The sequence below is a fragment of the Bradyrhizobium sp. LTSP849 genome, assembly GCF_000938255.1.
In the GTDB taxonomy this organism is placed as follows: Bacteria; Pseudomonadota; Alphaproteobacteria; order Rhizobiales; family Xanthobacteraceae; genus Bradyrhizobium.
Genome location: NZ_JYMR01000045.1, coordinates 336723 through 393623 on the forward strand (window position 1 = coordinate 336723; position 56901 = coordinate 393623).

The following is a 56901-nucleotide window of genomic DNA, read 5'->3' on the forward strand; positions in this document are numbered from 1 at the left end:
GTCCTCTCCACCGCAATGTCCGATCGCTCCCGCAACACCGAGCCGGCCTGATTGCGCCGGCGCGAAATCGCGCTACTCTCAATCTCCCATCGAGACCGATCCATGCGTGCGCATGATCCGGACCCAGAGGGCCGCGTTAGCGCAAAGTGTGCAGCGGTTTTCCGAACAGATCAGGCGCAGACAAGAACCTAACCAAGCGAGGTTCACATGACTCTCCGCATTTCGGGCAAGAGCGTCAGCGTCGGCGAGGCCCTGCGCGGCCGTGTTTCCAACCGGACCGAAGAGGTCCTGCGTAAATATTTCGACGGGAATTATTCCGGCCACATCACGCTGAGCAAGGATGGCTTCGGCTTTCGCACCGACTGTTCGCTGCATCTGGATTCCGGCATTACGCTGGAGGCCGATTCGAATGCGGCAGACGCCTATGCCAGCGCCGACCAGGCGCTTGTGATGATCGAGAAGCGGCTCAAGCGCTACAAGAGCCGGCTCAAGGACCGCTCGGCCCGCAAGGCCCATGTGGCCTCCGCGGCGCTGGCCGCGATGGACGCCACCAGCTACGTGCTGGAGGCGCCGGGCGAGGGTGATGACGAGGACGAGGTCACCGGCTACAGCCCCGTGATCATCGCGGAGGCAACTACCTCGCTCAAAATGCTGTCGGTCAGCGAAGCCGTCATGGAACTCGACCTCAGCGGGGCGCCCTGCCTGGTATTCCAGCACGGCTCCTCGGGCCGGGTGAACATCATCTACCGCCGGGCCGACGGCAATGTGGGCTGGATCGACCCGCCGGGCGCCAAAGCGGACGGCAAGCTGGGCGGTTAGGGCCGGAACCCGGCCCCGTAGCACCCGCAGCCCTTAACAATGACCGTGGCAAAGCCGCACGCGGGAGTTGGCACCGGGATTGCGTTGGAGTAGAAGCGCCCCACATCAGGACCGGTACTTGGGCTAAGTACTTGGGCTAAGTCCGCTTCCTGCTTCACCTTCTTGACGCCGGCCCGGCTCGGTTTCTCGCCAAGCTGGCCAATTCGGAACCTGACGGTTTTAATTCACCTCGGAAAACTTCCATGCCGATTACCGATCTGGTCGCGCCCGAGGCGATTCTCCCGGCATTGAAGGTCAACAGCAAGAAGCAGGCGCTCCAGGAACTCGCGGCCAGGGCCGCCGAGCTGTCCGGCCAGAACGAGCGCGCCGTGTTCGAGGTGCTGTTGCAGCGAGAGAAGCTCGGCACCACCGCGGTCGGCTACGGCGTCGCCATTCCCCACGGCAAGCTGCCCAAGCTGGAAAAGATCTTTGGCCTGTTCGCCCGGCTCGATCGTCCGATCGATTTCGAGGCGATGGACGGCCAGCCGGTCGATCTCGTCTTCCTGCTGCTCGCGCCCGAAGGCGCCGGTGCCGACCATCTCAAGGCGCTGGCGCGCATCGCCCGCCTGCTGCGCGACCAGGACATCGCCAAGAAACTCCGCGCCTCGCGCGACGCCCAGGCGATCTATTCGGTGCTGGCGCTGCCGCCGGCGACCGCGGCGTAACCCTCACTCGCTCGAACCGAAGCCGCGCCGTCTGCGACTTATTTCGCAGCCGGGCGCTGTGATGTGTCGTCACCATGTCCACCTGCGACCGGCACGGCTCCGGCGCAGGAATTTTGAGACATGATTTGCGGTTCGATGGGCCGGGTTTTCGGTCTGCTTTGCTCCGTCACTATAGCCGTCACGGCTGCGGCCCGTGCTGACGAGGCGTCAAACGACCGCGTCATCGCGGAAAAGACCGAGATCATTGCGGCCGATCCGGCAAATGCGGTTGCCTACGAGCTGCGTGGCGAAGCCTGGTACATGAAGCGGGACAAGGACCGGGCCTTCGAGGACTGTAGCGCTGCGATCCGGATCGATCCGAATTTCGGGCGCGCTTATAACTGTCGCGGGCGCGCCTATTCGGCAAAAGGCGATCACGATCACGCATTGGCCGACTACAACGAGGCCATTCGCCTCGATCCCGGCTACGGCCCGTCTTACACCTCGCGCGCCGAGGAGTATTTCAACAGGCGCGATCTTGATCGCGCGATCGCCGGCTTCACCGAGGCCATCGAACGTAGCCCCAAGCAGGCTTACCGTGCGCTCGTCATGCGAGGAGAGGTGTATGCGGCGAAGGGCGACACCGATCACGCCGTCGCCGATTACAGCGAGGCGATGCAGCGCAATCCGGCCGCCGCCTGGCCCTACGAGCTGCGAAGCACCATTCGTCTCCACAAGGGCGAGATCGATGCAGCTCTGGACGACTGCGACAGCGCCGTCCGTCTGGAACCCGGAAGTGCTGGTGGCCACTATTGCCGGGCCATGGTGTTCCTGAAGAAGGACGATGCCGACAGCACCATCCGGGAGCTGGATGACGTCACCAGGATCATGCCGTCTTTCGAGAAGGCCTATCTCGTTCGCGCCGTCGTCCTGCACGGGAAGGGCGACGACAAACGTGCCCTTGCCGATTTCGACGAAGTGATCCGATTACAGCCGGGGAATTCGGAGGCCTACAACAGTCGCGCCGGTATGTTTCGGGACACGGGACAGCACGATCGCGCGCTCGCCGACTACAACGAGGCGATCCGGCTCGATTCGAATAGCCAGCTCGCGCTGGTCAACCGCGGCCTCCTCTACATGATGATGTCCGACCCCAAACATGCGCGCGCGGACTTCAACAGCGTGCTCGCGTTGCCACTGAGCGACAAATGGGCCGTGGACACGGCGCGCGAAGGACTTGGCTTTGTGAAGTGACACGAGAGCAGGGCGCGCAGCCTTGCACTCCGTCATTGCGAGGAGCCCTTGCGACGAAGCAATCCAGACTGCCTCAGCGGAAACACTCTGGATTGCTTCGCTGCGCTCGCAATGACGGCGCGGAAACGTCATCGCCCAAAATAAAAACGGGCACGCCTTCGTGCGAAGGCATGCTCGTCAAAATCCCATTCGTGCGACGTGCGCGCGCTCAGTGCACGCTCACCGCTTGCAGCTCGTTGCTCCAGGCATTCGCGACTGCGGCTTCGCGGCTGTCGGTCAGCATGATCGGCGTGCCGTCGGCGGCGTGGAGCGGCACTGCCGCCCGCGACCGCGGCGTAAAGCGACCGTTTCCGCTATAGTTTAGAGATTGCTTCGAGCGTCACGGGAAGCCGCATGAGCGTCTCGTTGCCGTGACGGTAGAACTTGTGCGTCCACGGATCAAACACCGGCACGCGCGCTTCGACGAATTCGTCGATGTCGCGTGTTACCACGACCAGATCCTGCAGAGCGGCGATGGCCACGATGAACAAGTCTGGCTGCCCGAACGTATGGCGGCGCTTGCGCCCCTCGACGATCATCGTTTTCCACCGCACGATGACATCTTCGGTGATGGCAAGAGCCCTACCCGCGAACAGCGGTCGAAGCATGTTGTCCAGCCACGATTGAAGATCTGCGCGCCTGGCAGGGTCGGACAGTTGTTCGATGCCATAGACGATTTCAGCGAACGTGATCTCCGTGACATAGAGGTTGTCGCCGCTTTGGCCGGCAACAAAATTTACAACGTCATGGTTAGCCTTAGACCTGCGTAGTTCCGAAACCACGTTGGTATCGAGCAGCCATCCTCTCAAAGCTCGACGTCCCGAACTTTGGATTTGATGGTCAGGCGTTCAAATTCCACGTCGTCCAACGGGGATTTGGCAAGGACCGTAACGATGTCGCGGCCACTCACGGGCCGTTTGAGGCGATCGAATTCCTCTGCCGCGATAATAACCGCTGCGTCTTTCCCATGCAGCGTGACGCGCTGCGGTCCGATGCGTTGGGCCTCTCTGACAATCTGGCTCAGGTGAGTCTTCGCATCCTGAAGACTCCATCGCCCGGATTGAGAGCCCTTCTTCTTCGTAGAGGGACGCTTTGCCGTCATGCAATTCTTTCTGGTCGGATCAACCAGAATTTAGAGTATCCGAATTCGGCAGTCAAAGCAAAACGGGCACGCCTTCCTGCGAAGGCATGCCCGCCAAATCTCTCTTCGTGCGACGTGCGCGTGCTCAGTGCACGCTCACCGCTTGCAGCTCGTTGCTCCAGGCATTTGCGACCGCGGCTTCGCGGCTGTCGGTCAGCATGATCGGCGTGCCGTCGGCAGCGTGGAGCGCGAACAGCTTGAGGCCCGGCGCGATTTTCGGCGCTTCGGGAAACAGGCCCGGAACGTCTTCGGAGCGGATCTGCTTCACATAGGCGATATGGCCTTCGCCGAGGGTTGCCAGCGTCTCCGGCGAGACGTTCTTGGCTTCGTATTCGAACGCAACGTGACCTTCACTCATGGTCTCGACTCCTTCACTGAAACTAAGCGGTCGAGTCCGCTACTCGTTCCATTATTCGTGCTCATTGATAGCGATTGTCTTAACGATCCTTTCCGGTTCCGGCCGGGCAAGATCGATCGCCAGCAATCCGTTCTTCAGATCCGCACCCAGCACCAGCATCCCCTCCGCCAGCACGAAAGTGCGCTGGAAGTGGCGCGCGGCGATGCCGCGATGGATGTATTGCCGGGTCTTGTCGTCCTGCTGCCGCCCGCGAATCACGAGCTGGTTTTCCTCAATGGTTACATCGAGTTGGTCGCGGGTGAATCCAGCAACCGCCAGCGTGATGCGCAGCCGCTCGGGCTGGCCGTCGGATCGGTCGCACCTCTCGATATTGTAGGGAGGGTAACCGTCGGCGCCTTTGACGACGCGATCGAGCACGCGCTCAATCTCGTCGAAGCCCAGAAGGAACGGACTGGAAAGCGTGGGAACACGAGACATAGTTTACAAAGTCCTCTCGAAGCGACTTTGGCATTTCAGGGCCCTGCACGGCACCCCTTGGTCAGCAATATGGTCATAACCCCGTGTGGGTTCAAGGACGTAGCTGGGGCCCTGCACAGCGTCGTTTGGACGCCCGGAATGACCGGGAGGCCCTTGACGGCTACTGTGCATGGGGTTGTTTTCGCGTTTTTTATCGAGCCGGCTCCGGAAAGCCTCAGGCCTCGATTCGGGTCCGCCCGTCGTCGCTGAACAAATGCAGCTTCGCCCGCACCGCCGCGACCCGGATCTTTTGGCCGATCGGCGGCGCCTCGGAGCCGGGAATGCGGACGATGACCTCGCCGGGCGGCAGCTCGCCGGGATTGGCGGCAATGCGCTGCTCATCCTGCTTGCGGGAACCGTAAATGAAGGTTTCGGCGCCGACGCGCTCGATCGCTTCAACGGTGAGCGGCAATGCGACACCGCCGGCGGGCGTCTGGTCGGTGATGACAAAATCTTCCGGGCGGATGCCGAGGATGCCGGCGTCGCCTGAATTGCCGATCTGCGATTTGATTTCGTCGGCACGCATCGACATCAGATTCATCGGCGGTGCGCCGATGAAGGAGGCCACGAATGTCGTCGCCGGCTTCTCGTAGATGGCAAGCGGATTGCCGAACTGCTCGACCTGGCCGCCATTCATCACCACGAGAATATCGGCGAGCGTCATCGCCTCGAGCTGGTCGTGGGTTACGTAGATCGACGTCGTGCTGAGCCGGCGCTGCAATTTGCGGATCTCGACGCGCATCGCGATGCGCAGTTTGGCATCGAGATTGGAGAGCGGCTCGTCGAACAGGAACACTTTTGGCTGGCGCACGATGGCGCGGCCCATCGCGACGCGCTGGCGTTGGCCGCCGGAGAGCTGGCGCGGCTTGCGCTCCAGCATCGGCGTGAGCTCGAGCACCCGCGCGGCTTCGTCGACGCGGGTCTTGACCTCGGCCTCCTTCATGCCGCGGTTGCGCAGGCCGTAGGCCATGTTGTTGAAGACGCTCATATGCGGATAGAGCGCGTAGTTCTGGAACACCATCGCGATGTCGCGATCGGCGGGTTCGACCTGGTTGACCACGCGGCCGCCGATATCGATCTCGCCGCCTGAGACGGTCTCGAGGCCTGCGACCATGCGGAGCAGCGTCGACTTGCCGCAGCCGGAAGGGCCGACCAACACGCAGAACTGCCCGTCGGCGACATCGACATTGACGCCCTTGATGGCCTCGAAGCCACCGGGATAGGTCTTGCGGACGTTGCGCAGGGTGACGTTAGCCATGAAAACTCACTTCTAAAAATCTACTTCTCGGTCTCGACCAGGCCGCGCACGAACAATCTCTGCATGGCGACGACGACGAACACCGGCGGCAGCATGGCCAGCACGGCGGTCGCCATCACGACCGGCCATTCGGTCAGCGCGTCGGTGGTGGTGATCATCTTGCGGATGCCGACCTGGATGGTCTGCATGTCGTCGCGGGTGGTGATGAGCAACGGCCAGAGATATTGATTCCAGCCGAGGATGAAGAGGATCACGAACAGCGCCGCCATGTTGGTGCGCGACAGCGGCAGCAGCGTGTCCCAGAAGAAGCGTAACGGGCCCGCGCCGTCGATGCGCGAGGCTTCCAGAAGCTCATCCGGCACGGTCATGAAGAACTGGCGGAACAACAACGTCGCGGTGGCCGATGCGATCAGCGGCAGCGCCAGGCCGGCATAGCTGTCCAGCATGTGCAGATCGGCGACGATCTTGTAGGTCGGATAGATGCGGACCTCGACCGGCAGCATCAGCGTGATGAAGATGATCCAGAAGATCGGCATCCGGAACGGAAAGCGGAAATACACGATCGCATAGGCCGAGATGATCGAGATCGCGATCTTGCCGACCGCGATCAACAGCGCCATCACCAGCGAGTTCAGCATCATGTTGCCGACGGGTTCGCGGGTCGAGCCGCTCGTGCCGACGAAGATGGTCTGGTAGTAGACCTCGAAGAAATGCCCGCCGGGCAGAAGCGACATCTGCCCGTTGGCGATCAGCGCGTTGTCCTGGGTCGAGGCGACGATCGCGATGTAGACCGGGAATGCGACGATCGCGATCCCGATCCAGAGAATGGCGTGGGCGACGTAGCGCCGAAAGCCCTCTTCCTCGACCATCAGTAGGTCACCTTGCGTTCGACGAAGCGGAACTGGATTCCCGTCAGCACGATGACCATGACCATCAGGATCACCGACTGCGCCGCGGAGCTGCCGAGATTGCCGCCGAGCAGGCCGTCGGTATAGACCTTGTAGACCAGCGTGACCGTCGATGTGCCCGGACCGCCGCGGGTCATGGTGTCGATGATGCCGAAAGTGTCGAAGAAGGCGTAGACGATGTTGACGACCAGCAAGAAGAAGATGGTCGGCGACAGCAGCGGGAAGGTCACGGTCCAGAACCGCCGCATCGGGCGTGCGCCGTCGATCGCAGCAGCCTCGAACACGCTTTTCGGGATGGCTTGCAGGCCGGCGAGGAAGAACAGGAAGTTGTAGGAGATCTGCTTCCACGCGGCGGCGAGGATGATCAGTGCTGCCGCCTGGTCGCCATCGAGCAGCGGATTCCAGTCGACGCCCATTCCGCGCAGATAGCGCGAGAGCACGCCAAGCGAGGGATGCAGCATGAAGATCCAGAGCACGCCGACGACGGGCGGCGCCACCGCATAGGGCCAGATCAGCAGCGTGCGGTAGAGCATCGAGCCGCGCAGCGGCTTGTCCGCCATCACGGCGAGCAAGAGCGCGAAGGATAGCGACGAGACGGCGATCGCGAACGAGAAGAAGAAGGTCCGGACGATGGCCTCGTAATAGGCGGGGTCCTGGAACAGCTCGATGTAATTATCAAACCAGATGAAGCTCGTCGAGAGACCGAAGGCATCCTGAAGCAGGAAGGACTGGATCACCGCCTGCGCGGCGGGCCAGTAGAAAAATATCAGGACGATCGCGAGTTGCGGGGCAACCAGCGCGTAGGGCAACAGCTTTGCTTGGAAAATGGCTTGCTTTTGCATGATGTCAGCAGAGCGGCAGGCCGGATCGCGGCCTGCCGCTCATCGCCTCACTTCACAGCGGTCTTTTCGAACTGACGCAGCATCGTGTTGCCGCGCTCGACAGCCGTATCCAGCGCCTGCTTGGCGGTCTTCTTGCCGGCCAGCGCCTGCTCGATCTCTTCCGACCAGACGTCACGCAGCTGAACCATGTTGCCGAGGCGCAGACCGCGTGAATTCTCGGTGGGCTCCTTGTTGGTCAGCTCGAGCAGCGGGGTCTCGAGATAGGGCTGGTCCTTGTAGAAGCCTTCCTCCTTCGCCTTGGCATAGGCTGCCTTGGTGATCGGCAGATAGCCCGAGGCCTTGTGGATATAGACCTGGCGATCGGTATCCGAGAGGAAGGTCAGGAATTTTGCGACGCCCTTGTATTCGTCGGCCGACTTGCCGCCCATGACCCAGAGCGAAGCGCCGCCGATGATCGAGTTCTGCGGCGCGCCCTTGACGTCCGGATAATACGGCATCGGCACGGCGGAGAAGTTGAACTTGGCCTGCGCCTTGACGTTGCCGAAGAAGGCCGACGAGGTCAGGTAGATCGCGCACTCGCCCGAGGTGAAGCGGCCTTCGCCGGTGTTGGTGCGGCCGGCGTAGTCGTAGGTCTTGTCCTTCTGCAGCTCGACCAGCTTCTCGAGATGCTTGAGCTGGAGCGGTCCGTTGAACTCGAGCACGGTGTCGAAGCCGTCGAGGCCGTTGGCCTTGCTGGCGAGCGGCACGTTGTGCCAGGCCGAGAGCTGCTCGAGATTGACCCAGGTGACCCAGGAGCCGGAGAAGCCGCAAGTCGGATGGCCGTTGTCGTGGAGCTTCTTGGCGGCCTCGAATGTTTCGGGCCAGGTCTTCGGGACCTCGATATTGGCCTTCTTCAGCTCATCGAGGTTGACCCACATCACGGTCGACGACGAGTTGAAGGGGAACGACAGCATCTCGCCCTTCGAGGTCGAATAGTAACCGGTGATCGCGGACAGATAATTCTTCGGATCGAACTTCTCGCCGGCGTCGGCCATCAGCTTGTAGACGGGCTTCACCGCGCCGGTCGCGGCCATCATGGTCGCGGTGCCGACTTCGAACACCTGCATGATGTGCGGGGCGTTGCCGGCGCGGAAGGCCGCGATGCCGGCGTTCATCGTGTCGGGATAGTTGCCCTTGTAGGTCGGGATGACCTTGTAGTCGCTCTGCGACGCGTTGAAGTCGGTGGCGAGCTTGACGATGACGTCGTTGTTGGCGCCGGTCATCGCGTGCCACCACTGGATTTCGGTCACAGCCAGGGCCGGCGAGACACCCATGCCAACCGTGACTGCAAATGCGGCAGCCGCCCCAAAATGTCGAAGAGCCATCAAAAAAACCTCCCTTGGCCGTCAATAAACAAGCGCTTGCGCTAGCAGCGCCATATGACGTTCACATGACTGTGTAAGCGGCCGAAACGAAAGCGGCAAGCGCGGGAAAAGGGAAGCTGTCAAATAGGCGAACGCGTCGCGAGCAGCCTCATCCGTTCGCGGTGCACACACAGGTGCCCGCGCCGCAGTGCGGCATCGCTCGTTGGATGCGGGGGCGAGGGGCCTAGCGCTTGCGCTCGGGCCCGCAGACCGTGCCCTTCTCGACCATCGCGTCGATCTCGGCCTTGGAGTAGCCGAACTCGCCCAGCACCTCCCGGGCGTGCTGGCTGAATTTCGGCGGCAGGCGACGCAGGCTCGGTTTGCTGCGATCGAGCCGGATCGGCGACGCCACGCCCTTGTACCAGTCCTTCTCGATGATATCGCCGCGGGCGATCGTGTGCGGGTTGGTCAACGCCTGGTCGATCTTCTGCACAGGACCTGCGGGCAGGCCGGCGGCAAGCAGGCGGTTGCACAGCGGCTCGGCCTCGTGCTGGCTGAACACGGCGGCAAGCTCGGCACGCAGCGCCTCGCGATTGGCGATGCGGTCCTTGTTGCGGGCAAAGCGCGGATCGGTGCCGAGCTCGGGCTTGCCGATCTCTTTGGCGAGCTTGCGGAAGGTGCCGTCATTGCCGACGCCGATGAAGATGTTGTCGGTCTTGGTCGGGAAGATCGCGTAAGGCACGAGATTGGGATGCTCGTTGCCGGTCAGGCCGGGCGGCTTGCCATGCATGAAATAGTTCGCGGTGTGCGGATGCATGATGGCGAGGCCGGTCTCGTACAGCGTCGTCTCCAGGAACTGGCCCTGGCCCGAGCGCTGCCGCTCCGACAGCGCCATCAGGATGCCGATCGCCGCGTAGAGCCCTGTGCCGATGTCGACCAGCGGCACGCCGATCCGCATCGGTCCGCTCTCGGGCGAGCCGGTCGCCGCGATCATGCCGGTCATGGCCTGGATGATGGCGTCATAGCCGGGATTGCCGCCGCGCGGACCGTCGGCGCCGAAGCCGCAGATCCGGCAATGCACCAGGCGCGGGAATTTCTTGCTCAGGACTTCGTTGCCGATGCCCCATTTCTCCAGCGTGCCCGGCTTGAAATTCTCGATCAGGACGTCGGCCGTCTCCAGCATCTTGAGCAGCACGGTTCGGCCGCCCTCGGAGGCGAGGTCGAGGGCGATCGAGCGCTTGTTGCGGTTGATGCCGACGAAATAGGCCGCGTCTTCCTCATGGAAGGGAGGGCCCCAGTCGCGTACCTCGTCACCCGCGGGCGGCTCGACCTTGATCACGTCGGCGCCATGGTCGGCGAGGATCTGGGTGCAGTAGGGACCGCCGAGCACGCGCGTGAGATCGATGACGCGCAGTCCGCTCATTGCGCCTAATGCTGCTCCAGAACTGGCGGCTTCAGAACTCATGCCTTCGCTTCCTCTGTGTCGATCGTTGATCACAGGCCTAGCGAGGTTCGTGCACGCCAGCAATGGCTTGTTGCGTAGGGCGTTATGCGGGGCGCGCGCCACATGCCGCGGGATGGCAAATCAAGAACTGGCAAATCAAACGGAAGCGGCCGGCCCGAGGGGGATCCCGGGCCAGCCAATCCGCATCTACGATCAGACGACCGTCAGGCGGACGTCGACATTGCCGCGCGTCGCGTTGGAGTACGGGCACACCTGGTGGGCCTTCTCGACCAGCGCCTCGGCTTCCGCGCGGGCAAGGCCCGGCAGCGAGACGGCGAGATCGATGTCGAGGCCAAAGCCGCCGGCCGAGCGCGGGCCGATGCCGACGGTCGAGGTGACGGAGGCGTCAGCCGGGACCTTCGGGCCGCCCTGCGAGGCCACGAACTTCATCGCGCCGATGAAGCAGGCGGCATAGCCGGCCGCAAACAGCTGTTCGGGATTGTTGCCGGCGCCGCCTCCGCCACCGAGCTCCTTCGGCGTGGTGAGCTTGACGTCGAGCGCGCCGTCGAGGGTTGCGGCATGGCCGTCGCGGCCGCCGGTGGCTTTTGCGCTGGTCTTGTAGAGGACATTCACGGACATTTTCGTCTCCCTGGGTTCCGGTTGGGGTGCGTTCTATATCGCAGGCAATTAGATTGTGTGCAATTGAAATTTGCATGCCTCACATTTAATTGTTCGCAATTGAATAGGCGCCTGCCAGGGCCCAGAATGACAAGACGAATCTCACGGGATCGAACATGGCTCGAAAACAATCCGCGCTGGATCCGCAGCGGCTCGATAACCAGATCTGCTTTGCGGTCTATTCGGCCGCGCACGCCTTCAACCGCGTCTACAAGCCGCTGCTCGATCAGCTCGGCCTGACCTATCCGCAATATCTGGTGATGCTGGTGCTGTGGGAGCGAGACGACGTGCCGTTGAAGGACATCGGCGAAAAGCTGTTTCTCGATTCGGGCACGCTGACGCCGCTGCTCAAGCGTCTGGAGGCCGCCCATCTGGTCAAGCGCACCCGTAGCAGCGAGGACGAACGCCAGGTGCTGATCGCGCTGACGTCCCAGGGCCACGCGCTGAAGGAAAAAGCGCGCGCTGTACCGCAGTCGATCCTGGCGGCGTCGGACTGTTCGGTGTCGGAGCTGGTGGCGATGAAAGACGAGATCGTCGCGCTGCGCGACCGACTCAATGCGGTGATCGGGGAGTAGGGGAACTCGTCGAAGCGCACCTTCGCCCTGCGGGCTTCGGTGCACCAGCCTTCGCTTCGCGAAGGCTGGTGGAGCCAGGCGGGATCGAACCGCCGACCTCTTGCATGCCATGCAAGCGCTCTCCCAGCTGAGCTATGGCCCCTTAACCGTCCGGCGCGCCTTGGGCGACGCGTCGGGTGAGACCCAGAACCACAGTTCTGGGATTATCTCAAGTCTCTTCGTCGCCTCCGACGTCACCAATGATGTCGGTCACGTCCTCATCACCCTCTTCTTCGTCGGCAATGAAGGTCGAATCGTCATCATCGTCGTCGTCGATGGTCTCGTCGACCTCGATATCGTCCTCCGATTCGGGCACGACGGCCTTGACCTTGCCGGTGTTCTCTTCGGCATCGGCCTCCTCGAGCGAGACCTCTTCGACCTCGGCCGGCTCCGGCGTGGTGTCGGCGGCCGCCGGCGCGTGCCGGGGTTCGGCGCCGCGGGTTGCGCGCGCGGGCGCCACGGGCGCGATCGGCACGACTTCACCGGTATAGGGCGAGATCACCGGAGTCTTGTTGAGGTCATAGAACTTCTTGCCCGTAGTTGGGCAAATGCGTTTGGTTCCGAGTTCGGACTTGGCCACGGCAGAGGAATCCTGGGATGTCTGAAAAGCGGTGTTTCACTTGGCTAGTTGGCGGGCCGCTGTCAATAGCGCATTACGGGAGAAAGACATGCCGGTGACTGCGGGGAGGCCATGTGGTACGTGCCCGCGAGCCTCCAGGGCACATCCAAGGACACAATCTTGACTCATTCCGACCAGCCGACGCCGCTTCAGTCGCGCTCAAGCGGCCCCCTGACCGGGAAAGTTCGGGTGCCCGGGGACAAGTCGATCTCCCACCGCGCCCTGATCCTGGGCGCGCTTGCGGTCGGCGAAACTCGGATTTCGGGCCTGCTGGAGGGCGAGGACGTCCTCAACACCGCCAAATCCATGCAGGCACTCGGTGCAACCGTGGAGCGCACCGGAGATTTTGCCTGGAAGGTGCGCGGCGTGGGCGTCGCGGGCTTTGCCCAGCCCAAGGACCCGCTGGATTTCGGCAACTCCGGCACCGGTTGCCGCCTGGTCATGGGCGCCGTCGCGGGCTGCCCGATCTCGGCGGTTTTTGACGGCGACGCCTCGCTCCGCACCCGCCCGATGCGCCGGATCCTGGATCCGCTCGAAAAGATCGGCGCCAAGGTCGTTTCCGGCGGCGAGGGCGGTCGTCTGCCGCTGAGGGTCCAGGGTGCGCGCGATCCGCTGCCGATCACCTACAAGACCCCGGTCGCCTCGGCCCAGATCAAATCGGCCGTGTTGCTGGCGGGGCTGTCTGCGCCGGGCAGCACGACCGTGATCGAGTCCGAGGCCAGCCGCGACCATACTGAATTGATGCTGAAGCATTTCGGTGCCGACATCACCTCGACGGCCGAAGGTACACACGGCCGCCGCATCACGCTCGTGGGCCAACCAGAATTGCACGGCGCCACCGTGATCGTTCCCGCCGATCCTTCCTCCGCGGCATTTCCAGTCGTCGCGGCGCTGATCGTGGACGGCTCCGACGTCGTCCTGTCCGACGTCATGACCAACCCGCTGCGCACCGGTCTGTTTACGACGCTGCGCGAAATGGGCGCCTCGATCGAGGAGAGCGAAGTGCGCGGCGATGCCGGCGAGCCGATGGCGCAGCTGCGCGTGCGGGCCTCGAAATTGCGCGGCGTCGAAGTGCCGCCGGAGCGCGCGCCCTCGATGATCGACGAATATCTGGTGCTGGCGGTGGCGGCCGCCTTCGCCGAAGGCACGACCGTCATGCGCGGCCTGCAAGAGCTGCGCGTCAAGGAATCCGATCGGCTCGAAGCCACCGCCGCCATGCTCCGCGTCAACGGCGTCAAAGTCGAAGTCTCCGGCGACGATCTGATCGTCGAAGGCCGCGGCCATGTCCCCGGCGGCGGCCTCGTCGCCACCCACATGGATCATCGCATCGCGATGTCTGCGCTGGTGATGGGCTGCGCGTCCGACCAGCCGGTGACCGTCGACGATACCGCCTTTATCGCAACCAGTTTTCCGGATTTCATTCCGATGATGCGTTCGCTTGGGGCCGAGTTTTCATGATTATCGCCATCGATGGACCCGCGGCCTCGGGCAAGGGGACGCTCGGCAAGCGGCTCGCCCACCATTACGGCTATCGTCACCTCGATACCGGCGTGATCTACCGCGCGGTGGCCTACGCCCTGATGCAGACCGGTCATGATCTCCGGGACGAGGCGGCGGCGGTTGCCGCTGCCCTGGAACTCGATCCCGAAAAGTTCGGCAATTCCGCCCTGAAGACCCAGAAGGTCGGTGAGGGCGCCTCGATCGTCTCGGCAATCCCCAGGGTTCGCGAAGCCCTGGTCAATTTCCAGCGGCAATTCGCCGCCGATCCGCCCGGCGCCGTGCTGGACGGCCGGGACATTGGAACCGTGATCTGCCCCCATGCCGACGTGAAGATCTTCGTGGTCGCCGACCCCAAGGTCCGCGCGCGGCGCCGGACCATGGAGGCCAAGGCACGAGGCGAGGAGGCGGACGAGGCGGCCGTGCTGGCCGATATCATCCAGCGCGACGAACGGGACAAGAACAGGCCGATTGCGCCCCTGAAACCCGCCTCGGATGCTTACTTGCTAGATAACTCCCAACTGGATATAGAAGGCGGCGTCCGGGCCGCCATCGACATTATCGAGGCCGTCCGAGCGGGCCGTCCGCGGGGTTAAGCCGCGGTCGTCATTGGAGGAAGCGCCCGCTCCCGCTCTTTGAGGTCGATACCCTCGGTCCCTTGTTTGGGGCCGGCGCGATCCAGGCTCCGGACAAAGATTTCCACGTATCGAATGCGCGGGCCCAGCCGGCCCGCTTCCGCTGTTCCGGTCGCAGGCCGGAGCAACGAGCGGTCGCTCGAAGGTCTTGCGGACCTTCCGACACTGCGCGCGCGATACGCCCTTTGAACCCAACGGCCGGCAAGACATCCGCAACTGGAGAACAAATGGCTTCGACTTCCGCTGATACCTATAGCCCCTCGCGCGATGATTTCGCCGCGATGCTCGACGAGTCCTTCGCAGGTGGCAGCCTGCAGGAGAGCTCCGTCGTCAAGGGCAAGGTGGTTGCAATTGAAAAGGACATGGCCGTCATCGACGTCGGCCTGAAGACCGAAGGCCGCGTCGCGTTGCGCGAATTTTCCGGCCCCGGCCGTGAGAGCGAGATCAAGGTTGGCGACGAGGTGGAAGTGTTCCTCGATCGCATCGAAAACGCTCTCGGCGAAGCCGTGCTGTCGCGCGACAAGGCGCGCCGCGAAGAGAGCTGGGGCAAGCTCGAGAAGGCGTTCCAGGGCAACGAAAAGGTCACGGGCGTCATCTTCAACCAGGTCAAGGGTGGTTTCACCGTCGACCTCGACGGCGCCGTGGCGTTCCTGCCGCGCTCGCAGGTCGACATCCGTCCGATCCGCGACGTCGCGCCGCTGATGAACAACGCGCAGCCGTTCCAGATCCTCAAGATGGATCGCCGCCGCGGCAACATCGTCGTCTCCCGCCGCACGGTGCTGGAAGAGACCCGCGCCGAGCAGCGTCAGGAGCTGGTGCAGAACCTCGAAGAGGGTCAGGTCATCGACGGCGTGGTCAAGAACATCACCGATTACGGTGCGTTCGTTGATCTCGGCGGCATCGACGGCCTGCTGCACGTCACCGACATCGCGTGGCGCCGCGTCAACCACCCGACCGAGGTGCTCTCGATCGGCCAGACCGTGAAGGTCAAGATCATCAAGATCAACCACGAGACGCACCGCATCTCGCTGGGCATGAAGCAGCTGCTGGATGATCCGTGGCAGGGCATCGAAGCCAAGTACCCGCTGGGTTCGCGCTTCACCGGCCGTGTCACCAACATCACCGACTACGGCGCGTTCGTCGAGCTCGAGCCGGGCATCGAAGGCCTGATCCACGTCTCCGAGATGTCGTGGACCAAGAAGAACATGCACCCCGGCAAGATCGTGTCGACCTCGCAGGAAGTCGAAGTGCAGGTGCTGGAAGTCGATTCCGTCAAGCGCCGCATCTCGCTCGGTCTCAAGCAGACCATGCGCAACCCCTGGGAGGTCTTCGTCGAAGGTCACCCGACCGGTTCGACCGTCGAGGGCGAGGTCAAGAACAAGACCGAGTTCGGTCTGTTCCTGGGTCTCGAAGGCGACGTCGACGGCATGGTCCATCTCTCCGACCTCGACTGGAAGCTTCCGGGCGAGCAGGTGATCGACAACTACAAGAAGGGCGACGTGGTGAAAGCCGTGGTGCTCGATGTGGACGTCGAGAAGGAGCGTATCTCGCTTGGCATCAAGCAGCTCGAAGGCGACCCATTCGCCGAGCCGGGCGATGTCAAGAAGGGCGCGGTCGTGACCTGCGAAGTGCTCGAAGTGAAGGAAAGCGGCATCGAGGTGAAGATCACCGGTACCGACTTCTCGACCTTCATCAAGCGCTCGGAGCTCGCCCGTGACCGCAACGACCAGCGCGCCGAACGCTTTGCCGTCGGCGAGAAGGTTGATGCCCGCGTGATCCAGTTCGACAAGAAGGCCCGCAAGGTCCAGGTGTCGATCAAGGCGCTCGAAGTCGCCGAAGAGAAGGAAGCCATCGCGCAGTACGGCTCCTCCGATTCGGGAGCGACGCTCGGTGACATCCTCGGCACCGCGCTCAAGAACCGCGACAAGTAAGCGAAACGCCTGTTTCGCAAGCATCGAAGCCCCGGCGCGAGCCGGGGCTTTTTTGTTGGTGCTGTCGTAGCCCGGATGGAGCGTAGCGAAATCCGGGAAAGTCTTTATGTGGCTCCCCGGATTGCGCTGCGCTCCATCCGGGCTACACGGCACAGGCCTTGTTTTCTTCAAATTGCGCCGCAATTGATGTATCCAGATAAGCCAATGGTCACGCTGTGACGGCACAACGCGGTGGCTTCTCACCTGGAGATATTCCGATGTCGCTCGATTCGGACATCATCGTCGATCGCCGCAGGATCCGTCGCAAGCTGACGTTCTGGCGCGTCACAGCTGCGCTGATCGCAATCGCGGCGATCGCGGGCTTTGCACTGATCGTGACGCCCAGTGGGCGCGGCACCTTCGCTTCCGCCGGCTCGATCGCGCGCGTGCAGGTCGACGGCCTGATCCGCAGTGATTCCGAGCGCACGCGGGCGCTGGAGCGGCTGGAGAATTCGCAGGCCGCGGCCGTCATCGTTCACATCAACTCGCCGGGCGGCACCACCGCCGGCTCCGAGCAGCTCTACGATTCGCTGACGCGCCTGAAGGCGAAGAAGCCGATGGTCGTCGTGGTCGAAGGTCTTGCGGCTTCCGGCGGCTACATCACCGCGATTGCGAGCGATCACATCATCGCCCAGCAGAGCTCGCTGGTCGGCTCGATCGGTGTGCTGTTCCAGTTTCCCAACGTCAGCGAGCTGCTGAAGACCATTGGCGTCAAGGTCGAGGAAGTGAAGTCCACGCCGCTGAAGGCCGCGCCCAACGGTTTTGAGCCGACCAGCCCCGAGGCGCGGGCCGCGCTCGATGCGCTGGTGAAGGACTCCTATGCCTGGTTCAAGGATTTGGTGAAGCAACGGCGTGGCATGGATGACACGCAGCTCGAAAAAGTGGTCGATGGCCGCGTCTTCACGGGACGCCAGGCGATTGATCTCAAGCTGATTGATCAGCTCGGCGACGAGAAGACGGCTGTGACCTGGCTCGAGGAGCAGAAGGGCGTCAAGAAGGGTCTCAGCGTGCGCGATTATAAGCTCGAACCCCGCTTCAGCGACCTGCCGTTTCTCAGGACTGCTGCCGCCGTCACGCTGGAAGCGCTTGGTTTAAGCTCGATTGCGCATCAGATCGGGCAAACTGGCGTTGCGCAGGCGGTCGATCGCTTCGGAATGGATGGAATGCTGGCCCTGTGGCAACCGGCCGCGTCGAATTGACCGGAACTGGCCGGAACCAAGCGAGCCTCGAAGGTTTTTCGCGTCTGGCGGGTGGTGGGTCAGCCCGCTTTTTCGGCATTTGTCACGCATTTTCACGACGCTCAACCTTCATTTAGCGTCTTGACAGATCAAGGCATTTTCACGGAAATGGTCATCCGCACGCTTCCGGGTCCTATCTCTCGATGATCAAATCCGAACTTGTTCAGCGTATCGCCGAGCACAACCCGCATCTGTACCAGCGGGATGTCGAGAACATTGTGAATGCGATTCTCGAGGAGATCGTAGCGGCACTCGCGCGCGGAGACCGCGTCGAGCTGCGCGGCTTCGGTGCTTTCTCGGTGAAGCACCGCCCCGCACGCGCCGGTCGCAATCCGCGAACCGGCGCTCATGTCCCTGTCGACCAGAAGAGCGTTCCGTTCTTCAAGACCGGCAAGGAAATGCGTGAGCGGCTGAATCGCGACCACCCGGATCCAGGCGCGCCCGACTGAGGCCATCGTCCGGGCTTAACCGAGCGGCCCTGACGCAGCCGCAGGCTTGATTCAAGGCGAGCGAAGCCAGATGCGAAAATTCCTGACCGCGCTGATCGTGATTCCGCTGGCCCTGATCCTGGTGACTTTCGCGGTCGCCAACCGGCACTTCGTCACGGTCTCCTTCGATCCTTTCATGTCGGCTGATCCGGCACTGTCGGTCACGCTGCCGCTGTTCCTGTTGCTGATCCTGGTGGCTGCCCTGGGCGTCGTGGCCGGCGGTTGTGCCGTCTGGTTCGGCCAGCGGCACTGGCGTCGCGCCGCGCGCCGGCATGAGGCGGATGCACGGGCCGCCCGGGTCGAACTGGCCGATCTGCGGGCCCAGGCGGCCCCTACAAAGCCCAATCCGCAGCGCCTCCCGGCCCCCTCCGGGGTGGGCCTTTACGGTCCCGTCGGGCGAGACAAGCAGCGCGCGACGTTGTAGAAGCGGCCGCAACCGAAAGCCCTGTTTTCCGGCCGCTGACCCGCGGCCTCCATGCGCTTTGAGATCATGTCCCTGCTCGTCAAAATCTGCGGCCTGTCCACGCGCGAGACGCTCGAAACGGCGCTCGACGCGGGCGCCGACATGGTGGGGTTCGTGTTCTTTCCGCCGTCGCCCCGGCATCTCTCGCTGGAGGCCGGGCGCGAGCTCGGCCGCCAGGTGAAGCGGCACGCGCTCAAGGTCGCGCTCACGGTCGATGCCGACGACGCGACGCTCGACAACATCATGGATGCGCTGTCGCCCGACATGTTCCAGCTCCACGGCCAGGAGAGCGTCGCACGGCTGCGCGATATCAAGCAGAAGTTCGGCCGCCCCGTGATGAAGGCCGTGCCGGTCGCAACCGCAGCAGACCTCGCCGTGCTGCCCGGCTACGCCGCGGCCGCCGACCGCATCCTGTTCGATGCGCGCGCGCCGAAGGACGCAACCCGTCCCGGCGGCCTGGGCGCGCCATTCGATTGGCATCTGCTGGAAAATCTCGATCTGAGGCTGCCCTACATGGTCTCGGGCGGGCTTCATGCCAACAACGTTGCGGAGGCCCTTCGCGTCACCGGCGCCGGCGGCGCCGACGTGTCCTCCGGTGTCGAGAGCGCCCCCGGCGTCAAGGATCCGGAGCTGATCAAGGCCTTCATTCGCGCCGCGCGCGCCACCCAAGATGCAAATCAAGAGTTGAGCGTTCGATGAACATCGCCAAACCAAATTCCTATCGCAGCGGCCCCGACGAGCGCGGCCATTTCGGCATCTTCGGTGGGCGCTTCGTCGCCGAAACGCTGATGCCGCTGATCCTCGATCTGGAGAAGGCCTATACCGCGGCCAAGGCCGACCCGGCCTTCCAGGCCGAGATGAACGGTTATCTCAAGAACTATGTCGGCCGGCCCTCGCCGCTGTATTTCGCCGAGCGCCTGACCGAGCATCTCGGCGGCGCCAAGATTTACCTGAAGCGAGAAGAGCTCAACCACACCGGCTCGCACAAGGTGAACAACGTGCTCGGCCAGATCATGCTGGCGCGGCGCATGGGCAAGAAGCGCATCATCGCCGAGACCGGCGCGGGCCAGCATGGTGTTGCCACCGCGACGCTGTGCGCGCGCTTCGGCCTCGAATGCGTGGTCTACATGGGCGCCGTCGACGTCGAGCGGCAGCAGCCCAACGTCATCCGCATGGAGATGTTGGGCGCAAAAGTGAATCCGGTGCAGTCAGGCACGCGCACGCTGAAAGACGCGATGAACGAGGCGCTGCGCGACTGGGTCACCAACGTGCACAACACCTTCTACTGCATCGGTACCGTCGCGGGGCCGCATCCCTATCCGACGCTGGTGCGCGACTTCCAGTCGATCATCGGCAACGAGACCAAGGTGCAGATGCAGGAGGTCGAAGGCCGCCTGCCGGATTCGCTGGTCGCCTGCATCGGCGGCGGCTCGAATGCGATGGGTCTGTTCCATCCCTTCCTCGACGATTCCACCGTCGAGATTTTTGGCGTTGAAGCCGCGGGCCATGGGCTCACGCAACTGCATGCGGCGTCGATCGCGGGCGGCCGCCCCGGCGTTCTGCATGGCAACCGCACCTATCTCTTGATGGACGCGGACGGCCAGATCCAGGACGCGCATTCGATCTCGGCCGGTCTCGACTATCCCGGCATCGGCCCCGAGCACTCCTGGCTGCACGAGATCGGCCGCGTCAACTATCTCTCCGCGACCGATGACGAGGCGCTCGCCGCATTCCAGCTGCTGTCGCGGCTCGAAGGCATCATCCCGGCGCTCGAGCCTGCACACGCCATCGCCAAGGTGATGGAGCTCGCGCCGAAGCGGCCCAAGGATCATCTGATGGTCGTCAATCTCTCCGGCCGCGGCGACAAGGACGTCCCGCAGGTCGGCGATATCCTGAGGGGCAAGACCAAGTGACCACGCGTATCGACACCCGTTTTGCCGAGCTCAAGAAAGCGGGCCGCTCGGCCTTCGTCACCTATGTGATGGCCGGCGATCCCGATCTCACGACTTCGCTCAATATCGTCAAGGCGCTGCCCAAGGCAGGCGCCGACGTCATCGAACTCGGCATTCCCTTCACCGATCCGATGGCGGATGGTCCCTCGATTCAGGCGGCCGGTCTGCGCGCGCTCAAGAACGGGATGACCTTGAAGAAGACGCTGGAGCTGGTGCGCGGCTTCCGCGAGGACGACAACGTCACGCCGCTGGTGCTGATGGGCTATTACAATCCGATCTACATTTACGGCGTCGACAAGTTTTTGGCCGATGCCAAGACGGCCGGCGTTGACGGCCTGATCATCGTCGATTTGCCGCCGGAGGAAGACGACGAGCTCTGCATTCCCGCGCTGAAGGCGGGCCTGAACTTCATTCGCCTCGCGACCCCGACCACCGACGACAAGCGCCTGCCCGCGGTGCTGGCGAACACATCAGGCTTTGTCTATTACGTCTCTATCGCCGGCATCACCGGTGCAGCAGCGGCGGACGCGAATGCCGTAGGTGAAGCTGTCGCGCGCATCAAGCGGCATACCAAGCTGCCGATCTGCGTTGGTTTTGGCATCCGCACGCCGCAGGCGGCGCGCGCCATTGCCGAGAAGGCCGATGGTTCGGTGGTCGGCACCGCGCTGGTCGACGCGCTCAAGAACAGCCTCGATGCCGAGGGCCGCGCGACCGCCAAAACCGTTAACGCAGTCGCCGAGCTGACGGCGTCCCTGGCCCAGGGCGTCAAGGGCGCGCGGCAAGCGGCGGAATAGGCCATAATTCCGCTCGCTGGGCAGGCGACACGGCGGCTTGCCGGGGCAAGGTCCGGCGGCCATATATCCTTCAGGCGATCCCTTGCGGGTTCGTACATCGGAGCTAACCATGAACTGGCTTACCAATGTGGTCCGGCCGAAGATCCGCAACATGCTGCGGCGGGAGACGCCGGAGAATCTGTGGATCAAGTGCCCGGATTCCGGGCAGCTCGTGTTCTACAAGGACGTCGAGGCCAACCAGTTCGTCATTCCCGGCTCGAACTACCACATGCGCATGGGCGCGGTGGCGCGGCTGAAGTCGATCTTCGACAACGAGACCTGGTTCGACGTCGCGCTTCCCGACGTCACGCCCGATCCGCTCAAGTTTCGCGACGAGAAGAAATACGTCGACCGCATCAAGGACGCGCGCGCGCGCACCAATCTGAACGACGCGGTCAAGATCGGCTATGGCAAGCTCGAAGGCGCCGGTGTGGTCATCGCCGTGCAGGATTTCGATTTCATGGGTGGCTCGCTCGGCATGGCCGCGGGTGAAGCCCTCGTGCGCGGGCTCGAGCTTGCGGTCGAGAAGAAGTCGCCCTTCATCGTGTTCGCCGCGTCCGGCGGCGCGCGCATGCAGGAAGGCATCTTGTCGCTGATGCAGATGCCGCGCACCACGGTGGCCGTGCAGATGCTGCGCGAGGCCAAGCAGCCCTACATCGTCGTGCTGACCAACCCGACCACCGGCGGCGTCACCGCGTCCTACGCGATGCTCGGCGACGTGCAGATCGCCGAGCCCGGCGCACTGATCGGCTTTGCCGGCGCGCGCGTCATCGAGCAGACCATCCGCGAGAAATTGCCGGAGGGTTTCCAGCGCGCCGAGTACCTGAAAGATCACGGCATGGTCGACATGGTCGTGCATCGCCATGATTTGCGACCGACGCTGGCGCGGCTCTGCCGTCTGCTGACAAAAGCTCCGGCGCTTGAGACCGTGTCGAAATCGGCGCAGCCTGTCGCGAGTCCTGCGCAGATCGTCATGGCCCCGGAAGTGGCGCCGGCCGCGCCGCACGCGTGAACGCCTCCGCTGACAGCGCAAAGCCGTCGCTCGACGCATTGATCGGGCGGCTGTCGGCCCTGCATCAGAAGCGCATCGATCTCGGGCTCGAGCGGATGCACCGCCTGCTCGAGCGTCTTGGTCACCCCGAGCGCAAGCTGCCGCCGGTGATCCATGTCGCCGGTACCAATGGCAAGGGCTCGACGGTCGCGTATCTGCGCGCGACGCTGGAAGCCGCCGGCCTGCGCGTCCACGCCTATACCTCGCCCTATCTGGTCCGCATCAACGAATGTTTCCGGCTCGGCCGCGCGGGCGGTGGGGTGTTGGTCGGCGACGACGAATTACGCGCGGCGCTGGAAGAGGTCGAGCGGGTCAATGCCGGCGAAGCCGCGACCGTGTTCGAGCTCAAGACCGCCGCTGCCTTCCATCTGTTTGCACAGAACCCGGCCGATGCCGTGCTGCTCGAAGTCGGCCTCGGCGGCCGGCTCGATTCGACTAACGTGGTCGATACGCCGGCGGCCTGCGTGATCACGCCGGTCAGCATGGACCACATGGATTTCCTTGGGCCCACGCTGACGTCGATTGCCGGCGAGAAGGCCGCGATCATCAAGCGCGGCGTGCCCGTGATCTCGGCCGAGCAGGTACCGGAGGCGATGGCGGTGATCGAGGCGCAGGCCAAAAGCATGCGCGCGCCGTTGTTTGCGGCAGGCGAAAGCTGGCACGTCAATGTCGAGCGCGGGCGTCTGGTCTACTCCGACGATCGCGGCCTGATGGATCTCACGGCACCGCGGCTGTTCGGTCGCCATCAGTTCGACAATGCGGGGCTCGCAATCGCGACGCTGCGCGCCATCGACGCTTTCAAGGTCAATCAAGCGGCGTTCGAAGCCGGCATCCTCAGTGCCGAATGGCCAGCGCGGATGCAGCGCATCACCACGGGCGAACTGCCCGGTTGGGGACCGCAGGGCAGCGAGATCTGGCTCGACGGCGGACACAATGCCGAGGGCGGCCGCGTCGCGGCGGCTGCGCTCGGGGACCTCGAAGAGCGGGTGTCGCGGCCGCTGGTCGTGATCGCCGGCATGATGGCGAACAAGGACGCGCGGGCGTTTCTCGCCAACTTCGCCGGCCTCACCCGTCACATCATCGCAGTGCCGATCCCCGACACCGAGAATGCGATGCCGGTCGATCGCCTTGCCGATGCCGTGCGCAGCGTCGGCATGCGCGTCGAGATCGCTCCCGGCATCGAGGCCGCGCTGCGCGCGTTGGCGAAGCTCGCCTACGAAGTACCGCCGCGCATCCTGATCACCGGCTCGCTCTATCTCGCCGGCCACGTGCTGGCGATCAACGGCACGCCTCCTGCATAATGATTGCGTAGCCCGGATGGAGCGAAGCGCAATCCGGGAGTCTTGCTCCAAGCGATGAAGGACCCGGATTACGCTTTGCTCCATCCGGGCTACAGGAATGCCAATGCGTTTTGCCGCGATTGCCGACGTTCATGGAAATCATCTCGCGCTGGAGGCCGTGCTCGCTGATATCCGCGCGCAGGGCATCACAGACATCGTCAATCTCGGTGACATGCTGAGCGGTCCGCTCGATGCGCGCCGCACCATCGACTTCCTGATGAAGCTCGACGCGGTGCATGTGCTCGGCAACCACGACCGCTATCTGCTCGACCGTCCCCCGGAAAAGATGGGCTCGTGGGACCGTCCCGCCCATGCAGTGCTCAATGACGTGCATCTCGATTGGCTGCGCGCGCAGCCGATGACGCGCGTGTTCCGCGACCAGGTCTTCCTCTGCCATGCGACGCCCGAGGATGACGAAGTCTACTGGCTCGACACCGTGCATCCCGACGGCACGATGGCGCTGTCGCCGCTCGATCGAATCGAGCAATTCGCGCAAGGCATCACGCAGTCGCTGATCCTCTGCGCCCACACGCATCTTGCTCGCGCCGTGCGGCTTCGCGACGGCCGTCTGATCGTCAATCCCGGTAGCGTCGGCAGTCCCGGCTATCGCGACGTGCATCCATTCCCTCATCTCGTCGAAGCCGGCACGCCGCACGCGCGCTACGCGATCCTCGAACTCGTTGATGGTAGCTGGCAGGTGACGTTCCGCCACATCACCTACGACCATGAAACGATGGCCGCGCTGGCGCGCAGCAACAACCAGCCCGAGCTGGCCAATGCCTTGGCGACGGGCTGGATCGGATAGACGCGCTTCGTGCCGGAGATCGGCATGATTGCGGCTGGCACAAAATAAAAACGGCCGGCAGGCGCCGGCCGTTGTCGAAAATCATATTGTCGCAACGCGAATCAGACCGCGGAGGTGATCCACTGCTGAAGCTTCGCCTTCGGCGCCGCGCCGACCTGGCGGGAGGCCATCTCGCCGCCCTTGAAGATCATCAGGGTCGGGATCGACATCACGCCATACTTGGACGCGGTCTTCGGGCTCTCGTCGACGTTGAGCTTGACGATCTTGACCTTGTCGCCCATCGCGCCGGCGATCTCATCGAGCGCGGGTGCGATCATGCGGCAGGGGCCGCACCATTCGGCCCAGAAATCGACCACGACGGGACCGTTCGCCTTGAGCACTTCGGCTTCGAAATCGGTATCGGAAACCTTGCCAACGGCCATTGGAGTACCTCACTCGGTTGAAAGAGAATCGGCGCGACGTGGAATCGCGCCCGGGATCATGCCGTCAACCTATGAACGGCTCCTTGCCGGGTCAAGGACGCTCACGCCGACATGAAGGGATGCCAGCGCCGCGTCCAGCGCGGGGGCTGAAATCTCCATATATTCAACGGTCTCGGTCCAGAGCAGGACGGCGCGGATCGGCGTCTGGGGATAAAGGCGGGCGAGCACCGCCCGGTACAGCGCAAGCTGCCGGACATAGGCCGCAGGCGCTTCGGCCGCGCTCCTGGGCGGGGTCTGGTTGGTCTTGAAATCGACGATCAGGACCTCGGTCGGCGTCACGACCAGCCGGTCGATCTGCCCGGATACCAGCGCCGGCGGCCGGCCCGGCCGCTCCAGCCGACCGACGATGGCGACCTCCGCCCGGCTCCCGGCCGCAAAGACGGCTGCGAATCGCGGCTCAGTGATGAGGGCGAGGACCTTGTCGGCCAGCGCGGCGCGGTCGGCCTCGGTCCAGTCCGAGGCGTTGCGCGCCATGAAGCCAAGGGCGGCGTCGCGCCGGCGCTCAGTGGCGATGTCCGGCAGCGATTGCAGCAGCCGATGCACCAGCGTGCCGCGTTGCAGTGCCATCGCGCGCGACTGGACTGATTCGCCGGTCCGGACCGCGCGACCTTCCTCGGCGGCTTGGCCTGAGGGGCGCACCGAATCCTCATCGACGGTCTCGCGCGCGGCAGGCTGCCGGAGCCAGGCCGGCAGCGCGATCGTCTGGTCTACGGATGTCGCCGGCGTGCCCAGCGCCGCGACATCATCCGCCCGGGCGAATCGCGTCACCTTGCCGAGCGACGTCTCGATCGTCTGCTTCTCCAGGCCCGAGCCGGCGAGCCCGGTGTCGATCAAATCGTACCAGCTCAGCTTGCGGACCGTCTTCATGTTGCCGGGCATGCAGCCGCCGACAACCAGCCGATCGGCCGCGCGCGTCATCGCGACATAGAGCAGGCGGCGGTATTCGTCCTCGGTCTCCTCTAACATCGCCTTGCGCGCCTCGGCGACGGGCTTTGGATCGTCGGCCTTGCGGCCGGCCCAGACCACGACTTCACCGCCATTGCCGCGCGGAACGTGGATCAACCGGACCCGCTGCGAGTCCGCGGGCGAGGACGTGGTGTCGACCATGAACACGACCGAGGCCTCGAGGCCCTTGGCGCCGTGCACCGTCATCACCCGCACCTCGTCGCGCGAGATCTCCATGTCGCGCTTCACCTCGGTGTCGGCCGAGCGCAGCCAGGCCATGAAACCTTGCAGCGAGGCCGGCGCCTTGCGCTCGTAATTCAGCGCGAGCTCCAGGAATTCGTCGAGCGCGTCGTTGGCCTCATGGCCGAGCCGGCGCAGGATCCGAGCGCGGCCACCGTCGCCGCCGAGGAGCCAGGCGTAGAAGGCGAACGGCGTCTCGTCGCGCGAACGCGTTTCGCAGGCTTCCAGGCGTCGCAGTGCGGTTGCGAATTTCTCGCTTCCGGAAGCCTGCTCGCCAAGCGCGCGGCGCAGCGATCCCTTGCGGTTCCAGGCAAGCGTAAAGAGGTCATCGTCGTCGAGCCCGAACAGCGGGCTCTTCAACGCCACCGCGAGCGCGAGATCGTCCTGCGGCAGCAGTAGCGCATCGGCGAGGTTCATCAGATCGATGATCGCGATGTGCTCGGTGAGCTTGAGCCGATCGGCGCCGGCGACCGGAACGTTGGCGTGCTTCAAGGCCTGGATCACGGCGTCGAACGCATTGCCGCGGCGACGCACCAGGATCAGCATGTCGCCATAGCGCAAGGGCCGTCGTTCGCCTTCGTGCCCCGTCAGCGTGCCGCTCTCGACCAGCCGCTTGATCTCGGTCTGAATGCGGCGGGAGAGTTTGACTTCGGGGCTGGTGACGGCGACGCCGTCGAACGGCGCGCGCCAACCCTCGATGTCCTGCCTGTCATCGGCCTCGGCGAGATCCCACAGCTCGATCACGCTGGGGCCGGCATCGCTGAGCGCATTGTGCAGGGGATGGCCGGTCTCGACCGAATGGATGCTCTTGTAGATCGCGGGCTCACGAAACACGTGGTCGACCGAATGCAGGATCGCGGCGCCCGAGCGGAACGAATAGGTGAAGGCGACGGGATCGAATTTCAGTCCGGCCGCGGTGAACTTGCGGTGCAGCTCGCGCCGTCGTTTGTCGAATTCTCGTGGCTCCGCGCCCTGGAACGAGAAGATCGACTGCTTTTCGTCGCCGACGGCGAAGACCGTGCGGTTCAGCCCCTCGCGCGCGCCTTCGCCGGCAGTGAATTCCGAGATAATGTGCGCGACAATGTCCCATTGTCGCGGGCTGGTGTCTTGCGCCTCGTCGATCAGGACGTGGTCGACGCCGCGGTCGAGCTTGTAGTGCACCCAGCCCGAAGCGACGCGGTTCAGCATCGCCAGCGTCTTGTCGATCAGGTCGTCGTAGTCGAGCAGCCCACGCTCCTGCTTCTCGCGCCGATAGTTCGCTGCGGCAGCGGTCGCGATGTGCAGGAGGGCCGCGGTGCGGTCGCGCACCGTCACCGCACGGCGCTTCTCGATCAAGCCGCCGAGGCGTTGCGCCTCGGACTCGAACAGGCGCGCAACGGACGGATTGTGATCACCAAATTTCTTGGTCAACACCGCTTTGCGCGGCGATTTGTCGTCGGTGAGGAAGACGCTGAGATAGGCATCAACTTGATCAGCGCTGGAAAAGGCTTTCGCCGCGCGGAGGCGCTCTGCCTGGGTCTTGTCGGAGGCGGTGCCATCCTCCAGCGCGAAAGCGATGTTGTCCCAGCGCGATCGCGGCAGGAACGGTCCATCGACGATGTCGTTCTCGATATCCTCGATGCGGTCGCTCGCATCCACGCCCAGCACCGCCGCCATCTGCGTGGCAGCCGCTTCCGCGTTGCCGGCCTCGTCAGTCCAGGCCATGAAATGATCGCGGCTTAGACAGGCTTCGCGCACCACTTCCTTGAAGGTGACGTCGGCGGCGCTCGCCATCGCGGTCAGCAGCGCACGGCCGGTGACGCTCTCAGGATCGCGCGCGGCGTCGAGCAGCACCTTCAGATTGGCGCGCTCCATCATGTCGGTCTGGTCGCGCTCGTCGATCACGGCGAAGCGCGCCGGCACGTTGGCCTCGAACGGAAACTGCTGGAGCAGGCGCGTACACAGCGCGTGGATGGTCTGCACCTTCAGCCCGCCCGGCGTCTCCAGTGCGCAGGCGAACAGCTTTCGCGCCTCGCGCCGCAGCTTGGCATTGGGGTGGGGGATGCCGACCGCGCGGATCGCCGCGTCGAGCGCGGCATCATCCAGCGTCACCCAATGACCGAGCGTGGTGAACACGCGCTCGGCCATGTTGGCGGAGGCCGCCTTGGTGAAGGTGATGCAGAGGATTTTTTCCGGCGGCACACCCGACAGCAGCAGGCGAATCACGCGCTGCACCAGCACATGCGTCTTGCCCGAGCCGGCATTGGCCGACACGAAGGCCGATGCGGTCGGGTCCGATGCGCGCCTCTGTGTGTCGCGCACGGCATCCGGGATGGGGCGTGGTGCTTTCACCATTCCTCGATCCCCAGGCCGCCGGCCGCCGACCATTCCTTGATACGGGCGAGGTCGTCATAGGTGCCGTAGCGGTTGGTCCACATCGGCAGGTTCAGCGATGTGTAGGGCTGGCTCTCGTCCTCGAAGGCCCGGATCAGCGCTTCCAGCTTGGCTCTGGCCTCAGCGGCCGCGGTGTCCGGCGGCTGTGGCTGGTCGCCTTGCTTGATCTTGAGCTCGAGAATGCGTTCCTCGCCCGGCGGATTGTTGCCGCTCAGGCGGACATACACGAGCTGGCTGACCGACGCGCCGGCGTCAATATCAGGAAAGCCGCCCTCGCGCAGGATCGCGGCTTCCAGCGTCAGCTGCGGCGACAGGCCCATGCGGACCTGCTTGCCGGTCGGCGGCTGCCCGGTCTTGTAGTCGAGGATGGCGTAGCCGCCGCCCTGGCGCCGCTCGATGCGGTCGGCGCGCGCGGAGAGGCGAAAGCTGCGCCCATGATCGAGCGGGATCGAAATCTCGCCGCGGGTCTCGGCGGTGATCGCCTCGATCACGTCGCGCCGCGCGAGCTCCCACTCGCCAAACCAGCGCGCGATGCGCTGGAAACGCGGCCACCACAGCGCCCGCGCCTCCGGTCGCTCCATCAGCGGCAAGAAGTATTTTTCGCCGATCGCGCGCAGCACGCGCGCGGGATCGTCGGGCAGACGTGTCGCGTAGGTTTCAGTGAACTCGCCGAGCGCATCGTGGATCGCCGAGCCGCGATCGGCGGCCGAGAGCGGCATGTCGACGGGATCGAGCGCATCGAGCCGCAGAATGTGTTTTGCGTAGATCGTATAGGGATCACGCAGCCAGTCTTCGATCGCGGTGACCGACATCCTGAGCGGGCGCGTGGCGCGCGGCGGCCGCGGCTCGGGCTGCTTGACCGGCTTGACCTCGTCTGGCTGGTCCAGCGCATCCGCAAACCGCACGTATTTTTCGCCGGCGCGAATGGCCGCCTTCCAGTGCTCATCGCCTGCAACGGCTTCAAGGCGGTGCAGGAAGCGCGAGGCCACCGCCGGCGCGCCGCCGGCCTTGGCGGAGTGGGTGAGGATCACCTCATCGGCGCCGAGCAGTTGCGCGAAGTCATGCGCGGAGAGGCCGATGCGGCGCTCCGGCAGATCGAGGCCGAGCTCATGGCGCATCGGCCGGCTGAGCCAGGGATCGATGCGCGGCGCCGGGGGCCAGACGCCTTCGATCAGGCCGCCGACGATGATGCGGTCGGCCTGCATCAGGCGCGATTCCAGTGGGCCGTAGATCTGGAGCTGCGCGCCGGGCTTGTCTCGCCGCCTTACCGCCCGATCGCCGAACGCGGTCTGGAAGACGTCCGCGTACTCGGGCAGCGGGACCATCAATCCGCTGGTCGTGCCGCCGCGCAGGAGGTCGTCAAAGGCGCTCGCGAGGGCGAGGCCCTCGCGCTCCTCGAACGCCAGCGAAATGCCCTGCTCGTCGCGCGACAGCTCGATCAGGATCTCGCGGTGGCGGTGCGCGAGCTCGGCGAAGTCATACAGCTTGGACGAGGCGAGGCTCTCGATCGGCGCCAATGCTTGTCGCAAGGCATCGATCAGCGCCTGGATGCGATCGAGATCTTCCGCCTTGAGGCGCGCGCGCGGCTCGGCCGCGTGCAACGCCGAGACTTCGCTCCGCCACAGTTTCGCAAGCTCGTCCCGGAACCGGTTGAACTCGCGTAAGAGCCCGGCCGTACCCGCAGGCGGGCGCGTTCCGCGCAGCACCGCAAGCTCCAGGCCCTCGATGGCCGCCTTCCACGCGCCGGGCAGCCGGCCGAGCCGGCATAGCGGATGTTTCAGCATCGCCAGCAGGGTCGGCGGCTCGAGTCCCTTGGTCGCCGCCTCCGCCGCGAGGCATGCAAAAGTTCCGGCGGACGTTTCCATCAGCACGTCGCCACCGGAATCATCGAAGGCGAGATCCCATCGGGTGAGCGCCGCCATGACGCGCCGCGCCAGCGCGCGGTCGGGTGTCACCAGCGCCGCCGATTTGTCCAGATGCCGCGCCTCGCGCATCGCGATCGCGATCGCGAGCGCTTCCATCTCGGGATTTGGCGCCTCGACCACTGCGAGATTTTTCATGCCGCCGGTAATCTTCGCGGCGACGACCGGCTGCTTCAGTCGGTCGTACCAGATCTCCGTCGTGGCGGAGGGCCGCATCGATTCGGATGCGAGCAGGTCGCGGCCGCCTTCCGCCGGCTGCTGGAGGATGTCGACATCGCTGCGCTTGATGCCAAAACGCTCCAGCAGCGCGTGCATGGCATATTGCGGATGGTTCGACGCCGGATGCTCGGCGAATTTGCCGAGCGCATCGCGCACGCCACCGATGGTGCGCCAGGCGTCCTCGTCGAGATCGGTGTCGAGACCCGGCAGCACCACTGCGCCTTGCGGCAGCGCCGCGACGGCGTGCAGGAATTTTGCGGTGGCCGGCATCGAGCCGGTCGAACCAGCCGCGATCACAGGTCCATGGGGATGTGCGGTCAGGCGCTTGGCTTCTGCTGCGATCAGCAGATCGCGTCGCGCGGCAGGCTCGATCCGGTTGATCTCGGCGAGGTGATGAGGCCAAGCTTCGCGTGCAATATGCAGGAACTGGAGCGAGTGTTGCCAATATTGATCGAGCTGATCCGGCACCAGGCCATCAAGCGCGCTCCAGTCGACCCCGCGCGTGACCATGTCGTCGATCAGGCGTGCGAGATCGGAAGCCAACGCAAGCGTCGAAGCGGGGCCGCCAACCACCAGCGGCGATAGCACGGGACGCTTGGCCCAGGCCGCGACCAAATGCGCCAGCGTCAGTCGCCGGTCGAGTTCGCCGAGCCGCGGCGGAATGTCGAGTGGGGCCGCGATTGAAAGCTGCTCGGTCTCGTCGGCGAAAGCGAGCTCGTCCTCGTCGATGTCGCCGAGCGCGACGATGCGCGGCAGCACCACGGCGTCCGCCTGCATCTCGTCGAGGAAGATTTCGCGGACCACGCGCATGGCGCGCCGGGTCGGCAGATACAGCGTGGCATCCGCCAGCCGCGCCGGTTCCTTGCGCGCCTCGAACCCGTCGACCAGCTGGCCGTCGAGCAGGCTTGAGACGACCGTGCGCAGGAACGGAACTGAGACTGGAACGCTGAAAACGCGCATGGGCTGCCTGATTCGGGGATCAGGCGCCAATATAGGGACGCGGACTCAAATGGATATGGGTGCAGGGGCGTCGTCCCCGCTGTTCGCGGGCACGGAACAGGTGCCGTAGGGTGGGCAAAGCGAAGCGTGCCCACGCATTTTTGCGATCGAGAGAGATGGTGGGCACGGCGCAAGGGCGCCTTTGCCCACCCTACGGCACGGCGCCGGCTCTAAGCCACGCTCTCCAGAAACGCCTCTTCCGCCGCATGCACCGCATCGGGCGTGCCGACATGCATCCAGACGCCGTCGAGGCGCAGGCCGAACAGGCGCTCCTGCTCATTGGCGCGGTCGAACATTTTCGTCAGCGAGAATTCGCCCATCGGCGCATCGGCGAAGATCGATGGCGACAGGATCGCCGCGCCGGCATAGACGAACGGGACGACCTCTTTTTCCTTGCGCTTGCGCAAGGCGCCGTCGGCCAGCATGCCGTAATCGCCGCGGCCGCTATAGCCGATGCTGGTGGCGGTCGGCGCCATCAGCAGCAGGATGTCCATCCGCGCTGGGTCGAAGTTTTCCGCAAGCCGGGCGAGGTTGGAGCGCACGCCGTCGATCCACAGCGTGTCGGAATTGACGTGGAAGAACGGCGCATCGCCAAGCAGCGGCAGCGCCTTGACCACGCCGCCGCCGGTGCCGAGCACCTGGTCGCGTTCGTCCGAAATGGTCACGCGCGGATGCTGGCGAGACGCCACATGATCGATGATCTGGTCCGGCAGATAGTGCACGTTGACGACGGCGTCGGTGACACCGGCCTGACCGAGCTTGTCGAGCACGTGGTCGAGCAGCGGCTGGCCGGCCACCGGCACCAGCGGCTTCGGCATCTTATCCGTCAACGGACGCATGCGCAGGCCAAACCCTGCGGCGAGCACCATAGCTTTGGTCGGTTTGACGGACATCCTTCGCTTTCTCAGACCCTTGAATTTCGCGCGTGCGCAGCAAGCCTAACACGGGACTCGGTCTGCCGCACCGCATCTCAACCGCCTTAACTACCTGCCGTGACGGTTGTACGACGGGTGTTGCCGTCACGCTCCGACAGATGTGGAGCGCACCTTTTTCTTCTTGTCGCCCAGCTTGAGGAAGTTGACGCCGATCTGGTCGCCATTGACCCAGGCCAGCTCGCAGCGTCGGTACGCAAGTCCGGTGGACGACAGCAGCAGAAAAAATTCCTTCAGATGCAGGCCTTCGACCGAGCCGTCGATGGTCAGCTTGGCGCCGCTCTCGGAGACGTCCTCCATGGTACACTCACGCCGCCAGGTGCCGTCGATGCCCATCATCTGGGCCGCGATCCCACGTTCGAAAACAACCCGGCTGTTCCCGCGATTGTCCGTCTTCACCGCCATCTGCCTTGCTCCAGCCCGCATTTGTACGGCTGCCCGCGGGCGATGATACCGGTGCGATGGCTAACAGCCGGTAAATCGGGTTCCGAATCAGGGTTGGGGCGGCGGGACGTTGGCGAGGTACCAATCGCGCAGAGCGGTGAGCGCGGGATGCGCCAGCGAGCGCTGGAGATAGGTCCAGATCCGCGGCTGATGGCGCAGATAATGCGGCTTGCCGTCGCGGCGGTTCAGTCGCGCAAAAGTGCCGAGCAGGCGCGTGTTGCGCTGCGCCGACATGATGGCATAGAGCTCTGCGAAGCCGGTCGGATCGAAGCTCGCATCACCTGCGCGGCGCGTCTTGATGTAGCGCGACAGCAGCGTCAGCTCGAGCGCCTCGGGCACGTCGATGCGGGCGTCCTGAAGCAGCGACACCACGTCGTAGGATTGCGGCCCGAGCACGGTGTCCTGGAAGTCGATCACGCCGACGCGCTCGATGCCTGTACGGTCCGCGAGCCAGATCAGATTCGGCGAGTGGTAGTCGCGGATGATCCACGTCTTCGGCGCGGCCAGCGGCTTCTTCAGCAGCTCGTGCCACATCGCGAAGAATTCCGCGCGCTTCTCGTCGCTCAGTGGCGCGTTGCGATCGGGCAGATACCATTCCGGCATCAAGCCGATTTCGATCAGCAGTGCGTCGGTGTCGAAGGCAGGAATGGTGTAGGTCTGATCCGGCAGCCGCAGCGTCTCCGGCAATGTCTTGCGGTGCAGCACGGCGAGCACGTCGGTCGCAGCTTCGTAACGTTCGGCGATCGGGCGCGGCGGATCGCCTTCGATCACGCCTTCGCTGCCGAAATCCTCCGAGATCAGGAAGCCGTGGTTGAGATCGTAGTGGTGAATCGCGGGCGCTGAGATTCCCGCCACGCGCAGACCTTCGTCGATGGCGACGAAGGGTTTGATGTTCTCGGCAAGATGCGCCGCGGCGCTATAGGACTTGCCGTTATAGAGCGCCGCGCCATCCGGGCGCTGCGGCGAGTTCATCAGGATGACGATGCCGTCGTCGCGCACCAGCCGCGCATAGGAGCGTGTCGAAGCGTCGCCGGCCATGCGGCGACGTGTTGCATCGATATAGCCGGACGCGTCGAGGAATTCCCGCAGCGCCTTCAGCCGCGCGACGGTGGCCGCGGCCTTGCCGTAACCGGTGATGTCGGCGGCGCGCGCGTTCGAGCCCAGCGCCGGGCGATGCGTCAGCGCGATGTCGATGCGGTCCGCGGGCATTGCCGACGGCGCGCGCTCCGGCCATTCGATCAGCACCAGCGTGGCGTCCGGCAGCGGCGAGAGCCCGATCTCCTCGAGTTCGTTCTCGTCTTCCACGCGATAGAGATCGGCATGGATCACCGGAAACGGCGGCAGCTCGTAACCCTGCACCAGCGTGAAGGTCGGGCTCGGCACTTCCAGCGCCTCGTCGCCGGCGAGATAGCGGATCAGGCTGCGGGCCGCTGCGGTCTTGCCGGCGCCGAGATCGCCGGTGAGCGTGACGACGTCGCCCGGTCCGACCAGCAAAGCGAGGTCGGCCATCAGCTGCGCGGTGGCCGTCTCGTTGTGAAGCGCGACGGAGAATGTGGTCGGCGCGCTCATTCGGCGGCGTCGCGATGCGCCGCCTGGTCGGTCGGGAAGTCGCAGATCACGACCGTGCCCTTGCCGACGCTCGAATCCACCTGCACCTTGCCGCCATGCAGCTCGACGAAGGAGCGCACCAGCGACAGCCCGAGCCCGGCGCCGCGATGACGCGAGCCTTGCGAGCGGCTTTCGAACCAGTTGAAGACCTTGTCCTTCATGTCGGCGGGTATTCCAGGACCGGAATCTGTCACAATGAAGACCACGCTGCGCTCGGTGCGTCGCGCGCTGATCCCGACGGTGGAATCCTGCGGCGAGAAGCCGACGGCGTTGGCGAGCAGATTATAGAGCACCTGCACCACGCGCTTCTCGTCGCCGATGAAGCTGCCGACATCGGGCGCGATCTCGACCTTGAGGCGGATGCGGTCGGTGGCGAGGCGGTCCTGGATGCCCTCGGCGGCAAGCTCGATGGTCTTGCTGACATCGACCGGGCCGAGTTCCAGCTTCATGGCGCCGGCGTCGATGGTGGCGAGATCGAGGATGTTATTGGTGAGCGCCAGCAGCGCGTTGGTCGATTTGGTGACGTAGTCGAGATATTCGGCCTGCTTCGGCGTCAGCGGACCGGTCGAGGGGTCGCTGAGGAAATGCGCGAAGCCGATGATGGTGGTGAGCGGAGAGCGCAGCTCGTAGGAGACGTGGTGAACGAAATCCACCTTCATCTGGTCGGCGGTCTCCAGCGCTTCGTTGCGCTCGCGTAGCGCGCGCTCGACGTTTTCGGTGTCAGTGATGTCCAGGAACGTCAGCATGGTCGCGCCGTCGGGCAGCGGACGGATCATGCCGTCGAGCACGCTGCCGTCCTTGCGCTCCAGCTTCAGCGGCACATCGGCGCGGTTCTCGATCGAGGTGATGGCCTCGCGGATCTGGCGCCAGACGACGGGGTCGTCGAACAGCTGCTGGCACCAGCCTTCGACGGTCTGGATATGCGGCTCCTCGCGCATGGCATCGTTCGACAGCTTCCACATCCGGACGAAGGCCGGATTGAACAGCTGTGCCTTGCCGTGGCTGCCGAACACCGCGACGCCTTCGGCGAGGCTGTCCAGCGTCTCGCGCTGGACCCGGATCATGCCGTCGAAGCGGCGGGCGAGCTCGAGGCTCTCGGTGACGTCGTCGAACAGATAGGTGACGCCGCCTTCCGGATTCGGCGTGGTGACGACGGAGAGCGCGCGGCCGTCGGGCAGGTACCAGGTGTCTTTCGCGGCCTCGACTGCGCGATAGGCCTCGTGCAGTTTCACCTTCCAGGCGCGGAAGTCCGGCTGCTCCGGCAGTTTTCGTGCGGCGCGGAGCTTGTCGAGCACGCTGGAATCGTCGGGGTTGGCGTCGAGGAAGGTGCGGTCGAGATCCCACAGCCGCCGGTAGGAATCATTGTAGAAGGCGAGCCGGCGCTGGCCGTCGAACACGGCAACGCCGGAGGAGAGCTGGTCGAGCGTGCGCCGATGCGCTTCCGCCATCCGCACCAGCGCCGCGCTCAGCGCATCCGCCTCGCTGGCATCGATTGCGACGCCGACGCTGCCGCTGCCGACATTGACGGCGCGCACGTCGTAGATGCGCCGCTCGCCGCCCGTCACGATCGGCAGCCGCGCGGCGAAGTTGGCAGCGTCTTTCAGTCCGCGTTCCATCGCGGTCCGATCGGCGCTGTCGAGCAGCTCGAGCTTGCGCTCTTGAGCATCGACGACGCTCGCAGCTTCCGTCGCGCGCACATAGGCTGGATTGGCGAAAGTGAGCGCGCCGTTCTCGCCCTTGGCCCAGATCGGCCACGGCGCCGCGGCGGCGAAGCCGCGCAGCATCTCGGTCTCGTCCGAGAGCGCCTTGTGGCGCAGATTGGTTTCGGCCAGTTCGCGGCGCAGGCCGGAGAGCTCGCGAATCCGGACAATGGCCTGGCCGCCGATGGCGCGGCCGATGGCTTCCAGTGTGTGGCCGTTGGCGGTGGTCAACGTAAGCTGGAACCCGTCACCGCGTTCGCGCAGCGCGTCGACCGCGTGATCCATCTGGAGTGCCGGCTCCGGCGGCAGCCAGGTTCCGAACGCAAGCACGCGCTGCGGAGACGAATCGCGCGGCAACACCATCGAGACGTCGCCCGAGATCTGCGCGCGGCTGTCGCCGGCCGGCCAGGAGATCAGGACCTGCGGCTCGGCGAAGAGCAGCGCGCCGAAGCGATCGGCTTGCAACTGGAGTTCCCTGACCCGCGCGCGCAGCCTCGCCTCGTTCTTTGCCGTGCGCACGCGCGTGCGCATCAACAGGATCGCGGCCACGACCGTGAAGCCGAGCAGGGCCAGCGCGGTGGCCAGCACCGCGAGTTCCTGCCGGTTGAAGTCCAGCAATATCGAGAGTGTGTCGACGAGGTCGGCAGCCTCAGCCGGCGCAGCCGGCAGCAGCGCCGCGAGAGCGCCTCCCAACAAGCCGTTGCGCGCCAACGATGTGCACGACAACAGCGTCCGACGCATCGACACGATCACGCCTGACATAGTTGCCCCAAGACCGCACGAATTTGCGCGCGACGACCCCCGTCGCGCGCGAATCAAACGACAATACCCTCACCGTGACTCCACCGGTAAGAGTCCAGATCGTGAACGCAAACGCGGCCACACAAAAATGCAGGCCGCGTTGTTCCAGTTCACGTAGTTCTTCGGATGATTCGGTTGGATTTGCCGTGTCTTAGCGGCCAATGAAGATTAGGTGAGATTGCCACTGCGAAGTAGGTGCGCTCCCTCCCTCGCTTGCGGGGGAGGATTGGGGAGAGGGTGTCTCCACAGCGGGATACTCCCCCAGAGGATAGAACCCTCACCCGGCGCTTCGCGCCGACCTCTCCCGCGAGCGGGAGAGGTGTAAAAAAACTAGCGGCCGGTCGAGCCGAAGCCGCCGGCGCCGCGATCGGTTGCCGATAATGTGGCCACGGGAACCAGCGCGGCCTGCACCATTGGTGCGATCACCATCTGCGCAATGCGCTCGCCGCGCTTGACCACGAAGGGCGTAGCCCCGTGATTGATCAGGATCACCTTGATCTCGCCGCGGTAGTCCGCGTCGATCGTGCCCGGCGAGTTCAGCACGGTGACGCCGTGCTTGGCGGCAAGCCCCGAGCGCGGCCGCACCTGGGCCTCGTGTCCGGCCGGTAAAGCGATCGCGAGCCCCGTTGGCACCAGCGCGTATTGGCCGGGCGCGAGCGTTAGCGGCTCGCTGTCCGGAACCGCCGCCATCAGGTCGAGGCCAGCGGCCTCGATGGTCTGATAGGCCGGCAGCGGCAGACCTTCGGCATGGGCCAGCTGTTGCAGTTCAACCGTGACTTTCGTGCTCAAGATGCGGGCTCCAGGGATTTGTCGGCCACGCTCTTCACGACATGCGCGATCAGCTCGGTGGCGACTTGTTCCTTGGTCATCACGGGCCAGGAATCAACCGTCATCTCGCCGTTCTTCTCAGCATTCTTTTCACGATTCGTGCGGCTGATGAGGTGCACGGTATTGCGGTCGCCGCCCATCACGCCGGTTGCGGGCGAGACGTCGTTGGCGACGATCCAGTCGCAGCCCTTGCGCGCGAGCTTCGTCTTGGCGTTGTCGATGAGGTGCTCGGTCTCGGCGGCAAAGCCGATCACCAGCGGCGGGCGCTTGTCTGTCAGCTTCGAGATCGTGGCGAGGATATCGGGGTTTTCGACCAGCTGAAGCGGCGGCATGCCGGCCGAGGTCTTCTTCAGCTTCTGCTCGCCCTCATTGGCGACGCGCCAGTCGGCAACGGCAGCGGCGAAGATGGCGATGTCGGCGGGAAGCGCGGCCTGCACCTGTTCCAGCATCTGCCGCGCCGATTCCACATGCTTGACCGTCACACCATTGGGGTCGTCGAGGTCGACCGGGCCGCTCACCAGAATCACCTCGGCGCCGGCGGCCTGCGCGGCGGCGGCGATGGCAAAGCCCTGCTTGCCGGAGGAGCGGTTGGCGATGTAGCGGACCGGATCGATCGGCTCATGCGTGGGACCTGCGGTGATCAGCACGCGCTTGCCGGCGAGCGGGCGCGGCACCGGCGGCCGCAGCAGGCGCTCGGCGGCGGTGGCGATCTCGATCGCCTCCGACATGCGGCCGATTCCGGCTTCGCCCGCCTCGGCCATCTCGCCGGAATTCGGCCCGATCAGCACCACGCCGTCGCGCTGAAGCAAGCCGACGTTGCGCCGTGTCGCCGCGTTGTTCCACATCAGCGGATTCATCGCCGGCGCCAGCAGGATTTTTCGGTTGGTCGCAAGCAGGATGGCGCTGGCGAGGTCGTCGGCATGACCGTTGGCCATCTTGGCCATGAGGTCGGCGGTCGCCGGCGCCACCACGATCAGATCGCACTCGCGCGCGAGGCGAATGTGGCCGGCGTCGAACTCGCTCTGGGGATCGAACAGGTCGGTGTAGACGCGCTCATGAGAGAGGGCACTCACCGAAAGCGGCGTGACGAATTGCTGCGCCGCCTTGGTCAGGACGCAGCGAACCTCGATGCGGCGCTCCTTCAGCCGTCGGATCAGGTCGAGCGACTTGAAGGCTGCGATCCCGCCGCCGATGATCAGCGTGACGCTGGCCTCGGGGAGGGCACCGGTGCGCTGCGGTGTCGGGGCGGCAGATGCCTCGGGCGGCACCGCGAACGGCGTCAGCGGCTCCTCGCGGCCCTCGATCAGCTCCCGCAGGATGACCCGGACCTCTTCCTCGACCGACCTGCGGTTCTTGGCCGAGCGCAGGCGCAGATAGGTTTTGACGTGTTCGTCGAGCTTGCGGATGGTCAGGCTTGCCATGACAGCCTTCTCTAAAATGATAGCAATGCTATCATTTTCGCGACAGCATTGCAATCACATGCGCAGCAGGACGATTAGAATGCCGATGGAGGCGGCAGCGATGACGCAGAGCGCGATCGTGCTCACACGGGCTTTCTTAGCTTCCTTGCGACCTAAGGCCTCGATCGTGTCCGGCGACAGAAAGTGACCCTCGCGAGTCATGTCTTCCATCTGCTCGAGCACGGTGACGGTACGGTTCGCGATCTCGGGTAGTTTCGAAAGCAGGTGACCCAGCACACCGGCGCCGGACATCGCGCCCTGGATACGGCCGATAGGTCCGAGATTGCGCTCGATCCATTCGCGCACCACGGGGTCGGCGACCTTCCAGATATCGAGCTTGGGATCGAAGCCGCGCGCCACGCCTTCGACCACCACCATGGTCTTCTGCAGCAGGATCAGCTCGGGCCGCGTCGTCATGTCGAACAGGCCGGTGACCTCGAGCAGCAGTGTCAGCAGCCGCGCCATCGAGATCTCCTCGGCGGTGCGGTTGTGGATCGGCTCGCCGATGGCGCGGATGGCTTGCGCGAAATTCTCGACCGAGTGATGCGCGGGCACGTAGCCTGCCTCGAAATGCACCTCGGCGACGCGGCGATAGTTGCGGGTGATGAAGCCCAGCAGGATTTCGGCGAGGAACCGCCGCTCCTTCATGCCGAGCCGGCCCATGATGCCGAAATCGACTGCGACGAGACGTCCGGCGTCATCCAGGAACAGGTTTCCGGGATGCATGTCGGCATGAAAGAAGCCGTCGCGCAGTGCGTGGCGGAGAAAACTCTGGATCACCTTGCGGCCGAGATCGGGCAGGTCGACCTGCGCCTCTGCCAGGCGCTTGTGATCGTTCAGCGCAATGCCGTCGATCCACTCCATCGTCAGCACGTTATGCGTGGTGCGGTCCCAGTCGACGGTCGGCACGCGGAAATCCGGATCGTCGCGCGTGTTCTCGGCCATCTCCGAGAGCGCCGCAGCCTCGAGCCGAAGGTCCATCTCCATCGCGACCGAGCGCGACATGGTGTTGATGACTTCGATCAGGCGCAAACGCCGCGCCTCGCTCGAATAGGTCTCGGCCTTGTGTGCGACGTAGAAGAAATCGGAGAGGTCGCGACGGAATCGCGAGGCCACGTTCGGTCGCAGTACCTTGACCGCGACCGCCTTGCGGGCGCCGTCGTGCAAGACTTCACCGCGATGCACCTGTGCGATCGAGGCTGCCGCAACCGGCGGGCCGAGGCTCGCGAACACGTCCGTCAGCGGACGCTCCAGCGAGGTTGCGATCGCAGCTTCCGCTTCTGCTTGCGAAAACGGCGGCAAGCGGTCCTGGAGGCTTTCCAGATCGCGAGCCATGATAACGCCGACGACGTCGGGACGCGTGGCGAGGAACTGCCCGAGCTTGAGATAGGCCGGGCCCATCCGGGTCAGCGCGCGCGACATCCGGGGCCCATCTTTAGGGCCGCGCCGTTCGACGATACGCGCAAGCTTTAGCGCAAGCTGCCCGGGCGGCGGCACCAGGCTCGGATCGACGGAGCCGAACACGCCTTCGCGCGCAAATACGAACGCGGCGCGCATCAGGCGCGAAATGTGGGTAATGGCAGAGATCACAAACGCCAGCCCGAATGCAGTGCGACGATGCCGCCGGTCAGTGTCTGCCAGCCGACGCGGGCGAAGCCGGCGTCGCGGATCATGTCGGCAAAGGCGTTGGGCTTCGGAAACTTGCGGATCGATTCGACCAGATATTGATAGGATTCGGCATCGCCCGTGACCATGCGGCCGAGCGGAGGGATCACCTTGAACGAGAACAGGTCATAGAGCTTGTCGAGCCCGGGCATCTCGACGGTGGAGAATTCCAGGCACAGGAAGCGGCTGCCGGGCTTGAGCACACGATAGGCCTCGTGCAGCGCCAGATTGATCTGCGGCACGTTGCGAATGCCGAAAGCGATCGTATATGCGTCAAAGCTGCGGTCGGCGAAGGCGAGCGCTTCGGCATTGCCTTCGACGAAATCGACCTGGGTTTCGCGATGCCGCTTCGCGGCGCGCTCGCGGCCCACCGCCAGCATTCCGGAATTGATGTCGCACACGGTGGCATGGAAGCCGGGACCGGCCGCCTTGGCAGCCCGGAACGAGATGTCGCCGGTGCCGCCGGCGACGTCGAGCAGCGCGAATGGCCGGTCGCTCCTGGGCGGGTCGAGCGCGTTGATCATGATGTCCTTCCAGACCCGGTGCAGGCCACCGGACATCAAATCGTTCATCAAATCATAGCGCGAAGCCACGCTGTGAAACACATCGTTCACCAGCGTCTGCTTGTCCCCCAGGGGAACGTCTTTGAAGCCAAAATGCGTGGTTTCGCCCGGCCGATCCATTACTCTACTCCACGAGGCGGACCATAGCGCGCCCGCCGCAATGGCGCTATCACACCGCCCTCATAAGGTGAATGCCTGACCATGCCTGAATTGCCTGAAGTCGAGACCGTCCGCCGCGGCCTTCAGCCCGTCATGGAGGGTGCGAAAATCCTCGTTGCGGAGGCCCGCAGGCCTGATCTGCGCTTTCCCTTTCAGCCTGATTTCGTGGCCCGGCTCCAGGGCCAGGTCGTCACCGGCCTGGGCCGCCGTGCAAAATATCTCATGGCCGATCTCGCCTCCGGCGACGTGCTCTTGATGCATCTGGGCATGTCGGGCTCGTTCCGCGTCATCAAGCCTGACAACGACGCGGCGCCCGGCGAGTTTCACTACCCGAAGGGGAAGGACTCCACGCACGACCACGTGCTGTTTCGGATGTCCTCCGGCGCGGACATCGTCTTCAACGATCCACGCCGCTTCGGTTACATGAAAGTGATCGCGCGCAGCGCGCTCGAAGATGAGCCGCTGCTGCGCGGGCTCGGCCCCGAGCCGCTCGGCAACGAGTTCGATGCGGCCATGCTGGCGCAGTCCTGCGAAGGCAAGACCACGAGCCTGAAGGCCGCGCTGCTTGACCAGCGCGTGGTCGCCGGGCTCGGCAACATCTATGTCTGCGAAGCCCTGCATCGCTCGCATCTGTCGCCGCGCCGGATCGCCGCGACGCTGTCGACCAAAGCCGGACAACGCAAGGGCGTTGCCGGGGGCGAACCGACCGATCATGCCAAGAGACTGGTCGGCGCGATCCACACCGTGCTGAACGACGCCATCAAGGCCGGCGGCTCCTCGCTGCGCGATCATCGCCAGACCTCAGGTGAGCTCGGCTATTTCCAGCACTCGTTCAAGGTCTATGACCGCGAAGGCGAGACCTGCAAGACACCGCGCTGCGGCGGCATCGTGAAGCGCTTCACCCAGAACGGCCGGTCGACGTTCTGGTGTCCGAAATGTCAGAAGTGACGTCGCTCCGTAGCCCGGATGGAGCGTAGCGAAATCCGGGACCTTCGCGACGAATGCAGGTGCCCCGGATTGCGCTACGCTCCATCCGGGCTACGAAAGCCGACGCGCAGTCGTTTGGCCTGACATGTCAGATGTCTACGCGCCGTCGCCGAGGTGCCTTGGGCGGGAGCGGTTCTACTGTGCATGGGGTTTGTTTTCGTCATTTTGTTCGACGACGGGTCCGCCACCTCCGAAAACGCGAAGCGAAGCAATCCGGCCGGGCTGGTGGCCGGATTGCTTCGTCGCTGGGCCCTTCCGGATGGTGAAGAGCCCGTCTGTCGCCTGAGCGATCGCCCCGCTCAGGACGCCAGGGTCTTGGTCTCGTCCGACGCGCGTTCGGCGGCGAGGTGCAACATGCCGTCGGCGGCCGAGATGACCTGGTCGATCAGCACATTGGTCGCGGAGATGTTGAGCCGGGTCTCGATCCAGTGCCAGAGGCCGCGGATTTCCTCGGTCGACTTGCCGTTGGGTGCGAATTCGCTGACGGCGAGGCCGTTGGCGAGCGAGTCCTGGTGATCATTGCGCATCACGATCAGCGGACGCGCGAGCACCTCGGAGAGATCGAGCGCGGCCTCCTCGGCGAGCGTGTTGGCCGCGTTGTCGATGCGCTGGCCGCGGATCGGCGTCTGGTTCAGCACGAAGCTGTAGGGCCGCTTCCAGGCGCGCGCGACGCTGAGGGTGGAGACGGTGGCCTCGATGTCGGCGACGCTCGGGCGGGCCGGGATCAGGCAGAGGTCGGAATGGCGGATCGCGGCGGTGGTCGCGGCGCTGAGGCCGGCGGCGGTATCGACGATCGCGAGCTGGAGGCCGCTATCGGCGAGCATCTTCAGCCGCGGCTCGATATCGGCAGCGTGATAGATCGGCTCGACCACGAGATCCTCGGTGGTGCGGCGGCGCTGCCAGTTGGACAGGGTGCCCTGCGGGTCGGTCTCGATCAGGCGGACGGTGAAGCCGGCCTGCTTGGCTGCCAGCGCGAGGCCGATGGCGAGCGTGCTCTTGCCGCTGCCACCCTTTTGGGTGGCCAGTACGATCGTGTGCATTTGAAGATAAATCCTTTGGAGTGCTCGGGTCAGGAAAACGCCACGCGAACGTGCATCAATGGGGATGCTGAGCTCTTCTCGCTCAGGACGTGCCGGCCCGATCCAAAGGGGGATCGCGGATGTCCGAATCAGCAGTAACGATGATGGCAGAATCAGGAATGCCAGCTAATCCGTACCATTACTGGACCCGTAATCGTGCGTGTGATGTGCTCGCCGCCGTGAATAAGAGGGACAGGCGGCATGAGCGGAAATTGGCGCGACCGGACGGCGACGACCTTTGAGTGCCAGAAAATGCCGGCGGTCTCGAGCCGCGGCATGGTGGTCAGCAACCATCCGCTGGCCTCCAGCGCCGGCGCCGAGATGCTGGCGGCCGGCGGCAACGCCATTGATGCTGCGATCGCGACCCTGTTCACGCTGACCGTGGTCGAGCCGATGATGGTCGGCATCATCGGCGGCGGCATGGCGCATATCCGGCTGGCCGACGGCAGCCATCGCTTCATCGACGGCCAGAGCACCGTGCCCGCGGCGGTGCGCGACACCACCTACACGTCGAAGCCGGGCTCGGCGCACGACGTGTTCGACACCGTCGGCAATGAGAATCTCACCGGTCCGAAGGCGGTTGCCACGCCGGGCTCGCTGAAAGCCTGGTGCGAGACGCTGCGCCGGTTTGGCACGATGCCGCTTGCTGACGTGATGCAGCCCGCGATCAAGCATGCCGCCCGCGGCTATGCGGCCACGCCCTATTTGCACGAATGCATCAGCGAGAGCGCCGCCGAGATGCGCAAGGACAAGCCGATCGCGGCGATCTATTTGCCGAACGGCGAGCCGCTGAAGGTCGGCGAGCGCGTGGTGCAGGCCGAATATGGCGAGACGCTCCGGTATATAGCCGACCATGGCGAGAAGGCGCTCTACGAGGGGCCGCTCGGCGACATCCTCGTCGACTACATGGAGAAGACCGGCGGTTTCATCCGCCGCAACGATCTCATGAACTACAAGACCGTCGAACGGCAACCGATCCGCGCCGACTATCGCGGCTGGACCATCCTTGGCCCGCCGCCGCCCGCGGCCTCAGGCGTGCATATCGCGCAGATGCTGAACATTCTGGAGGGTTATGACATCGGCGGCCTCGGCTTCGGCACGCCGGAGACCATTCACTATCTCGCCGAAGTCCTGAAGATCGCCTTTGCCGATCGTGCCGCGGCCAGCGGCGATCCGGACTACGTCGGCGTGCCCGTGGAGCGGTTGACGTCGAAGGCCTATGCCGAGGAACGTCGCCGCGCAATCGATCCGGCGCGGGCGCAGGCCTGGGGCGCCGGCGTGGCGCCGCTCGAAGGTGCGCACACCACGCACATGACGGCGGGAGATTCTTTCGGAAATGTGGTCGCGACCACGCAGACCATTAACAATCTGTTCGGCGCAAAGATCATGATCCCGAGCCTCGGCGCCATCGCCAACAATTACATGAACCTGTTCGATCCGCGTCCCGGCCACGCGCTCTCGCTGGCGCCGGGCAAGCGCGTCACCACCTCGATGTCGCCGATGATGGCGCTGCGCGACGGCAAGCTGCGCTATGCGCTCGGGCTACCCGGCGGCAAGCGCATCTTCCCGAGCGCGATGCAGGCGCTAGTCAATCTGATCGACCACGGCATGAGCTTGCAGGAGGCGGTCGAGGCGCCGCGAGTCTGGACCGAGGGCAATGCGCTCGAGGTCGAGCAGAAGGTGCCCGAGGCTGTGCGCACAAAACTCGCGAGCCTGGGCCACAAGGTCCAGCCCGTTGCGACGGTTGCCGGCGGCATGAATGCGATTGCGTTCCACGACGACGGGAGCATGACCGGCGCGGCCTGCTGGCGCGCCGACGGCACGCCGGTCGGGATTTCGGGCGGCCTCGCGCGCAGCGGTGTCAGGTTCAGGTTGAGTTAGCCGCGTCTTCATGAACACGGCGCGTCCGCTTTTCGGATGCGGCAGAAATCGTCCAATCGCCCGTAGATGTCGCCTTTGATCTGAAGCGGACGCAAATCCTATATTTGGCAGTTTTTGAACCTCCGCGGCGGTTTTCGGACGATTGCGTTCGCGGCTGCGAGGCAGATGCCGCATGGTTGTCCCGACCGACGTGGATGACGACACAAGTCGGGCACTGTAAGCTGCGCAACTCTGGCGGCAGGCTTGTCGACCAGCGGAGTAAGGTTGCGCGTATGGGAAGGGATTTGATCGGCGACTTCTTGGCCGGGGGCGGCGAATTGGGCGCTTTGACGCGCGCGCTCGACTGGTCGAAGACGTCCGTTGGTTCCCCGGAAACCTGGCCCCAAAGTCTTCGGGTTACGGTTCGACTTGTTCTGACCTCGCGCCACCCGATGTTCATTTGGTGGGGACCAGACCTCATCCAGTTCTATAACGATGCATACCGGGAGACGATGGGCCCCGAAAGGCATCCAAGCGCACTGGGAGCACAGGGCCGCGAGTGTTGGGCTGAGATCTGGGACATCATCGGCCCTCAGATCGAGTACGTCATGTCCGGCAAGGGTGCGACCTGGAATGAGGACCAGCTTGTGCCGGTCACGCGCCACGGCCGTCGCGAGGACGTCTGGTGGACGTATAGCTTTGGCCCGATCGATCTTGAAGGCGAGGTGGGTGGCGTGCTTGTGGTCTGCAAGGATGTCACGTCCGAACATATGGCAAGGGAAGCGCTGGGCCTCATCAACGAGGAGCTGAAGCACCGCGTCAAGAACACGCTTGCAGTCCTGAGCGCGGTAGCTGCGCAGACATTTCGCGATCCAACCAGCAAAGCCGATCTCGAAAAGTACCAGGCACGGCTCGGCGCGTTTGGACGAGCTCAGGACCTGCTGACCGCATCAAATTGGGCGGCTGCGCCACTCCACGATGTGATCGGTACTGCTCTGACACCTTACCGGACAGGTGAGGGCCGCTTCACGGTCTCGGGTCCCCCGCTTGTTGTGAAATCTCGACAAGCGCTTGCTCTGTCACTGGCGCTCCACGAACTCGCGACCAACGCCTTGAAGTACGGCGCTCTGACCGCGGCGAGTGGTCGCGTGTCGATTGCATGGACATGCGAGGATCAGGACGGTGAGCCCAAATTCGTTTTCGTCTGGCAGGAATTTGGCGGTCCAACGGCGTCGACGCCCACCCGCGTCGGCTTTGGTTCACGCCTCATTTCGCGGGTGTTGGAAGACGATTTCAAAGGTTCCGTGGATGTTACCTATGAGTCGACGGGTCTCGTTTGCCGCCTGACGGCCCCCCTCGAAAATCTGGCAAGTTCTCCAAAAGGCACGTGAGAAGCGGCGTGTTTGGCGGCGCGGCGTTTCTTGCGAACGGCGTCCGGGATACGAGCGCAAGCGCCGCGGGTTACTTCCGCACGCAGATCACGCGCACGACGCTAGCTTTCGCATCCGTCGAACTGCCGTTCGCGGTGACGCCGTTCGCCTTCAGGAAATCGCGCACCGCATCTGCGGAGACCATCGCGGCCTGTGATGCCGGCACCGCTGTTGCAGGTCCTGCAACCATGACCGGCTTCAACAGCGCGATCCCTGCGAACTTGCCGTCGCCATCGATCGCCGGGCTGCCGGAAAATCCAACCGCCGGCGGCGGTGACAGCGCGGCATCGCCGCCGCCGGCCGATGCCAGCGCGGCCTTGACACTCGACGCACCGGCCGCGCCGCCCTGGCTCTGCGGATCCGTAATGCCGATGACATCGACATTCGTCTTCGCCGTACCGCTCGTGAGGTTGAGCGGCTTCAGGCCGCGCGCGCCGTAGATATGCAGCAGCGCGAGATCGTGCTCCTTGTCCTCGGCGAGACGATCCGCATTGCCATAGCCGCCGATCGTGATGGCGAGGCAAGCGTCGGTGACGAGACGGTCGGCGATAATCGCGCCGTCATCACTGACGACGATGCCGGTGCCATATTCGACCGTCTTGCGCGGCGGCGGTCCGGCTTGCGGTCCTGACGGAAATGCGTTGAACGCGCTCGACATCGCGATCACGACCGGCTCGACCGTGTTCTCGGTGGCCTGGTCGTAGAGGATCGTCATGATGCGGACTTCGTCGCCCTTGAAGGTGCCGCGCACGTAAAACTTTTTGAGGCCCTGGAGTCCCGACAGCACGAAGAAGTCGGGCTTCACCACGGTGTAGTCGACCTTGCGTCCGGCCGGCTCCTTCTTCTCCGTTTCCGCGAGCTTTGCCGTGGTCGGGTTCGCTTCCTTGCGGCGGCTGAGCAGCACCTGCACCGTTCCGGTCGGCGAGGTCCATTTCGAGCCGTTGGCGTCGGTCGCCTGCTGCGGCACCAGCTTGCCGGGGATGCCGAGTCGCGCGCCGCTGGTCGGCTCCATCACGATCTTCCAGCCGACATTGTCCTGCTTCCGCCGCGCGGTCTCGGCGAGTGCGGCGCGTTCCTGCGGATTGAGCACGCCGGTCGGCTTGCCGCCCTTGGCCTTCTGATACTCCTTGATCGCGTCGACCATGCGCGCGCTGAGGTCGCCGGTGATGGCGCCGTTATATTCGCCGACCCAGGCGAGATCAGATTGCAGCGACAGCCGCTCGGCCTGCGCCATGGCGTCCGCGGTCTCGGACGGCGTCTGCAAGGCCGGTGGACGGATCGGGACGGTCTGGACCACCTTCGGCTTGGAGCCGGGGATCTGCGGTGCCGTCATCTGGGCGTTCGCGCCTGTGGCAGCCGCGAACATCAGTGTTGCCGCAAGCATCGATCTCATGACAAATCCAGCCAGCCCATTGAACGTGCTGCCATTGAAGCACATCTCGTTGGTCGCGACCAATGTTGGGGCGGTTCAGGAGAAGAGAAGTTGCTGAGCCCGGACGAACTCGAACGCTATGCCCGCCATATCGTGCTGCGCGATGTCGGCGGACCGGGCCAGGCTGCGCTGAAACGGGCCTCGGTGCTGGTGATCGGCGCCGGCGGGCTCGGCGCGCCGGCGCTGATGTATCTGGCGGCCGCCGGAGTCGGCACACTTGGCGTTGTCGATGACGACGTCGTCTCGCTGTCAAATCTTCAACGCCAGGTCATCCATACGACGCCCGACATCGGACGCCACAAGGTCGAGAGCGCCGCCGAGCGGATCGCGGCCCTCAATCCGCATGTGCGTTTCGTCGGTCACGCCACCTGGCTCAACGCCGACAATGCGCTCTCGTTGATCGGCGATTACGATCTGGTGCTGGACGGCTCCGACAATTTCTCGACGCGCTATCTGGCCTCGGACGCCTGCTTCTTTGCGAAGAAGCCACTGATCACCGCGGCGCTGGGCACCTTCGACGGTTCGCTCACCACCATCCGCGCACATGAAAAGAACGAGCAGGGCGTGTTCAATCCAACCTATCGCTGCCTGTTTCCGGAGGCGCCGCCGCCGGGCACCGTGCCGGCCTGCGCCGAGGCCGGCGTCATGGGCGCGCTGGCTGGCGTCATGGGCTCGATGATGGCGCTGGAGGCGATCCGCGAGATTGTCGGCTTCGGTGACGGCCTGGTCGGCCGCCTCCTGATGATCGATGCGCGCGCGATGCGCTTTGAGACGTTGCGCTATGCGCGCGATCCGGCCAACCCGCTCAATGGCGATGGGCCGGTCATCACTGACCTGAGCGCCCATCGCACGAGCTGACGTTACATCGTGGCCGGCTTCTCGCTGTCGAGATGCGCCATCTGCTCGGCGGCATAGCGCGTGCCCGAGGCGACGTTCGGCGGGAAGGCTTTGGCCAGCGCGGCAAGATGCGCAGGCGTCAGCGTCACCTTGGTCGCGCCGAGCGCCTCGGTGAGACGGTTGCGAGTGCGGGCGCCGACCAGTGGCACGATCTCCTGGCCCTGCGCCGCCACCCAGGCAATCGCGACCTGCGCCGGCGTCGCGCCGACGTCCTTGGCGATCACGCGCAGGGAGTCCACCAACGCGAGATTGGCGTCGAGATTCGCGCCCTGGAAGCGCGGGCCCATCAGCCGGAAGTCCTTGCCGACCTTGCCAGAGTCCTTCGACCAATGGCCGCTGATCAGGCCGCGCGCCAGCACGCCATAGGCGGTGATGCCGATGCCGAGCTCGCGGCAGGTCTTCAAAATGTCGCGCTCGATGCCACGAGCGATCAGCGAATATTCGATCTGGAGATCGACGATCGGATGCACGGCATGCGCGCGGCGGAGGGTGTCGGAGCCGACCTCGGACAGGCCGATATGCTTGACGTAGCCGGCCTTCACCATCTCGGCGATACCGCCGATCGTCTCCTCGATGGGAATGCTGGGATCAAGCCGCGCCGGGCGGTAGACGTCGATGTAGTCGGTGCCAAGCCGTTGCAGTGAATAGGCCAGAAAATTCTTGATTGCGGTCGGCCGGCAATCCATTCCGGCGAATTCGCCGGCGGGACCGCGCAGCGGGCCGAACTTGACGCTGAGCTGCACTTTCTCGCGCGGGACATCCTTCAGTGCCTCCCGGATCAGCATTTCATTGTGGCCCATGGTGTAGAAATCGCCGGTGTCGAGCAGTGTGATGCCGGCATCGAGCGCCGCATGGATGGTGGCGATGCTCTCGCCGCGATCGGTCGGGCCATAGGCGTCCGACAGCGCCATACAGCCGAGACCAAGGCTTGAGACGTTGGGGCCGGTTGAACCGAGTTTGTACTGTTCCATGTTGGCTCTCCTCGAAAAGGCGGCTGATTGCGCCGCGTGACGAGGGCAGATATGCGTCCGCTCCATTGCGCCGATAAGCTGGACAATCGAGAATGGTCTGTTCATCATGTCGAACAATGGCCAATCCCGACCTGCGCGATCTCGATGCCTTCGTGGCAGTCGCCCGCACCCGCAATTTCCGGCGCGCGGCGGTCGAAATTCGTGTGTCGGTGTCGAGCCTTAGCCAGCGGCTGCGCGACCTGGAGGAGGGCCTCGGCGTCCGCCTGATGAACCGCACCACCCGCAGCGTCGCGCTGACTGAGGCGGGTGAGCTGCTGCTGTCGCGGGTGGCGCCGGCCCTGCGCGATGTCGGCGATGCCCTGGATCAGGTCCGGGGCCTGCGCGAGGTCGCCTCGGGCCGCCTCCGCATCAACGCGCCGCCGCCGGCCGTCGATCTCGTGATGGCCCCGATGATCGGGCCGTTTCTCGAAGCGCATCCCCTGGTCGACCTCGACATCGTTTCCGAAAGCGGTTTCGTCGACATCGTCAGCGCCGGCTACGATGCCGGCGTGCGCTATGGCGAGCATCTGGCGCAGGACATGGTGGCTATCCCGCTGAGCGGTCCGCAGCATTATGTCGTCGTCGCATCGCCCGCTTACGTCGCGCGCCGCGGTCGACCAAAGCATCCGAAGGATTTGCTCGACCATGATTGCATCCGCGCCCGCTATTCGAGCGGCGTCATGCATGATTGGGATTTCGAGAAGGGTGGCCAGCTCATGAAGGTCGATCCGCCGGCCAAGCTGATCTCGAGCAATATGGGCCTTGCGATGCGCGCCGCGCTCGACGGCGTCGGCATCTGGGCAACGCTTGATGGCTATGTCAGTGAAGCCGTAAAGTCCGGCGCGCTGGTCAGCTTGCTCCAGGATTGGTGCGAGCCGTTTCCCGGGCCGTTCCTGTACTATCCAAGCCGACGACAGGTGCCGCCGGCGCTACGCGCGTTCATCGATTTCGTCGCAGACTGGCGCAAGCGCGAAACGCGCGGGAAATAGATCTCAGAGCATGCTCGGCAGCACGCGATCCGGCGGCTTGTGCGCGTCGAGGAAGGTGCGGATGTTGATGATCACCTTCTCGCCCATCTCGACGCGGCCTTCGATCGTGGCCGAGCCCATATGCGGCAGCAGTGTCACCTTGCCGGCCTTGGCGAGCCGCACCAGCTTCGGATTGACCGCGGGCTCGTGCTCGTAGACGTCGAGGCCGGCGCCGCCGATCTCGCCGCCTTCGATCAGCTTGATCAGCGTGTCCTCGTCGGTCACCCCGCCGCGCGCGGTGTTGACGATGTAGGCATCTTTCCGAATCAGCTTAAGCCGTCGCGCCGAGAGCAGATGATAGGTGGCCGGCGTGTGCGGACAGTTCACCGAGATGATGTCCATCCGCGCCAGCATCTGGTCGAGGCTTTCCCAATAGGTCGCCCCTAACTCTTCGGCGATCTTCGGTGCGACGGGACGGCGGTTGTGATAGTGGATCTGCAAGCCGAAGGCGCGGGCGCGGCGCGCGACTGCCTGGCCGATGCGGCCCATGCCGATGATGCCGAGGCGTTTTCCGCCGATGCGGTGGCCGAGCATCCAGGTCGGTGACCAGCCGGCCCAGGGTTTCCCCTCCGTCAGCACCGAGGCGCCTTCGATCATCCGGCGCGGCACGGCCAGGATCAGCGCCATGGTCATGTCGGCGGTGTCTTCGGTCAAAACTTTTGGCGTGTTGGTGACGGTGATGCCGCGGGCATGCGCGGCCTCGACATCGATATTGTCGACGCCGTTGCCGAAATTGGCGATCAGGCGGAGCTTGCAGTCAGGCTGGTTGACGATGTCGGCACTGATGTGGTCGGTGACGGTCGGAACCAGGATGTCGGCAGTCCGCGCAGCTTCCGCGATCTGCTCGGCCGACATCGGCGTGTCGTCGAGATTGATGCGCGCGTCGAACAGCTCGCGCATCCGCGTCTCGATCGAATCCGGCAGCTTGCGCGTCACGACGACCAGGGGCTTTTTCTTCACCGACATGTCCTGCTCTCATGAGGCATTGCAAGCCGCCTCTGTCACCAAAGGCCGGTCGTTGAGGCCTCATTAACCCGGTTGTTCGACACTGCCTTTGCCGTGTCCGTCCCCGGCGTTTCCTTCAAGCGCTCCCGACATTTCCGGCCGGAAAATCGGGGCAAATTCGTTGTTCAAGCGTCCGTCCTCTCTAGCAGAAGGCCGGGCCAAGACAAGAACCACGGGTCTGGCTTGCGGATCTGGTTTCGGGAACACCCGCGTGGGGCGGGACTTGGGCGGCGCGGCAGGGGTTTGGACTTTGGGGTGAGGGCTCGGCTTGGCTGGGTCTTCGACAGGAGACGGGTTGATGGCGTTGGGGCGTTTTTGTTCGGTGATGGCGCTTGTTTGCGGCTGGTTGAGCGCCTCGGTCAGCCCCTCGCATTCGGCGAAAGACGCCACCCCGCAGACAGCCAGCGGCCTGCCGGTGCCGCGCTATGTCAGCCTCAAATCGGATCACGTGAACGTCCGCGCCGGCCCGACCAAGGACAATGATGTGGCCTGGGTCTATACCCGCTCCGGCCTGCCGGTCGAAATCACCGCCGAGTTCGAGAACTGGCGCCGGGTCCGCGATTCCGAGGGCGCCGAAGGCTGGGTCTATCACTCGCTGCTGTCGGGCCGCCGCACTGCGGTCGTCACCATGAAGCACAAGGACGAGCTCGCGCCGATCTACGACCGCGCCGATCCCGACAGCGCGGTGGCCGCAAAGCTCCAGGCCGGTGTCGTCACGCAGGTGAAAAAATGCACCACAAGCTGGTGCCACGTCACCGGCAACGGTTTTGACGGCTGGATCCAGCAGGAGCGCCTCTGGGGCGTCTACGCCGACGAGCAGGTGAACTGACGTCTCGTGTCGTCCCGGCGAAGGCCGGGACCCATAACCACATACAGAACTTTTGCGAAGACTGGTTGTTAGCCGGTCGCTCCACGGTACGGATACCTGCGTCTATCGATAAATCACGCGGTATGGGTCCCGGCCTTCGCCGGGACGACACGAGGTGTGGATCTCAGCGCTTCTTGCGCAGGCGCACGACCATGTCGATGCGCGCGATCTCGTAGCCTTCCGGCACCTCCGGCATCTTGGACAGCGCCAGATGCGGATCCTCGATGTCGACCAGCTCATGGCTGTTCTCGAGGTAATAGTGGTGGTGCGTGGTGACGTTGGTGTCGAAATAGGTCTTGGTGCCGTCGACGCTGACCTGACGCAGCAGGCCGGCATCGGTGAGCTGGTTCAGCGTGTTGTAGACGGTCGCGAGCGAGACCGGGACCTTGGCCAAGGTCGCTTCCTCGTAGAGCATTTCAGCCGTGAGGTGGCGGGCACCCTTGCCGAACAGCAGCCAGCCGAGAGCCATGCGCTGGCGCGTCGGGCGGAGGCCGGCGGACTGGAGCATTTCATTGACGTCGTGCCAGGGGCAGCCGGTCAGGGCCGGCTGGCGGCCGGACAGAAGGGCCGCCGCATGGGCGTCTTCGTCGTGATGGGTCGCGTTGTTTTCGTTCATTTCCAAATTCGGGCACGCGTGAACACTATCTGTCTGCAATATATGGAGAGATAGATGCAGATGCAAGTTTCTCGCAACTAGAGTGGTTCTAATCAGGAGAGGAACCGGGCCGGGACCCCGTCACTTTACCTTCATGACACCGCTTTGCCACCCGAAATGGCCTGTGTTAGAGAGCGCGCGGTTCCGCTAAACCGATTTTGGCGCTGCCAAGCATTGAGGCTTGGTCCGCGGTCCATCCGGGCTCTCGGCATTTGCGTCTGATCGATGGCAATTGGCGCTGCTTTCCGAACAGAACGGGGCCCATTTTTGCCAGAAACGCCGCTCAATCGGGGTTAGAACAGAGGCTTCCGCATGCTGAACAGGCGCAACGGCTACGAATACGAAGATCTGCTGGCATGTGCCCGCGGTGAGATGTTCGGCCCGGGCAATGCACAATTGCCCCTGCCGCCGATGCTCATGTTCGACCGCATCACCGAAATTTCCGAGACCGGCGGCGAGTACGGCAAGGGGATCGTTCGCTCCGAGCTCGACGTGAAGCCCGATCTCTGGTTTTTCGGCTGCCACTTCAAGAACGATCCGGTGATGCCCGGCTGCCTTGGTCTCGACGCGCTGTGGCAAATGGTCGGCTTCTATCTGGGCTGGAGCGGTGGCGAAGGTCGCGGCCGCGCGCTTGGCCTGAACGAGCTGAAGTTTAGCGGCCAGGTGCTGCCGGAGGCCCGCAAGGTTGTGTACAACATCGATATCAAGCGCGTGATGCGTTCAAAGCTCGTGCTCGGTATCGCCGACGGATGGCTTTCGGTCGATGACCAGATTATCTATCGCGCAAAGGATCTGAAGGTCGGCCTGTTCAAGCAGGGCACGAGCCTGAGCTAACGCACATCACCAAGAAGACAACGATTGAGGCGAGGCTGTCATGAGGCGGGTTGTGGTCACCGGGATGGGGATTGTCTCGTCCATCGGAAACAACACCCAGGAAGTGCTTGCGAGCCTTCACGAGGCAAAGTCGGGCATTTCACGGGCTGAAAAATATGCCGAGCTCGGCTTCCGTTCGCAGGTGCAAGGTGCGCCGACGATTGATCCCGCGACGGTTGTCGACCGGCGTGCGATGCGCTTCCTCGGCCAGGGCGCGGGGTGGAATCACATCGCGATGGAGCAGGCGATCCAGGATTCCGGACTGGCGCCTGACGACGTCTCCAACATTCGTACCGGCATCATCATGGGCTCGGGCGGCCCGTCCGCCCGCACCATCGTCGAAGCCGCCGACATCACCCGCACCAAGGGACCGAAGCGCGTCGGACCGTTTGCAGTGCCGAAGGCGATGTCGTCCACGGCCTCCGCAACGCTTGCGACCTGGTTCAAGATCAAGGGCGTGAACTATTCGATCTCCTCGGCCTGCGCGACGTCGAACCACTGCGTCGGCAATGCCTATGAGACCATCCAGATCGGCAAGCAGGACGTCATCTTCGCTGGCGGTTGCGAGGAGCTCGACTGGTCGCTGTCGGTGCTGTTCGACGCCATGGGCGCGATGTCCTCGAAGTACAACGACACGCCCGCGACCGCCTCGCGTCCCTACGACGTCAATCGCGACGGCTTCGTCATTGCCGGCGGCGCCGGCGTGCTGGTGCTGGAAGAGCTCGAGCATGCCAAGGCGCGCGGCGCGCGCATCTATGGCGAGATCGTCGGCTACGGCGCGACGTCGGACGGCTACGACATGGTCGCTCCGTCCGGCGAGGGCGCCGAGCGCTGCATGCGCATGGCAATGTCGACGGTGAAGACCAAGGTCGATTACATCAATCCGCACGCCACCTCGACGCCGGCCGGCGATCCGCCGGAAATCGAGGCACTCCGAAAAGTGTTCGGCGTCGGCGAAAAGTGCCCGCCGATCTCGGCGACCAAGGCGTTGACCGGCCATTCGCTGGGCGCGACCGGCGTGCAGGAAGCGATCTATTCGCTGCTGATGATGAACAACGGCTTCATCTGCGAGAGCGCGCACATTCAGGAGCTCGATCCCGTGTTCGCCGACATGCCGATCGTGCGCAAGCGCATCGACAACGTCAAGATCGGCACCGTGCTGTCGAACTCGTTCGGCTTCGGTGGCACCAACGCCACGCTGGTGTTCAGCCGGCTGGATGTGTGAGCCCAAGACGCTGTCATGCCCCGCGAAGGCGGGGCATCCAGTACGCCGCGGCTTCCCGGCCTACAAAAACTGTCTCTGGAATACTGGATCGCCCGCCTGCGCGGGCGATGACGTCGGAATGATAGGAGTCACGAGGCAATGGAAGGATTGATGCTCGGCAAGCGCGGTCTGATCATGGGCATCGCCAATGATCATTCGATCGCCTGGGGCATGGCGAAGACGCTGCATGCTCATGGCGCCGAGCTTGCCTTCACCTTCCAGGGCGAGGCGCTGGGCAAGCGTGTCAAGCCGCTCGCGGAGTCTCTCGGCGTCGAGTTGGTGCTGCCCTGCGACGTCGAGGACATCGCCAGCGTCGATGCCACGTTCGACGTCTTGCGTGAGAAATGGGGCCAGCTCGATTTCGTGATCCACGCGATCGGCTTTG

53 protein-coding genes, 1 tRNA gene and 1 pseudogene (2 of these 55 running past the window's edge) are annotated in these 56901 nt (G+C 64.4%); 26 read left to right on the forward strand and 29 right to left on the reverse strand.

Features of this window, described 5'->3' with window-relative positions; genetic code table 11:
- The 4 genes from rpoN to UB31_RS25985 all read left to right on the forward strand — a co-directional run.
- On the forward strand, positions 1-51 hold the 3' portion of the coding sequence (rpoN, locus tag UB31_RS25970; protein WP_045004827.1) for an RNA polymerase factor sigma-54. Its footprint begins 1563 nt before the window's first position; only the last 51 of its 1614 coding nucleotides appear in the window; its start codon lies off the left edge, out of view; it ends in the stop codon at positions 49-51.
- 156 nt (positions 52-207) lie between these two features.
- On the forward strand, positions 208-819 hold the full coding sequence (gene hpf, locus UB31_RS25975) for a ribosome hibernation-promoting factor, HPF/YfiA family (protein WP_045012915.1): 612 nt from the start codon (positions 208-210) through the stop codon (positions 817-819).
- A gap of 242 nt (positions 820-1061) precedes the next feature.
- Complete coding sequence (gene ptsN, locus UB31_RS25980; protein ID WP_045004831.1) at positions 1062-1523, forward strand: PTS IIA-like nitrogen regulatory protein PtsN; 462 nt, start codon at positions 1062-1064, stop codon at positions 1521-1523.
- A 120-nt stretch (positions 1524-1643) separates the two neighbouring features.
- Positions 1644-2756, forward strand: coding sequence for a tetratricopeptide repeat protein (locus tag UB31_RS25985; protein WP_045012916.1), 1113 nt, complete (start codon positions 1644-1646; stop codon positions 2754-2756).
- 208 nt (positions 2757-2964) lie between these two features.
- Here UB31_RS25985 and UB31_RS40680 read toward each other — a convergent pair.
- From UB31_RS40680 to UB31_RS26035, 11 genes and pseudogenes are all read right to left on the reverse strand, one after another.
- Positions 2965-3066, reverse strand: a pseudogene (locus tag UB31_RS40680) (DUF1150 family protein); the annotation flags it as partial.
- A 43-nt stretch (positions 3067-3109) separates the two neighbouring features.
- Positions 3110-3604, reverse strand: coding sequence for a type II toxin-antitoxin system VapC family toxin (locus UB31_RS25990; protein WP_045012917.1), 495 nt, complete (start codon positions 3602-3604; stop codon positions 3110-3112).
- Complete coding sequence (locus UB31_RS25995) at positions 3601-3897, reverse strand: type II toxin-antitoxin system Phd/YefM family antitoxin (RefSeq protein WP_045004835.1); 297 nt, start codon at positions 3895-3897, stop codon at positions 3601-3603. Before UB31_RS25995 ends, UB31_RS25990 begins: the two co-directional genes overlap by 4 nt.
- A 124-nt stretch (positions 3898-4021) precedes the next feature.
- A complete protein-coding gene (locus UB31_RS26000; RefSeq protein WP_011083553.1) occupies positions 4022-4294 on the reverse strand; it encodes a BQ00720 family protein in 273 nt (90 codons plus the stop codon).
- A gap of 51 nt (positions 4295-4345) precedes the next feature.
- Positions 4346-4771 (reverse strand): Hsp20 family protein, encoded by a 426-nt coding sequence (locus UB31_RS26005; protein ID WP_045004840.1) that lies wholly within the window; start codon positions 4769-4771, stop codon positions 4346-4348.
- Positions 4772-4985: 214 nt separating this feature from the next.
- Entirely contained in the window at positions 4986-6068 is a 1083-nt protein-coding gene (locus UB31_RS26010) for a sn-glycerol-3-phosphate import ATP-binding protein UgpC (RefSeq protein ID WP_045012918.1), read from the reverse strand.
- A 20-nt stretch (positions 6069-6088) separates the two neighbouring features.
- Positions 6089-6937 (reverse strand): sn-glycerol-3-phosphate ABC transporter permease UgpE, encoded by an 849-nt coding sequence (gene ugpE, locus UB31_RS26015; RefSeq protein WP_045004844.1) that lies wholly within the window; start codon positions 6935-6937, stop codon positions 6089-6091.
- Positions 6937-7818, reverse strand: coding sequence for a sn-glycerol-3-phosphate ABC transporter permease UgpA (gene ugpA / locus UB31_RS26020; RefSeq protein WP_045012919.1), 882 nt, complete (start codon positions 7816-7818; stop codon positions 6937-6939). The genes ugpE and ugpA overlap by 1 nt, the downstream gene beginning before the upstream one ends.
- A 47-nt stretch (positions 7819-7865) precedes the next feature.
- A complete protein-coding gene (ugpB, locus tag UB31_RS26025) occupies positions 7866-9182 on the reverse strand; it encodes a sn-glycerol-3-phosphate ABC transporter substrate-binding protein UgpB (protein ID WP_045012920.1) in 1317 nt (438 codons plus the stop codon).
- Positions 9183-9405: 223 nt separating this feature from the next.
- The gene (locus tag UB31_RS26030) at positions 9406-10584 is read right to left on the reverse strand and encodes a CaiB/BaiF CoA transferase family protein (protein ID WP_197090857.1); all 1179 of its coding nucleotides are present in this window, start codon (positions 10582-10584) and stop codon (positions 9406-9408) included.
- 234 nt (positions 10585-10818) lie between these two features.
- A complete protein-coding gene (locus UB31_RS26035) occupies positions 10819-11244 on the reverse strand; it encodes an organic hydroperoxide resistance protein (RefSeq protein ID WP_014490914.1) in 426 nt (141 codons plus the stop codon).
- A gap of 155 nt (positions 11245-11399) precedes the next feature.
- On the opposite strand from UB31_RS26035, the gene UB31_RS26040 reads away from it, so the two are divergent.
- Entirely contained in the window at positions 11400-11858 is a 459-nt protein-coding gene (locus UB31_RS26040; protein ID WP_045012922.1) for a MarR family winged helix-turn-helix transcriptional regulator, read from the forward strand.
- 66 nt (positions 11859-11924) lie between these two features.
- Here the strand turns inward: UB31_RS26040 and UB31_RS26045 are convergent.
- Both UB31_RS26045 and UB31_RS26050 read right to left on the reverse strand, forming a co-directional pair.
- Positions 11925-12000: transfer RNA gene (locus UB31_RS26045), tRNA-Ala, on the reverse strand.
- Between the two features lie 66 nt (positions 12001-12066).
- Positions 12067-12477, reverse strand: coding sequence for a TIGR02300 family protein (locus tag UB31_RS26050; protein ID WP_045004853.1), 411 nt, complete (start codon positions 12475-12477; stop codon positions 12067-12069).
- 111 nt (positions 12478-12588) lie between these two features.
- Between UB31_RS26050 and aroA the strand changes: the two genes are divergently transcribed.
- The 12 genes from aroA to UB31_RS26110 all read left to right on the forward strand — a co-directional run bounded on the left by aroA (position 12589) and on the right by UB31_RS26110 (position 24788).
- On the forward strand, positions 12589-13974 hold the full coding sequence (gene aroA / locus UB31_RS26055) for a 3-phosphoshikimate 1-carboxyvinyltransferase (RefSeq protein WP_156175557.1): 1386 nt from the start codon (positions 12589-12591) through the stop codon (positions 13972-13974).
- Positions 13971-14609, forward strand: coding sequence for a (d)CMP kinase (gene cmk, locus UB31_RS26060; protein WP_045004854.1), 639 nt, complete (start codon positions 13971-13973; stop codon positions 14607-14609). The genes aroA and cmk overlap by 4 nt, the downstream gene beginning before the upstream one ends.
- Before the next feature lie 266 nt (positions 14610-14875).
- On the forward strand, positions 14876-16579 hold the full coding sequence (gene rpsA / locus UB31_RS26065) for a 30S ribosomal protein S1 (protein ID WP_045004855.1): 1704 nt from the start codon (positions 14876-14878) through the stop codon (positions 16577-16579).
- 257 nt (positions 16580-16836) lie between these two features.
- Positions 16837-17817, forward strand: a complete 981-nt coding sequence (sppA, locus tag UB31_RS26070) for a signal peptide peptidase SppA (protein WP_045004857.1) — start codon at positions 16837-16839, stop codon at positions 17815-17817.
- A gap of 182 nt (positions 17818-17999) precedes the next feature.
- A complete protein-coding gene (locus UB31_RS26075; RefSeq protein WP_007598410.1) occupies positions 18000-18305 on the forward strand; it encodes an integration host factor subunit beta in 306 nt (101 codons plus the stop codon).
- Between the two features lie 70 nt (positions 18306-18375).
- Positions 18376-18768, forward strand: coding sequence for a lipopolysaccharide assembly protein LapA domain-containing protein (locus UB31_RS26080; protein WP_045004859.1), 393 nt, complete (start codon positions 18376-18378; stop codon positions 18766-18768).
- Between the two features lie 66 nt (positions 18769-18834).
- Entirely contained in the window at positions 18835-19506 is a 672-nt protein-coding gene (locus UB31_RS26085; protein WP_045012999.1) for a phosphoribosylanthranilate isomerase, read from the forward strand.
- Positions 19503-20720, forward strand: a complete 1218-nt coding sequence (gene trpB, locus UB31_RS26090; RefSeq protein WP_045004861.1) for a tryptophan synthase subunit beta — start codon at positions 19503-19505, stop codon at positions 20718-20720. The genes UB31_RS26085 and trpB overlap by 4 nt, the downstream gene beginning before the upstream one ends.
- On the forward strand, positions 20717-21553 hold the full coding sequence (trpA, locus tag UB31_RS26095) for a tryptophan synthase subunit alpha (protein WP_045012923.1): 837 nt from the start codon (positions 20717-20719) through the stop codon (positions 21551-21553). The genes trpB and trpA overlap by 4 nt, the downstream gene beginning before the upstream one ends.
- Positions 21554-21662: 109 nt before the next feature.
- A complete protein-coding gene (gene accD / locus UB31_RS26100; protein WP_045012924.1) occupies positions 21663-22604 on the forward strand; it encodes an acetyl-CoA carboxylase, carboxyltransferase subunit beta in 942 nt (313 codons plus the stop codon).
- The gene (locus UB31_RS26105) at positions 22601-23944 is read left to right on the forward strand and encodes a bifunctional folylpolyglutamate synthase/dihydrofolate synthase (RefSeq protein ID WP_045012925.1); all 1344 of its coding nucleotides are present in this window, start codon (positions 22601-22603) and stop codon (positions 23942-23944) included. Before accD ends, UB31_RS26105 begins: the two co-directional genes overlap by 4 nt.
- A 103-nt stretch (positions 23945-24047) precedes the next feature.
- Positions 24048-24788: a metallophosphoesterase family protein gene (locus UB31_RS26110; protein ID WP_045012926.1), complete on the forward strand. Its 741-nt coding sequence runs from the start codon at positions 24048-24050 to the stop codon at positions 24786-24788.
- Positions 24789-24889: 101 nt separating this feature from the next.
- Here UB31_RS26110 and trxA read toward each other — a convergent pair whose 3' ends face one another.
- From trxA to ubiE, 11 genes are all read right to left on the reverse strand, one after another.
- Positions 24890-25210 carry a thioredoxin gene (gene trxA, locus UB31_RS26115; RefSeq protein WP_007598398.1) on the reverse strand — a complete coding sequence of 107 codons (321 nt, stop codon included), beginning with the start codon at positions 25208-25210 and terminating at the stop codon, positions 24890-24892.
- A gap of 69 nt (positions 25211-25279) precedes the next feature.
- Positions 25280-28789, reverse strand: a complete 3510-nt coding sequence (gene addA, locus UB31_RS26120; protein WP_045012927.1) for a double-strand break repair helicase AddA — start codon at positions 28787-28789, stop codon at positions 25280-25282.
- Complete coding sequence (gene addB, locus UB31_RS26125; protein WP_045012928.1) at positions 28783-31929, reverse strand: double-strand break repair protein AddB; 3147 nt, start codon at positions 31927-31929, stop codon at positions 28783-28785. Before addB ends, addA begins: the two co-directional genes overlap by 7 nt.
- Before the next feature lie 209 nt (positions 31930-32138).
- Positions 32139-32861: a nucleotidyltransferase family protein gene (locus UB31_RS26130; protein ID WP_045004873.1), complete on the reverse strand. Its 723-nt coding sequence runs from the start codon at positions 32859-32861 to the stop codon at positions 32139-32141.
- A gap of 126 nt (positions 32862-32987) precedes the next feature.
- Positions 32988-33305: a PilZ domain-containing protein gene (locus tag UB31_RS26135; protein ID WP_045004875.1), complete on the reverse strand. Its 318-nt coding sequence runs from the start codon at positions 33303-33305 to the stop codon at positions 32988-32990.
- Between the two features lie 87 nt (positions 33306-33392).
- The gene (gene tsaE / locus UB31_RS26140) at positions 33393-34913 is read right to left on the reverse strand and encodes a tRNA (adenosine(37)-N6)-threonylcarbamoyltransferase complex ATPase subunit type 1 TsaE (protein WP_045012929.1); all 1521 of its coding nucleotides are present in this window, start codon (positions 34911-34913) and stop codon (positions 33393-33395) included.
- A complete protein-coding gene (locus UB31_RS26145) occupies positions 34910-37414 on the reverse strand; it encodes a sensor histidine kinase (protein WP_045012930.1) in 2505 nt (834 codons plus the stop codon). Before UB31_RS26145 ends, tsaE begins: the two co-directional genes overlap by 4 nt.
- 369 nt (positions 37415-37783) lie before the next feature.
- The gene (dut, locus tag UB31_RS26150) at positions 37784-38242 is read right to left on the reverse strand and encodes a dUTP diphosphatase (RefSeq protein ID WP_045012931.1); all 459 of its coding nucleotides are present in this window, start codon (positions 38240-38242) and stop codon (positions 37784-37786) included.
- Positions 38239-39702, reverse strand: a complete 1464-nt coding sequence (gene coaBC, locus UB31_RS26155; RefSeq protein WP_045012932.1) for a bifunctional phosphopantothenoylcysteine decarboxylase/phosphopantothenate--cysteine ligase CoaBC — start codon at positions 39700-39702, stop codon at positions 38239-38241. Before coaBC ends, dut begins: the two co-directional genes overlap by 4 nt.
- A gap of 54 nt (positions 39703-39756) precedes the next feature.
- A complete protein-coding gene (gene ubiB / locus UB31_RS26160) occupies positions 39757-41331 on the reverse strand; it encodes a 2-polyprenylphenol 6-hydroxylase (protein ID WP_045004884.1) in 1575 nt (524 codons plus the stop codon).
- The gene (gene ubiE, locus UB31_RS26165) at positions 41328-42089 is read right to left on the reverse strand and encodes a bifunctional demethylmenaquinone methyltransferase/2-methoxy-6-polyprenyl-1,4-benzoquinol methylase UbiE (RefSeq protein WP_045012933.1); all 762 of its coding nucleotides are present in this window, start codon (positions 42087-42089) and stop codon (positions 41328-41330) included. The genes ubiB and ubiE overlap by 4 nt, the downstream gene beginning before the upstream one ends.
- Positions 42090-42170: 81 nt before the next feature.
- Between ubiE and mutM the strand changes: the two genes are divergently transcribed.
- A complete protein-coding gene (gene mutM / locus UB31_RS26170; RefSeq protein WP_045012934.1) occupies positions 42171-43076 on the forward strand; it encodes a bifunctional DNA-formamidopyrimidine glycosylase/DNA-(apurinic or apyrimidinic site) lyase in 906 nt (301 codons plus the stop codon).
- Between the two features lie 338 nt (positions 43077-43414).
- On the opposite strand, the gene UB31_RS26175 is transcribed toward mutM, so the two are convergent.
- Entirely contained in the window at positions 43415-44155 is a 741-nt protein-coding gene (locus UB31_RS26175) for a nucleotide-binding protein (protein WP_045012935.1), read from the reverse strand.
- Positions 44156-44395: 240 nt separating this feature from the next.
- On the opposite strand from UB31_RS26175, the gene ggt reads away from it, so the two are divergent.
- Together ggt and UB31_RS26185 are read left to right on the forward strand one after the other, a co-directional pair.
- A complete protein-coding gene (gene ggt / locus UB31_RS26180; protein ID WP_045012936.1) occupies positions 44396-46075 on the forward strand; it encodes a gamma-glutamyltransferase in 1680 nt (559 codons plus the stop codon).
- Positions 46076-46359: 284 nt separating this feature from the next.
- Positions 46360-47445, forward strand: coding sequence for a sensor histidine kinase (locus tag UB31_RS26185; RefSeq protein ID WP_245306059.1), 1086 nt, complete (start codon positions 46360-46362; stop codon positions 47443-47445).
- A 70-nt stretch (positions 47446-47515) separates the two neighbouring features.
- Here the strand turns inward: UB31_RS26185 and UB31_RS26190 are convergent, their stop codons facing one another.
- Positions 47516-48877 (reverse strand): peptidoglycan-binding protein, encoded by a 1362-nt coding sequence (locus tag UB31_RS26190; RefSeq protein ID WP_045013001.1) that lies wholly within the window; start codon positions 48875-48877, stop codon positions 47516-47518.
- A 90-nt stretch (positions 48878-48967) separates the two neighbouring features.
- Here UB31_RS26190 and UB31_RS26195 point away from each other — a divergent pair, with 90 nt between their 5' ends.
- Positions 48968-49774, forward strand: coding sequence for a HesA/MoeB/ThiF family protein (locus UB31_RS26195; RefSeq protein WP_045012937.1), 807 nt, complete (start codon positions 48968-48970; stop codon positions 49772-49774).
- Between the two features lie 2 nt (positions 49775-49776).
- Here UB31_RS26195 and UB31_RS26200 read toward each other — a convergent pair whose 3' ends face one another.
- Complete coding sequence (locus UB31_RS26200; RefSeq protein WP_045012938.1) at positions 49777-50784, reverse strand: aldo/keto reductase; 1008 nt, start codon at positions 50782-50784, stop codon at positions 49777-49779.
- A gap of 116 nt (positions 50785-50900) precedes the next feature.
- Between UB31_RS26200 and UB31_RS26205 the strand changes: the two genes are divergently transcribed.
- Positions 50901-51812 (forward strand): LysR family transcriptional regulator, encoded by a 912-nt coding sequence (locus tag UB31_RS26205; protein WP_045004893.1) that lies wholly within the window; start codon positions 50901-50903, stop codon positions 51810-51812.
- A gap of 3 nt (positions 51813-51815) precedes the next feature.
- On the opposite strand, the gene UB31_RS26210 is transcribed toward UB31_RS26205, so the two are convergent.
- Complete coding sequence (locus tag UB31_RS26210; protein WP_045004896.1) at positions 51816-52817, reverse strand: 2-hydroxyacid dehydrogenase; 1002 nt, start codon at positions 52815-52817, stop codon at positions 51816-51818.
- A gap of 337 nt (positions 52818-53154) precedes the next feature.
- Between UB31_RS26210 and UB31_RS26215 the strand changes: the two genes are divergently transcribed.
- Positions 53155-53685: an SH3 domain-containing protein gene (locus tag UB31_RS26215; protein ID WP_045004899.1), complete on the forward strand. Its 531-nt coding sequence runs from the start codon at positions 53155-53157 to the stop codon at positions 53683-53685.
- Positions 53686-53848: 163 nt separating this feature from the next.
- On the opposite strand, the gene irrA is transcribed toward UB31_RS26215, so the two are convergent.
- Entirely contained in the window at positions 53849-54340 is a 492-nt protein-coding gene (gene irrA, locus UB31_RS26220) for an iron response transcriptional regulator IrrA (protein ID WP_045004900.1), read from the reverse strand.
- 351 nt (positions 54341-54691) lie between these two features.
- On the opposite strand from irrA, the gene fabA reads away from it, so the two are divergent.
- From fabA to fabI, 3 genes are all read left to right on the forward strand, one after another.
- Entirely contained in the window at positions 54692-55213 is a 522-nt protein-coding gene (gene fabA / locus UB31_RS26225; protein ID WP_045004902.1) for a bifunctional 3-hydroxydecanoyl-ACP dehydratase/trans-2-decenoyl-ACP isomerase, read from the forward strand.
- Positions 55214-55253: 40 nt separating this feature from the next.
- On the forward strand, positions 55254-56477 hold the full coding sequence (fabB, locus tag UB31_RS26230; RefSeq protein ID WP_045004904.1) for a beta-ketoacyl-ACP synthase I: 1224 nt from the start codon (positions 55254-55256) through the stop codon (positions 56475-56477).
- A 138-nt stretch (positions 56478-56615) separates the two neighbouring features.
- Positions 56616-56901: the start of an enoyl-ACP reductase FabI gene (gene fabI, locus UB31_RS26235; RefSeq protein ID WP_045012939.1), read on the forward strand. The gene runs 515 nt beyond the window's last position; 286 of the gene's 801 nt are visible here — the first part of the coding sequence; its start codon is at positions 56616-56618; its stop codon lies beyond the right edge, outside the window.

Coding starts and splice junctions, on each gene's coding strand:
- trxA (WP_007598398.1), bottom strand. CDS start 25,210: ATGGCCGTTGGCAAGGTTTCCGATACCGATTTCGAAGCCGAAGTGCTC.
- UB31_RS26110 (WP_045012926.1), top strand. CDS start 24,048: ATGCGTTTTGCCGCGATTGCCGACGTTCATGGAAATCATCTCGCGCTG.
- trpB (WP_045004861.1), top strand. CDS start 19,503: ATGAACATCGCCAAACCAAATTCCTATCGCAGCGGCCCCGACGAGCGC.
- coaBC (WP_045012932.1), bottom strand. CDS start 39,702: ATGGCAAGCCTGACCATCCGCAAGCTCGACGAACACGTCAAAACCTAT.
- accD (WP_045012924.1), top strand. CDS start 21,663: ATGAACTGGCTTACCAATGTGGTCCGGCCGAAGATCCGCAACATGCTG.
- UB31_RS26130 (WP_045004873.1), bottom strand. CDS start 32,861: ATGTCCGTCAAACCGACCAAAGCTATGGTGCTCGCCGCAGGGTTTGGC.
- addA (WP_045012927.1), bottom strand. CDS start 28,789: ATGGTGAAAGCACCACGCCCCATCCCGGATGCCGTGCGCGACACACAG.
- UB31_RS26010 (WP_045012918.1), bottom strand. CDS start 6,068: ATGGCTAACGTCACCCTGCGCAACGTCCGCAAGACCTATCCCGGTGGC.
- fabB (WP_045004904.1), top strand. CDS start 55,254: ATGAGGCGGGTTGTGGTCACCGGGATGGGGATTGTCTCGTCCATCGGA.
- ubiE (WP_045012933.1), bottom strand. CDS start 42,089: ATGGATCGGCCGGGCGAAACCACGCATTTTGGCTTCAAAGACGTTCCC.
- UB31_RS25985 (WP_045012916.1), top strand. CDS start 1,644: ATGATTTGCGGTTCGATGGGCCGGGTTTTCGGTCTGCTTTGCTCCGTC.
- addB (WP_045012928.1), bottom strand. CDS start 31,929: ATGCGCGTTTTCAGCGTTCCAGTCTCAGTTCCGTTCCTGCGCACGGTC.
- mutM (WP_045012934.1), top strand. CDS start 42,171: ATGCCTGAATTGCCTGAAGTCGAGACCGTCCGCCGCGGCCTTCAGCCC.
- UB31_RS26000 (WP_011083553.1), bottom strand. CDS start 4,294: ATGAGTGAAGGTCACGTTGCGTTCGAATACGAAGCCAAGAACGTCTCG.
- fabA (WP_045004902.1), top strand. CDS start 54,692: ATGCTGAACAGGCGCAACGGCTACGAATACGAAGATCTGCTGGCATGT.
- tsaE (WP_045012929.1), bottom strand. CDS start 34,913: ATGAGCGCGCCGACCACATTCTCCGTCGCGCTTCACAACGAGACGGCC.
- ggt (WP_045012936.1), top strand. CDS start 44,396: ATGAGCGGAAATTGGCGCGACCGGACGGCGACGACCTTTGAGTGCCAG.
- UB31_RS26215 (WP_045004899.1), top strand. CDS start 53,155: ATGGCGTTGGGGCGTTTTTGTTCGGTGATGGCGCTTGTTTGCGGCTGG.
- UB31_RS26200 (WP_045012938.1), bottom strand. CDS start 50,784: ATGGAACAGTACAAACTCGGTTCAACCGGCCCCAACGTCTCAAGCCTT.
- UB31_RS26040 (WP_045012922.1), top strand. CDS start 11,400: ATGGCTCGAAAACAATCCGCGCTGGATCCGCAGCGGCTCGATAACCAG.
- ugpA (WP_045012919.1), bottom strand. CDS start 7,818: ATGCAAAAGCAAGCCATTTTCCAAGCAAAGCTGTTGCCCTACGCGCTG.
- UB31_RS26135 (WP_045004875.1), bottom strand. CDS start 33,305: ATGGCGGTGAAGACGGACAATCGCGGGAACAGCCGGGTTGTTTTCGAA.
- sppA (WP_045004857.1), top strand. CDS start 16,837: ATGTCGCTCGATTCGGACATCATCGTCGATCGCCGCAGGATCCGTCGC.
- UB31_RS26175 (WP_045012935.1), bottom strand. CDS start 44,155: ATGCACACGATCGTACTGGCCACCCAAAAGGGTGGCAGCGGCAAGAGC.
- ptsN (WP_045004831.1), top strand. CDS start 1,062: ATGCCGATTACCGATCTGGTCGCGCCCGAGGCGATTCTCCCGGCATTG.
- hpf (WP_045012915.1), top strand. CDS start 208: ATGACTCTCCGCATTTCGGGCAAGAGCGTCAGCGTCGGCGAGGCCCTG.
- ugpB (WP_045012920.1), bottom strand. CDS start 9,182: ATGGCTCTTCGACATTTTGGGGCGGCTGCCGCATTTGCAGTCACGGTT.
- UB31_RS26210 (WP_045004896.1), bottom strand. CDS start 52,817: ATGTCGGTGAAGAAAAAGCCCCTGGTCGTCGTGACGCGCAAGCTGCCG.
- irrA (WP_045004900.1), bottom strand. CDS start 54,340: ATGAACGAAAACAACGCGACCCATCACGACGAAGACGCCCATGCGGCG.
- UB31_RS26205 (WP_045004893.1), top strand. CDS start 50,901: ATGGCCAATCCCGACCTGCGCGATCTCGATGCCTTCGTGGCAGTCGCC.
- UB31_RS26190 (WP_045013001.1), bottom strand. CDS start 48,877: ATGAGATCGATGCTTGCGGCAACACTGATGTTCGCGGCTGCCACAGGC.
- UB31_RS26035 (WP_014490914.1), bottom strand. CDS start 11,244: ATGTCCGTGAATGTCCTCTACAAGACCAGCGCAAAAGCCACCGGCGGC.
- UB31_RS26085 (WP_045012999.1), top strand. CDS start 18,835: ATGTCCCTGCTCGTCAAAATCTGCGGCCTGTCCACGCGCGAGACGCTC.
- rpsA (WP_045004855.1), top strand. CDS start 14,876: ATGGCTTCGACTTCCGCTGATACCTATAGCCCCTCGCGCGATGATTTC.
- ugpE (WP_045004844.1), bottom strand. CDS start 6,937: ATGGTCGAGGAAGAGGGCTTTCGGCGCTACGTCGCCCACGCCATTCTC.
- UB31_RS26145 (WP_045012930.1), bottom strand. CDS start 37,414: ATGTCAGGCGTGATCGTGTCGATGCGTCGGACGCTGTTGTCGTGCACA.
- cmk (WP_045004854.1), top strand. CDS start 13,971: ATGATTATCGCCATCGATGGACCCGCGGCCTCGGGCAAGGGGACGCTC.
- UB31_RS26005 (WP_045004840.1), bottom strand. CDS start 4,771: ATGTCTCGTGTTCCCACGCTTTCCAGTCCGTTCCTTCTGGGCTTCGAC.
- UB31_RS26075 (WP_007598410.1), top strand. CDS start 18,000: ATGATCAAATCCGAACTTGTTCAGCGTATCGCCGAGCACAACCCGCAT.
- UB31_RS25995 (WP_045004835.1), bottom strand. CDS start 3,897: ATGACGGCAAAGCGTCCCTCTACGAAGAAGAAGGGCTCTCAATCCGGG.
- UB31_RS26030 (WP_197090857.1), bottom strand. CDS start 10,584: ATGAGCGGACTGCGCGTCATCGATCTCACGCGCGTGCTCGGCGGTCCC.
- UB31_RS26080 (WP_045004859.1), top strand. CDS start 18,376: ATGCGAAAATTCCTGACCGCGCTGATCGTGATTCCGCTGGCCCTGATC.
- aroA (WP_156175557.1), top strand. CDS start 12,589: ATGTGGTACGTGCCCGCGAGCCTCCAGGGCACATCCAAGGACACAATC.